Origin of the sequence: Streptomyces plumbidurans, from assembly GCF_019857225.1 — a bacterium.
GTDB lineage: Bacteria > Actinomycetota > Actinomycetes > Streptomycetales > Streptomycetaceae > Streptomyces > Streptomyces plumbidurans.
Genome location: NZ_JAFJSY010000038.1, coordinates 1 through 54,839, shown reverse-complemented (window position 1 = coordinate 54,839; position 54,839 = coordinate 1). Strand labels below are relative to the sequence as shown.

Genomic DNA, 54,839 nt, shown 5'->3' with positions numbered 1-54,839 from the left:
CTTTCCCGACACGGACGGCCCCGAGGAGGTCCGCGAGGCGGCGGTACGGGCGCTGCGCGACGGACGCGGCAACCAGTACCCGCCCGGCCCCGGCATCCCCGAGCTGCGCACCGCGATCGCCGCGCACCAGGAGCGCCGCTACGCGCTGGCGTACGACCCGGACACGGAGGTCCTGGTCACCGCGGGCGCCACCGAGGCCATCGCGGCGGCCCTGCTCGCGCTGGTGGAGCCCGGCGACGAGGTGATCGCCCTGGAGCCGTACTACGACTCGTACGCGGCCAGTATCGCGATGGCGGGCGGCACCCGCGTCCCGGTCACCCTGCGCCCGCACGTCGACGGGGGCGCGAGCTTCCGGCTGGATCTCGACGAACTGCGCGCCGCGGTGACCGACCGCACCCGGCTCCTCCTGCTGAACACCCCGCACAACCCCACCGGCACGGTCCTGACCCGCGCCGAGCTCGCCGCGATCGCCGAGCTGGCCGTCGAGCGGGATCTGCTGGTCGTCACGGACGAGGTCTACGAGCACCTGGTCTTCGACGGTGAGCACGTGCCGCTCGCGACGTTCCCGGGCATGCGGGAGCGCACGGTCACCATCGGGTCGGCCGGCAAGACCTTCTCCTTCACCGGCTGGAAGGTGGGCTGGGTGACGGCCGCGCCGCCGCTGGTCACGGCCGTGCGCTCGGCGAAGCAGTTCCTGACCTACGTCTCGGCCGGGCCCTTCCAGTACGCGGTCGCCGAGGCCCTGCGCCTGCCGGACAGCTACTTCGAGGAGTTCCGCGCCGACATGCGCGCCAAGCGGGAACTGCTCGCGGACGGGCTGGAGCAGGCGGGCTTCCAGGTCTTCCGCCCGGCGGGCACGTACTTCATCACCACCGACATCCGCCCCCTCGGCGAAACCGACGGCTTCACCTTCTGCCGCGCCCTCCCCGAACGCGCGGGCGTCGTGGCCATCCCGAACGCGGTCTTCTACGACCACCGCGACGAGGGCGCGCCCTTCGTACGGTTCGCGTTCTGCAAGCGGACGGGGGTGCTGGAGGAGGCGGCGGAACGGCTGCGCAAGGTGTTCACGCGCTGAAAGCCACCCCGCGAGCTACGCCAAGAGCCCGGCCCCGCCACGCGACCGTGATGGTCGGTGTCCGGGCCGGGCTCTCGTTCGGCTGTGGGGCGTGTCCGGGTGTATTTGCCCGGATGACGCCGTAGGGGGAGGGCCTATGCCTCGTCGTCGCCCTTGGGCTTCTCGTCCGTCTCGCTGACCTCCTGTTCGAGGCCGAGCTGCTCGACGAGCCACCGGTCGAACTCGATGGCCGCGCGCACCCAGCTGACCGTGGAGGAGACGAAGTGCTCCAGGCTGACGCCGGTGCCGATCAGCATCTGCGCCTCGCCGATCAGGCGGACGGTGCCGTCGTCGTGGGTGTGGCTGTAGACCTTGGGCCACAGGGTCCGGCGGTTCCAGTCGTCGATCGACTCGAGCAGCACGGGCTTCTCGTCGATCTGGTGGGGCCGGTCGTAGAACGTCCGCACCGAGAAGACCTGCTGGTCGTCCTCACCACGGAACATGAAGTACGTACGGAACTGCTCCCACGGCGCCGCGAGGTCACCCTCGTCGTCGACGACGTACTTGAGCTCCATCTGGTCCAGGAGCTGCTTCACGAGGTCCTGATCCGGGACGACGGGGCCCGCCGGTCCGCCGGGCTGCGGCTCGGGCTGGCCCCCGAAGTTCGGAATCGAGGACGGGTCGATGCTCACCGTGATTTTCCCTTCGTACGGATTCAGTCATCCTCCCTCATCCGGGGAGGGGGGTGGCAAGCCCCGCCGGTGCCTGTCGGCCGGGTGCCGCCGTGATCCGGACAGCAGGGGGCGCGGCAGCGGACGGAGTACCCACCTCCGCACGCCGCCACGCCCTGTCACAGCACAGCTCAGCTCAGACCGTCAGGGCTCAGAGTGTCTTGCCCGTCGCCGGGCCCACGATCAGCCCGTCCCCGAAGGCATCCACACGGATCGTGTCGCCGTCCTTGACCTCGCCCGCGAGGATCTCCTTGGCGAGCCGGTCGCCGATGGCCGTCTGGACCAGGCGGCGCAGCGGGCGGGCGCCGTAGGCGGGGTCGTTGCCCTCGTCGGCGAGCCAGGCCAGCGCCTCGTCGGTGACCTCCAGGGTCAGCCTGCGCTCCGCCAGGCGCTTGGCGAGACGGCCGATCTGCAGCCGGGCGATCCGGCTCAGCTCGTCCTTCGACAGCGCCGAGAAGACGACCAGGTCGTCGAGGCGGTTGAGGAACTCCGGCTTGAAGGACGTCCGGACGACCTCCAGGACCTGCTCCTTCTTCTCCTCCTCGCCGGTCAGCGGGTCGACCAGGAACTGACTGCCCAGGTTGGAGGTCAGCACCAAAATGGTGTTGCGGAAGTCGACCGTGCGGCCCTGGCCGTCGGTGAGCCGGCCGTCGTCCAGCACCTGCAGCAGGACGTCGAAGACCTCGGGGTGGGCCTTCTCCACCTCGTCGAGCAGGACGACGCTGTACGGGCGCCTGCGCACGGTCTCGGTGAGCTGGCCGCCCTCCTCGTAGCCGATGTAGCCGGGCGGGGCGCCGACCAGGCGGGCGACGCTGTGCTTCTCGCCGTACTCCGACATGTCGATGCGGACCATCGCCCGCTCGTCGTCGAAGAGGAAGTCGGCGAGCGCCTTGGCGAGCTCGGTCTTGCCGACGCCCGTCGGGCCGAGGAACAGGAACGAGCCGGTGGGACGGTCGGGGTCGGCGATGCCGGCCCGGGTGCGCCGCACCGCGTCGGACACCGCCTGCACGGCCTCCGTCTGCCCGATCAGGCGCTTGCCGAGCTCCTCCTCCATCCGCAGCAGCTTCTGCGTCTCGCCCTCCATCAGGCGTCCGGCGGGGATGCCGGTCCAGGCGGCGACGACGTCCGCGATGTCGTCGGAGCCGACCTCCTCCTTGACCATGGTGTCCCGGGAGACCTCCTCCTCGGCCGCCGAGGCTTCCTCCAAATCCCGCTCCAGGGTGGGGATCTCGCCGTAGAGCAGCTTGGAGGCGGTGTCGAAGTCGCCCTCGCGCTGGGCCCGTTCGGCCGTGCCGCGCAACTCGTCGAGCTTCTCCTTGAGTTCACCGACGCGGTTGAGGGACTGCTTCTCCTTCTCCCAGCGGGCGGTCAGGCCCCGCAGCTCCTCCTCCTTGTCGGCGCGGTCGCGGCGCAGCTTCTCCAGGCGGTCGCGGGAGGCCGGGTCGGTCTCCTTCTCCAGCGCCAGCTCCTCCATCCTGAACCGGTCGACGGCGCGCTGGAGTTCGTCGATCTCGACGGGCGAGGAGTCGATCTCCATACGGAGCCGGGAGGCCGCCTCGTCGACCAGGTCGATGGCCTTGTCGGGCAGGAAGCGTGAGGTGATGTAGCGGTCGGAGAGGGTCGCGGCGGCCACCAGCGCGCTGTCGGCGATCTGGACCTTGTGGTGGGCCTCGTAGCGGCCCTTGAGCCCGCGCAGGATCGCGATCGTGTCCTCGACGCTCGGCTCCGCCACCAGCACCTGCTGGAAGCGGCGCTCCAGCGCCGGGTCCTTCTCGATGCGCTCGCGGTACTCGTCCAGCGTCGTCGCGCCGACCATGCGCAGCTCGCCGCGCGCGAGCATCGGCTTGAGCATGTTGCCCGCGTCCATGGCCGAATCGCCACCGGCGCCCGCGCCCACGACGGTGTGCAGTTCGTCGATGAAGGTGATGATCTGGCCGTCGGAGTCCTTGATCTCCGCCAGGACCGTCTTCAGGCGCTCCTCGAATTCACCGCGGTACTTCGCACCCGCGACCATCGCGCCGAGGTCCAGCGCGACCAGCCGCTTGTCGCGCAGCGACTCCGGCACGTCGCCCTTGACGATGCGCTGGGCCAGGCCCTCGACGACGGCCGTCTTGCCGACGCCGGGCTCGCCGATGAGGACGGGGTTGTTCTTGGTGCGGCGCGAGAGCACCTGCACGACGCGGCGGATCTCCTGGTCGCGGCCGATGACCGGGTCGAGCCGGCCCTCGCGCGCCGCGGCCGTGAAGTCCGTGCCGAACTTCTCCAGGGCCTTGTACTGGCCCTCCGGATCGGGTGTGGTCACCCGGCGTCCTCCCCTCGCCTTCTGGAAGGCCTCCTGCAGCTTCTTCGCACCGGCCCCCTGCCCGGACAGTACGTCACCGGCGGCGCCGCCCTTCGCGGCGATGCCGAGGAGCAGGTGCTCGGTGGAGAGGTACTCGTCGCCGAGGTCCTTGGCGCGCTCGCCGGCGTCCGCGATCACGGCGAGCAGTTCACGGCTCGGCTGCGGGGGCGCGACGGTCGAGCCGGTCACGCTGGGCAGCCCGGCGAGGATCTTCTCCGCACCGGCGCGCACGGCCGCCTGGTCGGCGTCGACGGCGGCCAGCAGGTCGGTGATGTTCTCGTTGTCCTGGCCCTGCAGCAGGGCCAGCAGCAGATGGGCGGGGGTGAGGTCGGGGTGCCCTTCGGTCACGGCCCGCTGCTCGGCCGCCCTGATCGCGTCCCGGCTCCGGTTGGTCAGCTCGGCGTCCACTGTCGCGCTCTCCTCCTGATGTCAGCCGTCCTGATGTCAGCCGTCGGCCACAGGTCTCCCAGTACTGACTCAATCAGCGTACACAAAGTTGAGTCTATTCCACTCAAGTCGACGCCCGCGAGGTCTCAAGGACTAAGTTCCGGACTCATGGCGAGCTATCCGCAGGACCCCGGCGCACCGGACGCCGCGTGCCTCGACTTCTGGCAGGAACGGCACCTGTGCACGCTGACGACTCCGCGCCCGGACGGCAGCCCGCACGTCGTGCCCGTCGGGGTCACCTACGATCCCGGGGCCCGGCTGGCCCGGGTGATCGCGGACAAGGCGAGCACGAAGGTGCAGAACGTGCTGGCGGCCGGGGCCGAGGGGGCGCGGGTCGCCGTGTGCCAGGTGGAGGGGGCGCGCTGGGCGACGCTGGAGGGCCGGGCCGTCGTACGCACGGACCGGGACCGGGTCGCGGAGGCCGAGCGGCGCTACGCCGAGCGCTACGGCCGCACCCCGAGGCCCAATCCGTCCCGCGTGGTGATCGAGATCGGGCTGACCCGGGCGATGGGACGCGGATGATTGTTTTCGGTCAGGAAACGACCATGGCCGAATACGTCGATTCCCCGAAATGTCGCCCAAAACTGCAGCGGCGTCACCGTGTTCAGGTCACGGTGACGCCGCTGCGGGGGGAAGCACCTGAGCGAACTGTTACGACGGGGGATTCGCGTCAGGCACTGCGGGGGGTGGCTGAGATGGTCCGAACATCGGGGGTTTCCGGTTCCACCAGCCGGTGGTCTCGCTGGTCCAGGTTCACAAAGATCATTCCGTACCGGATGGCACATCGCACGGGCTGCGGCGCCCCCCGAGGCCGTCGCAGACACCGGTACGCCCGTACGTCCTCGTCCTCGTCGCGCGTGACGACCACGGGCTCACCGAAGACGGTCACCATCAACGAGTCACCGGTGTGGGGGATCGCGGTGACGAGGTCGATGAAGTGCCAGCCCGAGCGGTAGGCCGTGGCCATTTCGCGACGGAAGGAGCGGTCGTCGGGTGGAGTGGTCATGACCCGGCGATCCAGGTGCTGTCGCCGGGGGCGACCCATGTGCTGTCCGCAGGAGCGACCCATGTGCTGTCTCCCGGGGTACCGGACGCCGCGACGATCCACGTGCTGTCGCCGTTGCCGGCGGCCGACACGGAAGTCGTCTTCCACGTGCTGTCCTGCGCACCATCGCTCTTCGCCCCCGCGAGACCGCTCAGCGCTCCGAAGGCCAAGGCGGCGGAGAAGGCGGCGACAAGCGCCGAGCGAAGCATTCTCTTATGCATAGTCGGCTTCGTCCTCATTTGAAGGTCACCTCTCCCCCGTCCGAATAAGACGATGGCCCATTCCGGCACGTCATGGCCACACAAACGATGCATCATGTTCCTGCACGTTCAGGACCCTGGGGGGTGGAGATCTGGTGATAAATGAGACTAAGCGGACACATCCCCATGGGTTGACCGACCTGTGCGAGGATGGCCGCCGCCTCTACGGCAACGCACTCCGGACGGGACGCATAGCCCGCACCGATGTGGAACCGGCGCCCTGCCTGATGGAGTTCGCCCTGCTTCATCCCGATCCCGACGACCCGAACTGGCTGCGCCCGGTACCCCCTTCGGTCGCGCTCGCCCAGCGCCTCACACCGATCGAGAACGAGATCACCCAGCGCAGGCGGATGTCCATCGAACTCGCCGACGCTTTCGAGCCGTTCATGGCACTCAGCGCCCAGTCGACCACACCGACCCACTCCATCACGGTGCTGGAAGGACTCGACCGGATCAACGCGGCGCTCGATCTCGCCACGTCCCAGTGTCACACCGAGATGCTCACCGTCCAGCCGAGCCGCCGCCGGCTCGAGCACACACTGGCGCAGGGACTGAACCGCGACCGGCCGCTGATCGAACGCGGCTGCCGCATCCGCACGCTCTACCAGCACCCCGCCCGCTACAGCCCCGAAACCCTCGCCTACGTCGCCCAGTTCACCGACGGCAAGGTGGAGTACCGCACCATCGACGAACTCGTCGAACGACTGATCATCTGCGACGAGACGGTGGCCTTCATCCCGACCCGCGACGACGGCGCGATCGCCCTCGAACTCCGGCATCCGGGGCTCGTCCGCTATCTGATCAAGGTGTTCGAGTTCATGTGGAGCCGCGCGGTCCCGCTGAGCGCCGGCGCCCCCTACGAGACCGCCCCCGACGGCATCACGGAGATCCAGCACTCCATCGCCAAACTGCTCGTCGAGGGCCATGTCGACGAGGCCATCGCCCGGCGGCTGGGCATGAACGTGCGCACCTGCCGCGCCCACATCGCCAAGCTCGCGACGGCCCTGGGCAGCGGAAGCCGGGCCCAACTCGGCTTCCTCATCGCGCAGTCGGGGCTCCTGGAGCAGGACGTCTGAATCCGTGGGGAGGGACACGATGAGTCCGGCGACACATCCGGACCACGGACCGGAGGACCTGTGCCGAGCAGGTCTGGACCTGTACGGACGCGCCCTGCGCGAAGGGCAGGTGAGCAGCGCGGACGCCGACGCCTCCCCCTGTCTCGTCGCCTTCGGGCTGCTGCGTCCCTGCGTCACCGGGACCGGCCGTCTTGAGCCCGTCGCCCCGGCCGTCGCCCTGCACCGCCTGCTGCGCACCTCGGCGGACCGCATCGCCGGTGAACGGCAGCGCGAGCAACGGCTGGTGGAGACGTTCGAGCCGCTCATGAGCATCGGTGGGCAGCCGGCGGGAACAGCGCAGCGGCCGGACATCGACGTCGTCGGCGGGCTCGACCGGATCAACGAGGCCATCGCCGAGGCCATGGCCGACGCCCGCCACGAGCTGCTGGCGATCCAGCCCTACGACGGCCGCAGCCCCGCCGAGCGCCTGGCCAAGAGCCTGGGCCGCGACCAGGACCTGCTCGACCGCGGAGGCCGTATCCGCACGCTCTACCAGCACACACAGCGGTACTCGCCCGCCGTGACCGCGCGCTACGAGCAGCTGACCGGCGACGCCGAGGCCCGCACCCTCGACCAGATCACCGAGCGCCTCATCGTGATCGACCGCACGGTGGCCTTCATCCCGGCGAACGCCGACCGCACCCTCGCCCTCGCAGTCCGGCACCCGGTCCTGATCGAGTACTTCGCCACCACCTTCGACCGGCTCTGGCACCTGGCCACGCCCATGCACCCCACCGCCGCCACCCGCGCCGCCCCCGGCGGCTTCACCCCCCGCCAACGCGCCATAGCCGCCCTCCTCGTCGAAGGCCACACCGACACCGACATCGCCGAGCGGCTCGGGATGAACGTGCGGACCGCGCGGGTGCACATCGCGAAGCTGGCGGCCACGCTGGGCAGTGAGAGCCGGGCGCAGCTCGGTTATCTCATCGGGCGGTCCGGGATTCTTGACCGGGAAGGGTGACGGGACCGGCGTCGGCGGGGTGACGCGGGGCGTCCAGGCCCACCTGGGCGATGCGGACGCCGAGTTGGGTGCGGCTGGCCGCGCCGAGGGTCTCGGAGAGCCGGGCGATGTGGGCGCGGCAGGTGCGGACGCTTATGCCGAGCCGCTCCGCGATCACCGCGTCCTGGTGGCCCTCCGCCAGCAGCGCCGCGATGGACTGCTCGCGGTGCGAGATGCCCTCGATGCCGGTGTCGGGCAGCGGGGCGGTCAGCGGGATCGCCAGCCGCCACAGCCGCTCGAAGACCGTGACCAGATACCCGACCAGGGCCGGGTGGCGCAGTTCCAGGGCGAGGGTGCGGTCGGCGTTGGCGGGGATGAAGGCCACCCTGCGGTCGAAGAGGATCAGCCGGTCGATCACCTCGTCCAGGGTGCGCGCCTCGACCGAACCGCCCATCAGCTCCAGGTAGTTGAGCAGGCCCTGGCCGTGCCGGGCCACATGGGTGTACAGGTCCCGCATCTGAACGCCCCGCCCGCGCAGGGCGAGCGCCCGGTGCAGCCCCTCGGTCAGCTCGTCCTCGGGGCGGATGCCGCCCGGCTGGACGGTGAGGACCTCCGTCGTGCACGCCTCGGTCGCCTCGTCCATCGCGGCCTGGATGCGCGAGAGCCCGTCCAGCACCCGGATCGCGGTGCCCTCGGCCACGCCGGGTCCCGTCTGCGTCGCGGGGCCCAGGCCCGCGTACCGCTCGACGGCGGCGACCACGGCGCCCACTTTGCGCTGACTCGCGCTGACCTCGTCGTAGACCCCGCGCAGCAGCCGTGTCATGACCTCCTGCGGCGACGTAGGGACCAGCCAGTCCATGTCGTCGGGGTCCGGATGCAGCAGGGCCAGCTCCAGCAGACACGGCACCGGTCCGGCGTCGGGGCGCGGCACACGGCCGCGCCGTACGGCCCGGGAGTACACGCGCTCCCCGGCCTCGCACAGTCGGTCAGCACCGTGTGGATGCCCGTCCGTCCCGTGCCCGGCCATCGCCCATCCCACCCCCGACATCGCCGCCCTTCGCAGCGCAACTATGCGCGGACGGGACCGGCTCCGCAACACGGCTCGACACCGCGTCGGCGCCGTTAAACACCCTTAACTCCCGTTTTATACGGTCCTCATCCCGTCACATTGCAACAACCTGACGGTCTCTTGGGGCAGGGCGGGGCGCGGGAGCCGGAATCCGGGCCGGCGATGGCGCGATACGGTCCGGGCCGGGGGCGAAGTCAGGGACTCCGGTGAGACGTCAAAGGCGGTCGCGCAACGTCGCGTTCGCAAATACGACACTGCCGCCTGACGGCGCGCGGCTCACCGCGAGGGCCGTCGGCGGCATCGTCGTACGGGTGTCACCGGGAGGCGGGAGCGATCACTTCAAGCCGATCGCGGCGCACTCCGAGGCGTACTTCGAGGTGCAGATCTGCGAGACCTTGTAGATGCCGTCCGCGACCACCGTCGACTTGATGTTCTTGCGCGTCAGCGCGGTCACGGTGACGAGCTGCGCCCGGATGTCCTTGTTCGTGGGGCTGTCGACCGTGTCCTGGGTCAGCGCGTCGAACTCGATGTCCTTGCCCTGCACCTTGGCGACGGCCATCTGAGCGGCCGCCTGGGCCTCCTGCGGGTACGACTTGTAGACGCTCATGTACTGCTCGCCGGAGACGATCCGCTGCACGGCCGTCAGCTCCGCGTCCTGTCCGGTCAGCGGCGGCAGCTTGCTGATGCCCGCGTTCTGCATGGCCGCGACGATGCCGCCCGCCATGCCGTCGTTGGCGGAAAGGACGCCCGCGATGTCGTTCTTGCCGACCGCCTTGATCGCCTCGGACATGTTGGCCTGGGCGTTCTTCGGGTCCCAGTCCTTGGTGTCGTAGGACTCGGCGATCGTCACCTTGCCCTTGAGCTCGGACAGCGCGCCCGCCTTGAACTGCTTGGCGTTGGGGTCGGTGGGCGAGCCGTTCATCATCACGATCTTGTCGGAGGTGCTGACGTCGCTGCCCAGCGCGTCGAGCAGCGAGCGGCCCTGGACCTCGCCGACGAGCTCGTTGTCGAAGGAGACGTACGCGTCGATGGGGCCCTCGGCCAGGCGGTCGTAGGCGATGACCGGGATGCCCGCGTCCTTGGCCTTCTTCACCTCGCCCGCGATGGCGTGCGCGTCCACGGCGTCCAGCACGATGATGTCGACCTTGTTGTCGATCATCTCCTGCATCTGGCTCGCCTGCTTGCCCGCGTTCTGGTCCGCGTTCTTGTAGTCGACCTTCCCCTGCTGCTTGGTCAGCGAGGCGACCTGCTTCTTGATGATGGGGTAGTCGAAGTCCTCGTACCGCGTGTTGGCCGTCTCCGGCAGCAGCAGACCGATGGTGACGTCGTTGCCCTTCGTCGGGCTCGCCGAGCTGCTGTCCCCCGACACGTTCAGCACGCCGCAGGACGAGAGAGACAGGCTGGTCGCGGCTACTGCGGTGCACAGGGCGATACGACGGGTGCGGGTGTTCACTGCGTTGACCTTCCGGACAAGGGTGCTTGAGGCGGCCCAGGTGAAGGAAGCCAACGCTTTCTTCACACGATCGTCAAGGAATAACCAGGTAATGAGATGTCAACGTTAGAGTCCGGCCACGTCCTTGACGCAAGACGGACGGCCCCCGCACATGACACAGGGGCCCGGAATGTCTCCGGACCCCTGCCGCGATGTGACGGAATGTGTCAGTCCGACTGCTGTCGCTTGGGCCGCCACACCACCAGCGCGCTGGTGTGCTGCACCTCCTGGTACGGCACCAGGTCGCGGCGGTACGACGCGTGCACCGCCGCCTCGCGCTGCTGCATCGCGGCCGCCGCGCCCTCGACCGCCGTCTGGAGTTCGGCGACGCGCTGCTGGAGCGCGGCGACCTGGTTCTCCAGCTCGATGATCCGCTTGATGCCGGCCAGGTTGATGCCCTCGTCCTGCGACAACTGCTGCACGGTGCGCAGCAGTTCGATGTCGCGGGCCGAGTAACGCCGGCCGCGGCCGGCGGTGCGGTCGGGAGAGACCAGGCCGAGCCGGTCGTACTGGCGCAGGGTCTGCGGGTGCAGGCCGGAGAGCTGGGCCGCCACCGAGATGACGTAGACCGGGGTCTCCTCGGTCAGTTCGTACGGATTGCGTCGACGGCCGTCCATCTCTCTCAAGCTCCCTTCGCGGCCTTGAACAGCTCCGCCCGCGGATCCTCAGCCGCGGTTGCCTCGCGATACGCCTCGAGTGCGTCACGAGCCTTCCCCGTCACGTCCGCGGGGACACTCACCTCGACGGTGACCAGAAGGTCGCCGCGGGTGCCGTCCTTGCGGACCGCGCCCTTGCCGCGGGCGCGCATGGTGCGGCCGTTGGGCGTGCCCGGCGGCAGCTTCAGGGTGACGGGCGGGCCGCCCAGGGTGGGCACCCTGACCTCGCCGCCGAGGGCCGCCTCCGCGAACGTCACCGGGACGGTGACGGTGAGGTTGTCGCCCTTGCGGCCGAAGACCGGGTGCGCGGAGACGTGCACCGTGACGTACAGATCGCCCGCGGGGCCGCCCCGCTCGCCCGGTGCGCCCTTGCCGCGCAGCCGGATGCGCTGGCCGTCCGAGACCCCGGCCGGGATACGGACCTGCATGGTCCGGGACGACTTGGCGCGGCCCGAGCCCTTGCAGACCTCGCAGGGGTTCTCCGCGATCAGGCCGCGGCCCTTGCAGTCCGGGCAGGGGTCGGTGAGGGAGAAGCCCCCGCCGGAGCCCCGCGCCACCTGGCCGGTGCCGACGCAAGTCGGGCACACCCGGGGGTTGCCGTTCGCGTCGCCGGTGCCGGAGCAGGCCTTGCAGGGCGCCTGCGAGGACATGCGCAGCGGGACCGTCGCCCCCTCGATCGCCTCGGTGAAGCTGAGGCTGACCTCGGTGTCGATGTCCTGGCCGCGTCTGGGCTGCACGCGTGTGGTGCCGGAGCTGCCTCGGTTGAACAGGCCCCCGAAGACGTCACCGATCCCGCCGCCGAAGCCGCCGGAGTTCCCGCCCGAGCCCTGGGCGCCGCCTCCGAAGAGGTCGCTCAGGTCGAAGTTGAACGAACCGCCGCCCGCACCCGGCCCCGGGCGGAAGCCGCCGTTGCCGAACAGTGCGCGGGCCTCGTCGTACTCCTTGCGCTTCTTGGGGTCACCGAGGACGTCGTTCGCCTCGGAGATCTCCTTGAAGCGCTCCTCGGCCTTGGCGTTGCCCTTGTTGGCGTCCGGGTGGTTCTCGCGGGCGAGCTTCCGGTACGCCTTCTTGATCTCGGCCTCGGTGGCGTCCTTGGGGACGCCGAGGACCTTGTAGTAGTCCTTCTCGATGAAGTCCTTGGTGCTCATCCTCGACGCCCCTCCTTTCTCATCGGTTCAAGCTCAGCCCTCGTCCGGGCCACCGCTCTCCTTGTCGTCGGCCGCCTCGGTCGCCTCTTCGGCCTTGACGGTCTGGGCGCCGGGCTGCGGTTCGGCGACGGCTACCCGCGCGGGGCGGATGGTGCGCTCGCCGAAGCGATACCCGGGCTGCAGAATCGCCACGCAGGTCGTCTCGGTGACGTCCGGTGCGTAACTGTGCATCAGGGCCTCGTGGATCGTCGGGTCGAAGGGCTCGCCCTCCTTGCCGAACTGCTGCAGACCCATCTTCGCCGCGACCGTCTCCAGCGACTCCGCGACGGACTTGAATCCGCCGACGAGTTCGCCGTGATCCCGCGCGCGGCCGATGTCGTCGAGCACGGGCAGGAGCTCGGTCAGAAGATTCGCGATGGCGATCTCCTTGACCGTGATCCGGTCCCGCTCCACACGGCGGCGGTAGTTCTGGAACTCGGCCTGCAGCCGCTGGAGGTCCGCGGTGCGCTCCTCGAGCGCCTTGCGCACCTGGTCCAGCTGGGCCGTCAGGCCCGCGATCTGTGCTGCTGCGTCCCCGCCCGGGACCGCCCCCTCGGGGGAGGCGGCCTTCGGTTCGGCGTCGTCAGGTGTGGCGCCGGAGGGGACGTCGGGCTTCTCGTCGAAGCCCGGGGTCTCCTCCGTCACGCGGCACCGTCCTTGCGCTCGTCGTCCACGATCTCGGCGTCGACGACATCGTCGTCGGCCTTCGGGGCCTCGGCGCCGGCGGACTCGCCGCCCGCGGCGGCCTGCTGGGCCTGGGCGTCGGCGTACATGGCCTGGCCCAGCTTCTGCGAGACGGCCGCGACCTTCTCGGTGGCGGTGCGGATCTCGGCGGTGTCCTCGCCCTTGAGCGCGGCCTTCAGCTCCTCGACGGACGCCTCGACCTCGGTCTTGATGTCGCCGGGGACCTTGTCCTCGTTGTCCTTGAGGAACTTCTCCGTCTGGTAGACGAGCTGCTCGCCCTGGTTGCGGGACTCGGCGGCCTCGCGGCGGGCGTGGTCCTCCTCGGCGTACTTCTCGGCCTCCTGGCGCATCCGGTCGACCTCGTCCTTCGGCAGCGAGGAGCCGCCGGTGACGGTCATCTTCTGCTCCTTGCCCGTGCCCAGGTCCTTCGCGGTCACGTGCATGATGCCGTTGGCGTCGATGTCGAAGGCGACCTCGATCTGCGGGACACCGCGCGGGGCCGGCGGCAGACCGGTCAGCTCGAACATCCCGAGCTTCTTGTTGTACGCCGCGATCTCGCGCTCGCCCTGGTAGACCTGGATCTGCACGGAGGGCTGGTTGTCCTCGGCGGTGGTGAAGATCTCCGAGCGCTTGGTCGGGATCGTCGTGTTCCGCTCGATGAGCTTGGTCATGATGCCGCCCTTGGTCTCGATGCCGAGGGACAGCGGGGTCACGTCGAGGAGCAGGACGTCCTTGACCTCACCCTTGAGGACACCGGCCTGCAGGGCGGCGCCGATGGCGACGACCTCGTCCGGGTTGACGCCCTTGTTGGCGTCCTTGCCGCCGGTCAGCTCCTTGACGAGCTCGGCGACGGCGGGCATACGGGTGGAGCCACCGACGAGAACGACGTGGTCGATCTCGGAGAGCTGGATGCCCGCGTCCTTGATGACGTTGTGGAACGGCGTCTTGCAGCGCTCCAGCAGGTCCGCGGTCAGCTGCTGGAACTGGGCCCGGGTGAGCTTCTCGTCCAGGTGCAGCGGGCCCTCGGCGGAGGCGGTGATGTAGGGCAGGTTGATCGAGGTCTCGGTGGACGAGGACAGCTCGATCTTCGCCTTCTCGGCGGCCTCGCGCAGACGCTGCAGCGCCATCTTGTCCTTGGCGAGGTCCACGCCGTGACCGGACTTGAACTGCTGCACCAGGTAGTCGACGACGCGCTGGTCCCAGTCGTCACCACCGAGGTGGTTGTCGCCGTTGGTGGCCTTCACCTCGACGACGCCGTCACCGATCTCCAGGAGGGACACGTCGAAGGTGCCGCCACCGAGGTCGAAGACGAGGATCGTCTGGTCGTCCTTGTCCAGGCCGTACGCCAGCGCGGCCGCGGTGGGCTCGTTGACGATGCGCAGGACGTTCAGACCGGCGATCTCGCCGGCCTCCTTCGTCGCCTGGCGCTCGGAGTCGTTGAAGTACGCCGGGACGGTGATGACCGCGTCGGTCACCTTCTCGCCCAGGTACGCCTCGGCGTCCCGCTTGAGCTTCTGGAGAATGAACGCGGAGATCTGCTGCGGGTTGAAGGGCTTCCCGTCCAGCTCCATCTTCCAGTCGGTGCCCATGTGACGCTTCACGGACCGGATGGTCCGGTCCACGTTGGTGACCGCCTGGCGCTTGGCCACCTCGCCGACGAGCACTTCGCCGTTCTTCGCGAAGGCGACGACGGACGGCGTGGTCCTGGCACCCTCGGCGTTGGTGATGACGGTGGGCTCGCCGCCCTCCAGAACGCTGACGACGGAGTTAGTCGTGCCCAGGTCGATGCCGACCGCACGTGCCATGGTGATTTCCTCCAGCTGACTTGAGTGGAACGGACTCAAGTGTGCACGACACCCGGCGATGGGTCAACAGACCTGAGTCATGGCGACTCAACTCTTATCCGTTCCTTACACGCAAGTGGCCGCTGACCTGCGTCGACACCGATCTGCCGACCTGAGTGGACACCGGTTTGGCGACCTGCGTGGACGGACCGCCCGCCCGTGAGGACAACGGCCGACCCGCCTGGGTGGGCACGGGTCGGCGTGCTCCGTACACCGGCACCCGCAACAGCAGGAGTACGACGACGAGTGTTCCCGCGGCGACCCAGAACACCCCGGACTGTGCGGTCCAGCCGATGTGCATGAGCACGGCGACGAGCACTCCGGCGAAGGCGCCGATGGCGGGCAGGACGATCGCGCCCTGCGGGGTGAGCCCCAACCGCCGCAGCCGGTGGGCGAGATGGTCGGGCCCGCCCCGCAGCAGCGGCCGCCCGGCCAGCCGCCGCGACAGGACCACCAGGAGTACGTCCGCGCTCGCCACGGCGGTGAGCGGGAACAGCACGCCCGCGCTGTCGGCGAGCCCGTAGCCGGCCCGGGTGGTCACGGCCGCCGCGGCGAGCACGAACCCGGTGAACAGCGATCCGCAGGCGCCCAGGCCCACGCGCGCGGGCGGCCAGTTGTGCATGAGAAACCCGGTCAGCGCGGCGGCCAGCACGCTCAGCAGCACCGCGAGCCCGTCCATCACCTCGGCCGCGGCGCAGGCGCCGACCCCGAAGGCGGTGACCACGCCGATGGTCCCGGCGAGCGAGTCGGCGTGGTCGAGCGCCTTGAAGGCGACGGCGACGAAGACGATCCAGCCGACGGCGAGCAGCCCCGCGGGCACCCCGGTCTCCTCGTACGGCACGACACTGGCCGCCGCCACGGCCGTACCGGCGACGATCACCCGGGCCTTGACCCGCCGCAGGTCGGCGACGAGACCCAGCAGGGCGACGGCGCCCGCGGCCACCAGCAGCCGCCCGACGCCTTCGCCGACCGGGGCCACGCCCGTGCGTTCTCCGGCCACCACGACCACGCCGGTGGCGAGGACCACGGCGACTCCTCCGGTCAGCGGCACGGGCCGCTGCCGTCGTCTGCGGTCGAGGATCCCCAGGCGCAGCGCGGGCACCCGCAGCAGCGCGGTGAGCACTGCGGCGAGCAGCAGGGCGGTGGTGGCAGCGGCGATCCCGTATAGCACGGATCTAAGTTAGGGGCGAATGTACCAATTTGGCATGAATAACACGATCGCATCGTCACAAACCTTTGAGGCAACCCTCAGCGACACAGATCACCGAGCTGCTGGCTACAGTGCGACGGAAGATGGGGGTAGTCTCAGACGGACTGCATAAGTTACCGCTTAGTAATGTCGAGGATCACCTCGAAGTACCCTCGCAGGCCCGAGGAGCCCCGAAATGCAACTCGCCGCGATCATCGTGTCGATGGTCCTGATCGTGGTTGGTGTGGCCCTGTTCGCCCGCGCCATCCTGCAGATCTACAACTTCATGCGGCTCGGCCAGAGCGTGCCCGCCGGCACCCGTACCGACGAGCCCGTGCAGCGCACCGTCACGGTGGTCAAGGAGTTCCTCGGCCACACCCGGATGAACCGCTGGGGCATCGTCGGCGCCGCGCACTGGTTCGTGGCGGTGGGCTTCTTCACCCTGCTGCTGACGATCGTCAACGCCATCGGCCAGCTGTTCCAGGCCGACTGGATCCTGCCGGTGATCGGCGACTGGGCGCCGTACAACGTCTTCGTCGAGTTCATCGGCACGATGACCGTGCTCGGCATCCTGGTGCTGATCGGCATCCGTCAGCTCAGCCACCCGCGCAGGCCGGGCCGCAAGTCCCGGTTCGCGGGCTCCAACTTCGGCCAGGCGTACTTCGTCGAGGCGGTCATCCTGATCGTCGGCGTGTGCATCTTCATGCTGCACGCGCTGGAGGGCGCCCAGCACCACGTGGACGGCTACGAGGCCTCGTTCTTCATCTCGTACCCGGTGGTGTCGTGGCTGCGGGGCATGGACGTCTCCACGCTGCAGAACCTCACGTACTTCTTCGCGGGCCTGAAGATCGCGACCTCGTTCATCTGGATGATCGTGGTCGGCCTGAAGACCGACATGGGTGTGGCCTGGCACCGCTTCCTGGCGTTCCCCAACATCTGGTTCAAGCGTGACGCGGCGGGCGGTACGGCCCTGGGCGAGCTGCTGCCGATGACCTCGGGCGGCAAGCCGATCGACTTCACCGACCCGGGCGAGGACGACGTCTTCGGCGTCTCCCAGGTCGAGCAGTTCTCCTGGAAGGGCCTGCTGGACTTCTCCACCTGCACCGAGTGCGGCCGCTGCCAGTCGCAGTGCCCGGCCTGGAACACCGGCAAGCCGCTCTCCCCGAAGCTGCTGATCATGTCGTTGCGCGACCACGCGCACGCCAAGGCGCCGTACCTGCTCGCGGGTGGCGGCAAGTCCATGGAGGGCGAGGAGAAGGCGTCCGAGGAGCAGCTGGCCGGCGTCCCCGCCGCGGCTCTGGCGGAGGCCGAGCGCCCCCTGATCGGCACCGCCGAGGAGAACGGCGTCATCGACCCGGACGTCCTGTGGTCCTGCACCACCTGCGGCGCCTGCGTCGAGCAGTGCCCGGTGGACATCGAGCACGTCGACCACATCGTCGACATGCGCCGCTACCAGGTGATGATCGAGTCCGCTTTCCCGTCCGAGGCGGGCACGATGCTCAAGAACCTGGAGAAGAAGGGCAACCCCTGGGGGCTGGCCAAGAAGCAGCGCCTGGAGTGGCTCAAGGAGGTCGACTTCGAGGTCCCGGTCGTCGGCCAGGACATCGAGGACCTCACCGAGGTCGAGTACCTGTACTGGGTCGGCTGCGCGGGCTCTTTGGAGGACCGCGCCAAGAAGACGACGAAGGCCTTCGCCGAGCTGCTGCACATCGCGGGCGTCAAGTTCGCGATCATGGGCGGCGACGAGAAGTGCACCGGCGACTCCGCCCGCCGCCTCGGCAACGAGCCCCTCTTCCAGGAACTCGGCATGGAGAACGTCATGGCGCTGAACATGGCGTTCGGCGAGGAGCTGGACGACGACGGCAAGGTGGTCGCGGAGTCCGCGAAGCCGAAGTCGGCGAAGAAGATCGTCGCGACCTGCCCGCACTGCCTGAACACGATCGGCAACGAGTACCCGCAGCTCGGCGGCGACTACGAGGTCATCCACCACACGCAGCTGCTGCAGCACCTGGTCGACGAGGGCAAGCTGATCCCCGTCACCCCGGTCGAGGGCATCATCACCTACCACGACCCCTGCTACCTGGGCCGCCACAACAAGATCTACACGCCCCCGCGCGAGATCATCGCCAACGTCCCGGGCCTGCGCAACGAGGAGATGCACCGCCACAAGGAGCGCGGCTTCTGCTGCGGCGCCGGCGGCGCGCGCATGTGGATGGAGGAGCGGATCGGCAAGCGCATCAACAACGAGCGCGTGGACGAGGCCCTGTCGCTGAACCCCGACATCGTGTCGACGGCGTGCCCGTTCTGCCTGGTCATGCTCACGGACTCGATGAACGGCAAGAAGAACGACGGCAAGGCCAAGGAGTCCATCCAGGTGGTGGACGTGGCCCAGCTGCTCCTCGACTCGGTGAAGACCCCGGTGGACCCGGCGGGCGAACCGGAGTCGGAGAACGCCCCGGAGCCGGAGCCGGTGAAGTAGCCGCCTCTACGGCGCTGTTGACGCCCCCATGTCCTACGCGGACGTGGGGGCGTCGGCGTTTTGCCGTACAGGGACGGTCAGTCCGGACAGTTCGGTCAGTTCGGTCAGTTCAAATGACTCAGCCTCCGCCCCCGGCTCTCGGCCACACGCAGGGCGTCCCGGAGGGCTTCGGCCAGACGCTCGGCGAGGAACCGGAGTTCACCAGGGGGCGCGCAGGGGAGCAATTCCCCGGCGTGCGCGAGCAGTTCCGCACCCATACCGAGCTGAATGGACTCGGTGGCGTCGGCGAGCCGGGAGAGGGGGCCGCCGGCGTCGTCGCTGATCAGGTAGCAGGGCTTGCCCTCTTCGCCGGACCAGGGAAGGAGCCGGGGCGGAGTCGGCTCCATCAGGCGACCTCCGTTCCGTGAATCCAGTACGGCCCCGGCATGTCCAATCCCAGTGCGGCGAGGGCGAGTTCACGACGCCGTAGACGCTGCTCGTGGGCGGTGAGATAGGGGCGTACGGCGACGGTTGCGGTTCCGTCGAGCGGGGCGTGGAGGCCGTACGGGCTGCGGTGGGCCGGGAGGGGGTGGGACGGCGGTGCCGGGCGTGGTGCGGGGGGCTTCGGTGCGGGGTCGTGTCGGTGCGGGATGAGGAGGAGTCGCATCCAGGCGGCGAGCCGGTGGATAAGGTCGGTCACGTCATCAGCTCCGATCGGCTTCAGCTGGTGGCCACACCCCGGGACGGCTGCAACCGTCGCCGGGGCTTTTCCTCTCGACCCTACCGCACCCTACTGCGGTATGAGCTGTCTACTGCGAATCGCACTGAGGTCCACTGTCTGCGCATGGTGGTGCGGTGATGGAATTTGCTCCCGACATCCCCCGTTGGCGCCAGGTGGCCGACGTGATCCGCGCCCGCATCAAGGACGGCACGTACCCGCCGCGCACCCGCATCCCATCCGTAGTCGAAATCACCGCGGAGTTCGGCATCGCTGCGGTGACCGCGCAGAAAGTGCACAAGGGGTTGCGTGCGGAAGGGCTCATCTACACGGAACCCGGCCTCGGCTCCTTCGTGGCCCAGCGCCCCGCCGAAGAGGCCGAGCCGCCCGCATGAGCCCCGAGCTTGACCGCACTCGACCGATCTGGCGCCAGGTCGCCGCCGCGATTGAAGTCCGCATCGCCAGCGGCGAATACCCGGTGGGCGCGCGCGTGCCGTCTGTTGTCGAACTGTCCAACGACTTCGGCATCGCGGCCTCGACCGCACAGAAGGCGTTGGCCCACCTCAAGGCGGAGGGGCTCATCCGAGCCGAGGTCGGCCTGGGCTCCTTCGTAGCGCAGCGCCCCGCCGAAGAGGCCGAGCCGCCCGCGTAGGGCGGCCCGGCGGCGCGGCGAGCGTTACGCCCCCTTCGGCCCCGCCGACTGCACCACCTCGAAGGACCACAGCGTCGCACCGGTGGCCGCAGGCTTCGGGCGCTCACCGCCCTCGCTGCCGCCCCCGTGGGCGGACTTCATCGTGCCCTCCATCCAGGCAGTGAAGGACTCCTCGTCACGCCAGCGCGTGTAGACGAGGTAGTTGTCGGTCCCCTCGACGGGTCGGAGGAGTTCGAACCACTCGAACCCGTCGGACCCCTCCACGGCGGAGGCCCGCGCGGCGAACCGCTTCTCCAGGACCTCGCGCTGCTCGGCCGGCACGGTCAGTACGTTGATCTTGACTACGCTCATGCCCCCATCCTCGCGCACGGTCATTTCGGTAGCGCGTCGCGTCGGGGGAGGACGTACAGGGCGGCCGTGAAGGCGAGGGCGGCGTAGGCGCAGAAGGCCGCGAACCCGGTCCAGGGAGCGGCAGCGTTCACCATCGGCACCGCGTGGAGGATGGCGAGCCCCGCGTTGCCCGGGAAGTACGGCACGGCGGTGTCCTGCCAGGAGGGCGGCAGGATCGCGCCGATCGCGGGGAGGACGTAGAGCAGTCCGAGGACGGTGGCGATGGCGCCCGCGCTGTGGCGGACGAGGGCCCCGAGGCTCAGCGCGAGGACGGCCAGCACGGCGAGGTAGAGCCCGCCGCCGGTGACGGCGCGCAGGACACCGGGGTCACCGATGCCGGCCCCGATGTGCTTGCCGGAGAGCACCAACTGGCCGAGGAGGAACGCGCCGAGGCTGCTCACCGCCCCGACGACCAGGGCGACCGCGGACACGACGACCGCCTTGGCGACGAGGACGGTGCGCCGTTGGGGGACCGCGGTGAAGGTGGTGCTGATCAGGCCGGTGCCGTACTCACCGCTCATGGTGAGCACACCGAGGACACCTACGCCGAGCTGGGCGAAGATCAGCCCGGTCAGGCTCCAGTAGGCCGGGTCGATGGTGTGCCGGGCCGCGAAGTCCTGGTCGTACTGGGAGGCGTAGACGCTGGTGACGACCGCGCTGACCACGAGGGCGAGCAGCACGGTGATCAGCAGGAGCCAGCGGGTGGAACGGAGCGAGGTCAGCTTGGTCCACTCCGCCCGCAGGACTCCGGGCATGATCGCGCCGGTGGGGGCGGCCATGCGCTGAAGGTGTTCGGTCGTGGTCATCACGCAGCTCCGTCCATGTTCCCGAAGTCGGCCGTGTGGTCCGCGCTGTCGCGGGTCAGTTCCATGAACGCCTCCTCCAACGAGGCGGACTGCGCTGCCAGTTCGAGCAGCACGATCCGGTGGTCCGCCGCCAGGCGTCCCACCGTGGAGACGTCCGTTCCGGTGGCGACGAGCCGCTCACCGTCCACCGCCCGGACGTGCACGCCGTGATCGGTGAGCAACCCGGCCAGTTCGGTGGACTGCGGGGTGACGACCCGGACCTCGTTGCGGGAGGTGCGGCCGACGAACGCCTCGACGCTCGAGTCGGCGAGCAACCGGCCGCGGCCGATGACGACGAGGTGGTCCGCCGTCTGCGCCATCTCGCTCATCAGGTGACTGGAGACGAACACCGTGCGGCCCTCGGTGGCCAGGGACTTCAGCAACGTACGGATCCAGACGATGCCCTCGGGATCGAGCCCGTTGACCGGCTCGTCGAGGATCAGCACCGGTGGGTCGCCCAGCAGCGCCGCGGCGATCCCGAGCCGCTGGCGCATGCCGAGCGAGAACCCGCCCACGCGCCGCCCGGCGACGTCGCCCAGTCCGACCCGCTTCAGTACCTGCTGCACGCGGCGCCCGGGAATGCCGTTGCTGTGCGCCAGCGCGAGCAGGTGCTGCGCGGCGGAGCGTCCGCCGTGCAGCGCCTGGGCGTCGATCAGCGCCCCGACCTCGAACAGCGGGCGCCGGTACGCGCCGTACGGGCGGCCGTCGATGGTCACCCGACCCGCGGTCGGCGCGTCCAGGCCCAGCGCCATCCGCAAGGTGGTGGTCTTGCCCGCCCCGTTCGGCCCCACGAAGCCGGTCACCCGGCCCGGGAGCACGTCGAACGACAGGTCGTCCACGGCGGTGACCGAGCCGTATCGCTTGGTCAGCCCTTCGGCAGCGATCATCGTCCTTCGTTCCTCGTCTCTCGTTCCTCGGAATCGGCGGCGAGTCCCGGCCACCCCAGGACCCTCCGCCGGGTCCCGGCCGTCCCGGGACATGGGCACCAGAATCCGCGGGCATGAGCTGCCGATGCGTCGGCCCGCACGCCAGTTCTGCGGACCGTCCGGCAGATGTACGGGGGCGGTGTGCACGGCGGACGTACACCCGCAGGCGTACGGATCCCGTAGGCCGCCGGGCCGATGCCGGGCGCCCCGCCCGTGGCTAGCCTTGGGCGATGTGCCCGACGACCTTCCGGAGCGGCTGACGCGTCCGTTGAGCCGCCGCCTCACCGCACGCCACTGGACGCTCCTCGACGGGGCGATCGCCACCGCGGCCGCCGCGAACGCGGCAGCCCTCGCGGCCACCCGCCACCCGGAGCCGAGGGGCCTGATCTGGGACCTCGTTCGCTACGCGGCCATCGCCGCCGTCTGCCTGCCGCTGCCCTGGCGGCGACGCCGTCCGCTCGTCGTACTGACCGTGATCAGCGGCGCGGTCGCCGTGTCGATGGCGCTGCACTCCAATGCCTGGCTGGTACAGCTCGCGACGCTCGCCATGTACTCCATGGCCGCGGTCACCCCGCGCCGCCGCTCCCTCGCCGCGCTGACCGCAGGTGTGCTCGTGGTGTTCGCCGGTGCGCTCACCGGCGCCTCCGGCAGCCCGTCCGGCACGCTGGGCTCCGGGGTGCTGCTGCTGGTCGGCGGCTGGCTGGTCGGCGAGAACACCCGCCAACGACGCGCGTACGAACAGACTTTGGCCGAACGCGCCGCGGAGCGCGAAGCCGAGCGCGAGCGGCGGATCCGGCAGGCGGCCATGGAGGAGCGCATCCACATCGCCCGCGAACTGCACGACTCGCTCGCCCACGCCATGAGCGTGATCACCGTCCGCTCCGGCGTCGCACGCATGCTCATCGAGAGCCGCCCCGACGAGGCGCGCACCGCGCTGGGCATCATCGAGAGCACCAGCCGCGGCATCATGCAGGAGATGAGGCTTTTGCTGGGCGTCCTGCGCACCCCGCACGCCGAGGCCGACGCCCCCGGCACCCCCGATGCCCCCGCCGCACCGGCCCCCGGCCTCGACCACCTCGACGAGCTGCTCGCCCGTATCCACCAGGCGGGTGTCCAGGTGGAGTTGCGGGCCGAGGGCACACCACGCGCGCTGCCTGACAGCATCGGCCGCTCCGCCTACCGCATCATCCAGGAGGCGCTGACGAACGTCGTCCGGCACGCGGGAGCCACGAGCGCCCGGCTGCGCCTCAGTTACCACCCCGAGGACCTGGCGATCGAAGTGACCGACGATGGCGCAGGCGGCACCCGTCCCGCCAACCCCGCTGTCCCGCCCGGCACTTCGGCCCACGGACTGGTCGGCATGCGCGAGCGCGCGCACCTGTTCGGCGGCGAGTTCACCGCCGGGCCGCTGCCCGAGGGCGGGTTCCGTGTCCTCGCCCGTATCCCCACCGACGAGGGCACGGCATGACGATCCGTGTGGTGGTCGCCGACGACCAGCCACTGCTCCGCGGCGGGTTCAGGCTCCTGCTTGACACCGCGCCCGACATGAAGGTGGTCGCGGAGGCCGAAGACGGCGCGCAGGCCCTGGACTTGGCCCGTGAACACCGCCCTGACGTCGTCCTCATGGACATCCGAATGCCGCACACCGACGGCCTCGTGGCCACCCGCCGCATCTGCACCGACCCCGGTCTGGAGGGCGTCCGCGTCCTCATCCTGACCACCTTCGACCTCGACGAGTACGTCTATACGGCCCTGCGCGCGGGCGCCAGCGGCTTCGTCCTCAAGGACACCACCCCCGAGGACCTCCTGGCCGCCGTCCGCGTCGTCGCCGCCGGCGACGGCCTGCTGGCGCCGCGCATCACCCGGCGCCTGATCGCCGAGTTCGCCCGCCGGCCCCAGACCGCCCCGACCGTCAAGACCACGCCAACCGCCCTTGGCACCATCACCGACCGCGAACGCGAAGTCCTCACGGAGGTCGCCCGCGGACTGTCCAACGCCGAGATCGCCGTACGCCTGCACATCAGCGCCGCCACGGCGAAGACGCACGTCAGCCGGCTCCTCACCAAACTGAACGCCCGGGACCGCGCCCAACTCGTGGTCATCGCCTACGAGTCCGGCCTCGTGACTCCCGGCACACCGTGACTCGCGGCACGCCGTAGTCCGGGACCTGCAGGAGTTGCCGCAGCCGAACGCCGCACGGCCGAACCGGCACTGTCGCCCCCTCTCGAACACGTGCATCATTGCCCCGGCGTTGTCGACGGGGCTGACGAGGTGGGCGGTGCGCGTGCGAAGAGGCGGGATGTGTACGGCGGTCGTCTGCACCGGGCTTGTGCTCGCCGCGTGCGGCCCGGGTACCGACACCGGAGGCACCCGCCCCACCCCCGTACGCATCGCCGACGCCCCCGCCAAGTTGCCCGTCCCGCACGGCAAGGGCAGCAAAACCCCCGACGACTTCAACGGTGACGGACACCGCGACCTCGTCCTCGACGCCCTCGTGAAGGCCCGGAGCCACGTGGACGACGCGGGCATCGGCGTCGTCTACGGCGGCGCGCACGGACTCGCCCCGGGTGCACGGCAGTTGATCGGCCCCGCGAAGTACGCCGCCCGCACCAAGGGCCAACTCCCCGCCGTCTTCGACGCGGAGGCGAGCTGCGACCTGGACAAGGACGGCTTCACCGACCTCATCGTCTCGACCGACCCGCCCTACGACGGCCAGGGCATGCCCCCGGTCCCGCTCCAGGTCCTCTTCGGCTCCCCCGCCGGCCTCACCCACGCGGTCCCCCTCACCGTCCCCGCCGCCGCCCGCTTCGGCAACGACTGGCCCGACCAGCCGGTGTGCGGCGACTTCGACGGCGACGGCGCCCAGGACCTCGTCCTGCACGCGTCGGGGCAGCGGCTCAGCTTTCTGCGCGGCCCGTTCAGCCGCAAGGGCGCTCCGCACGCGGCCGGCGCCCCCGTCCCCTCGCCGGGCGAGGTCCCGACCGGCCCGGCGGCCGACGTCGACCGCGACGGCTACGACGACCTGTTGGTTCGTACGACGGACGGACCGGGCAAGGCGTACGTCGTCCTCGGCGGACCCGACGGACCGACCCGCACCGGCACCGCCCTGCCCGAGGGCATCGACATCGCCCTCGGCCGCTTCGGCAGGGGAGCGGCCCTGGACGCGGCGGTCGGCACCATGGGCAAAACGTCCCTGCGCTACGACCTCCCGGCCCCGACCCACGCCACCCTCGCCTCCCCCGGCTCCCTGCTCGACGCCGCCGACTTCGACGGCGACGGCCTCACCGACCTGGTCTCCAGCGGCTCACGGCTGCGGGTCCTCCGCGGCCGTACGACGGGCCTGACCACGACCGGCACGGTCACCGTCGCGCCTGCGGCCCGGGGGACGACCAGGGTGCTGTCGGTGGGCGACTTCGACGGCGACGGCCGGGCGGACCTGGCGGTGCGCACGTACCGGGGCGAGACGAAGGACACCGTCGCGGTCTACCCGGGGATGAGGAAGGGCCTGCTGGCGCCCGAGCCGTCGGTCACCTTCTCCAGCTCGGAGTTCCTGGCGGAGTGATGCCTGGCGGAGTGACGGGCCGCCGGGCTCACGGGCCTGTGGGGCGCGTGAAGAAACGATTCACACCCGTCCCAAAAATTAACCGAACTCACGTACAACCCTTGCACACCGTTGTGGGTCTCCTGATCGCCAGCCGAATGGTTAACGCCACGCCAACTTCCGGCCAACACCATCCGGCGCGCACCCCATTGACTGTGGACGCCCGCCAGGCGTCCCCGCATGCAGCAGGAGAAAACCCGCATGCACACACCTCTGCGACTCGCCCTCGCCACCGCCACCGCGGCCGCGCTGACGGGCGGTCTGCTCACGTTCTCGGCCGTCACCGCGACGGCCGCGGACTCCACCACCGTCCCGCAGGCCGACTTCAACGGCGACGGGATCGGCGACACGGCCTTCTCGGCCGACGGCGCCTACGTCAGCGGCAAGGCCGAGGCCGGACAGCTGGTCGTCCTCTACGGCACCAAGTCCGGCGTGTCCTCCGCCAAGCGCTCCACCATCAGCCAGAACACCACGGGCAACCCCGGTACCGCCGAGACCGGCGACCACTTCGGCGCGGAGACGGCGTACGCCGACTTCAACGGCGACGGCTACGACGACATCGCCGTCGGCTCCCCCGGCGAGGACGTCGGCAGCGACAAGGACGGCGGCGGCCTCGCGATCCTTTGGGGCTCGGCCTCCGGCATCACCGGCAAGGGCGTCACGGTCTCCGACCCGTCCCCCTCCGGCCACGACTACTGGGGCAAGAACCTCGCCGCCGGCGACTTCGACGGCGACGGCAAGGCCGACCTGGCCGTCGGCAGCTCCAACGCCACCATCTACGTCCTCAAGGGCGGCATAAGCTCCACCGGCAAGCCCGGCGGCACGTACACGATCAAGCCGCCGATCATGGGCACCGACGCGAACGGCCCGCTCAACCTGACTGCCGGCAACATCAACGGCGGCCAGGAGACCGACCTGGTCATCGACGGCTACGAGACCCAGACCAACTACGGCTGGAACAAGAACTACTACGTCCCCGGCACCGCGAGCGGCCTGAACATGGGCGCCTCGGAGGTGCTCAAGCCCGGCGTGATCACCGCGATCGGCGACATCGACCACGACGGCTACGGCGACATCGTCTCCGGCGCCTACTGGAACCCCACCACCGAGGACGGGACGGCCGTCCCCGACTCCGGCAAGGGCGGCAAGGTCTGGGTCACCTACGGCTCCGACGGCGGCCCGATCACCACCAACGCCACCGGCATCACCCAGGACACCGGAAACGTCCCCGGCACCGCCGAGGGCAACGACTTCTTCGGCTACGAGCTCGACCTGGGCGACGTCAACGGCGACGGCTTCCTGGACCTCGCGATCGGCGTGACCGGCGAGAACATCGGCAGCGCCACCAACACCGGCGCCGTCGACGTCCTCTACGGCACCGCGAACGGCCTGAACACCGCCTCCGGCGCCCAGTCCTTCGCGCAGTCCACGGCGGGCGTGCCCGGCAACGACGAGAAGAACGACTACTTCGGCCAGGACGTCAAGCTCGACGACGTCACCGGCGACGGCAAGGCGGACCTGATCGTCGGCTCAGATGAGAACGACGGCAACGGCGGCGTGACCTACCTGCCCTCGAACGGCACGAAGATCGTCACGACCGGCTCGCGCAGCATCGCCCCGAGCACCTCGGGCGTCTCCACGACGGGCACGCCGTACTTCGGCGCCAACTTCGCGGACTGACCGCCTCGTAGCGGACGGACAGTCCCCGTAGCGGACGGACAGTCCCCGTAGCGGAGCCGGGCCCTCACCCTCGGGCCCGGCTCCTCCTCTCTTTCCCTGACAACCCCCTTACGGGTCCCGGCGCGCCCGCCCGGCCCGTCCCCTAGGGGATGTCACAGCTCGGCCGCAAAGCCGGGCCCGAATCGCCGGGCCCGCCACGCCACTCTGCGGGATCGGTTACGTTCGATGACGTGGCTGGATTCAGGATCGGACGCGGCGCCCGGAACAACGGAGCTCCGCCCAGGCGACCGCAACAACCCCCGTACGGACAGCAGGCCCCGCAGGGCCCGTCGTACGGCTACCCGTCTGCGCCGCAGCAGCCGTACGCGAACGGCGGCGGCCAGTGGCAGCAGGGCGGCAGCGCCGGGGGATACGACGAGCCGGAGTACTTCGGCGGCCCGGGCGGCCACGCGCCGCAGGGCCACCACGATCCCTACGCGGCCAACAACCCCGGCCACACCCAGGCGTTCTCGGTCGGCGAGGACCCGTACAGCCAGGGCGGCACCTACCGCGCGGGCTCGGCCGCGGCCGGCCCCGTAGGACCGCGGCTGCACTGGAAGGACCTGCTGCGGGGCATCGTCGTGTCCCCCACCCAGACCTTCCTGCAGATGCGTGACTACACGATGTGGGGCCCGGCCCTGATCGTGACGTTCCTCTACGGCCTGCTCGCGGTCTTCGGCTTCGACGGCGCCCGCAAGGACGCGATCGAGGCCACGCTCTCGAACGCGGTCCCGATCGTCCTGACGACGGCCGTGGCGATGGTGCTGTCGGCCTTCATCCTGGGCGTGGTCACCCACACCCTGGCCCGCCAGCTCGGCGGCGACGGCGCCTGGCAGCCCACGGTCGGCCTCTCCATGCTGATCATGTCCCTCACGGACGCCCCCCGCCTGGTCGTCGCCATGTTCTTCGGCGGCGACGCCTCCTTCGTCCAGCTCCTCGGCTGGGCAACCTGGGTAGCCGCCGGCGCCCTCCTGACCCTCATGGTCACCCGCTCCCACGACCTCCCCTGGCCCAAGGCCCTGGGCGCCAGCGCCATCCAACTGATCGCCCTCCTGTCGATCGTAAAACTGGGCACGTTCTGACCACCCGGAACAAGAAAGGGCTCCCGGCAACGCGCCGGGAGCCCTCTTTTTCGGGCGCTTCTCGCGCCCGAAGCGCCGTCAGGCGTCGAGCACTTGCCCGGACCGGGTGATCACGGGCGGCATCACGCTCCACGGAAAGTTGATCCATTCGTCCGTCCGCCTCCACACGTAGTCGCACTTCACCAGTGACTGCGACTTCTCGTAGATGACGGCCGAGCGGACCTCGGCGACAGTGTCGAGGCAGAAGTCCCGTACGAGCTTCAGGGTCTTGCCCGTGTCGGCGACGTCGTCGGTGATGAGGACCTTCTTGTCGGAGAAGTCGATGACGTTGGGCACGGGGGCGAGCATGACGGGCATGTCGAGGGTGGTGCCGACGCCCGTGTAGAACTCGACGTTCACGAGATGGATGTTCTTGCAGTCGAGGGCGTACGCGAGACCGCCGGCGACGAAGACGCCTCCACGGGCGATGCTGAGCACGATGTCCGGCTCGTACCCGTCGTCGGCGATGGTCTGCGCGAGGTCGCGTACGGCGGTGCCGAACGCCTCGTAGGTCAGGTTCTCCCGTATCCCACTCATGCCGCTCTCACTCATGCCACGCTCGCCCTCACACCTGGGTCCGGTGGAAGTTGAGGTAGGACCGGGAGGCGGTGGGTCCGCGCTGACCCTGGTAGCGGGAGCCGTAGCGCTCGCTACCGTAGGGGAACTCGGAGGGCGAGCTGAGCCGGAACAGGCACAGCTGGCCGATCTTCATGCCGGGCCAGAGCTTGATGGGCAGGGTGGCGAGGTTGGAGAGTTCCAGCGTCACATGCCCGGAGAAGCCGGGGTCGATGAACCCGGCGGTGGAGTGCGTGACCAGACCGAGCCGCCCGAGCGAGCTCTTGCCCTCGAGCCGGGAGGCCAGGTCGACGGGGAGCGTGATGACCTCGTACGTGCTGGCGAGCACGAACTCCCCGGGATGCAGGATGAACGGCTCGTCGCCCTCCGGCTGCACCAGCCGCGTGAGATCCACCTGCTCGACGGAGGGATCGATATGCGGATACTTGTGGTTCTCGAACACCCGGAAATACCGGTCCAGGCGCACGTCGACACTCGACGGCTGCACCATGGATTCGTCGTAGGGATCGATCACCACTCGCCCGGCGTCGATCTCGGCCCGGATGTCCTTGTCAGAGAGAAGCACGCCCCGAGGATACGCAAGGCGCGCGGACCGACCACAACCGAGCCGCCCCGCGCGCCTGCACACCACTCATGCCACGTACACGGTGTGCACCCCTGATGCTGCTAATGCTGCTTCTGAAGGCTGACCGGCACCGCACTGCGGAGCCGGGCACATCGCGGACACCGCACGAGCCGGCCGGGGCCGAGCCGCTCGGCCTGCTGCATCGGGAACGAAGCGGTGCTGAACACGTGCCCATCGGCACAACGGACGACGGTGCGCTCCATCAAGTCCAAGAGTCCCTTCCCCAAGAGCCGCGTCTGGCTACTGCTCACCTGACGACAAATGCCACATTACGGGATGAAAAAACCGACTCCCACACGGCACTCCGACCCTGCCCGGACCCTCCCCCACGCCTCCACCGTACGCCCCAACTCCCGCCCCCCGCAGCCTCGTAGCCCCCACCAACACAGCACGGCCCCACGGCTTCAGCGCCGGGGGCCGGGGATGAGGTAAAGTGACGTTGCATTCGACACCGGCCTTGGTCGGCGTCTACGCGGGTGTAGTTTAATGGTAGAACATCAGCTTCCCAAGCTGAGAGCGCGAGTTCGATTCTCGTCACCCGCTCCACGACTAAGGCCCAGGTCAGAGACCCGGGCCTTTTTGCTGTCCGTGCTGATCAGCGGTCGCGTGCCAGATTCGTGCCAGATGCTTGATCGTCGGGGTCATCTGTCCCCTGTTCTGGCACGGCTGCAGCTTCCTGGCGTGCCTTGCGTACGGTCTCGTCGAGACCGGCTGCAACTTCCTGCTGTCGATCGTCGTCGGAGTGGATCGAACTCCTCAAGCGGTGGTCGGCAGCTTCCCCGCCGGTGGCAGACGGCGCGCCTATTCGAAAGTTGGAGCGACCGCTACCCACATGCTGCCGATCGAGCCCGCCTCAGGGGTCGCTGCGGTGGGGTCGACGCTGGACTCCTCTGCAACCGTCGTAGCCCAGCAATCCCCCCAAGTCGCCGCCCAGTCGCCGGCCAGGTCGCTGTTGGGATCGAGATCCTCGGGCCTGCCCGTGATGCCGTACGCGTCGAGGAGCCTTCGCTCCACTCCGAACGGTTCGCCCAGAGCGAGCTCCGGGTACTCACTGATCCAACGCCTGACAATCCGCCCGCGTTCGGCGATCAGCCACGCCTCCCCGTCGTTCTGCTCACTGTGGAAGAAGAGTTGGGCTTTGCCGAACCGCTCGCTCAACTCCCGGCAGAGCTCGGAGACATACGCTGTCTGCTGCGGATAGGACAGGCCGAAGTACGGCCCGACGACCAGGGTCCACCCCCGCATGGGTGGGCTGACGACAACTGCGGAGAACGGCTCCTCCTCGTCGTGCGCCACCTCGTCGATGAGTTCCACGCCGTCGGCCCAGGTGGTCTCCCGTACGTCCGTCAAGCCGAGGGCCTTCGCGACTTCCGCCTGATCAACGGTCGCGACCGCGAGCCATGAGAGCCAACATGCGCGTATGACTGGTTCGGAATCCGAGGCCCCCATGGCCTGCATCGTAGGGGCGTACAAGTAGTACTGAGGGGCCTGCCAACTGCTGGCGATGCACCGGACGGACGTGCCAGATGCGTGCCAGGTCTCGCGGAGAACCACGGGGAACAATGGGGAACGCGGCCGGTATCCGCCTCGCGCCCGTTCCAGATCCGCCGCAGGTCAGCCCCTGAAGCCGTCCGGAGAGAACCCAAGCTTGCCAAGCTGAAAAAAGCGCGAGTTCGATTCTCGTCACCTCACCCGCTCCACGACGAACCCCCAGGTCATCGGCCCGGGGGTTGTTTGTTGTCGAGACCGGTGAGCAGGGTGCGCACCACATCCGCACCATAGGGACGCGATTACGTTCCCGTGGGCTCCTCCTTGTGGTGCTTCGCGCGCTCGGCGCGGACCAGGTCATCCAGCCCGGAGGCCACCTTTCGTTGTCGCTCCTCGCGGTGAGCCCAGTGACCGTTCAGGCCGGTTCGCCGATCAGTCGATCACTGACCTGCACGACAGTTCCTCAGCCCGGTCATCGAAAATTTCGTCCGCGCGACCTCTGGCCGACCACCCTGCTCTGATAGACCAACCTGACACGCACCATCTAGGATATAAAGAGTGGCGTAAATGATATCAATGGAGGTGCCAATGAGCCGAACCGTGATCGACCTCGACGACCAGCTGGTCGCTGACGTGGCCAAGGCCCTCGGTACCAGCACCAAGAAGGAGACGGTGAACACCGCCCTGCGCGAGGTGCTGGAGAACCGGCGGCGAGCCCTGGCGCTCACCCGCCTGCGGGCGTCGGCGGAAGAGGGTGCCTTCGACCTCGATCTCTTCGAGGACAAGGGAAACTACCGCCGGTGAACGCCGCGCAGTACCTGATCGACACCAGCGCGCTCGCTCGTATGCTGCGCGGCGACGCCGAGCAGTACGGATGGGACCAGGCGGCCGCCGCCGGGCTCATCGCCACCTGCCCCATCACCGAGCTTGAGTTCTTTTGCAGTGCGCGTTCCGCCGCCGACCGTGCTCAAGGCATCGATGACATGCGCCTGCTCTTCGGCGGGGTGCCGGTCGACGACCGCGCCTACGACCGCGCCTGGCGGGTCCAGGAGGTCCTCACTCAGCGCGGGCAGCACCGGAGTGCCGGAGCCGTCGATCTCGTGGTGGCTGCCACGGCCGAGTTGCAGGGACTGACGCTGCTGCACCGTGACCGGGACTTCGAATGCATCGCCGCCGTCACCGGCCAGGCACTCCAGTGGTACGGCCCTGAAGCCGGCAAGTGAGGCAGGTGCAGGCGGGACGCTTCGCCGGATGGCCCTGCACTCGCGAAACGCTCCCCGAGCTGGACATGCGAGCCGGCCCGGCCAAGAGCAGAGCCCCTTCACTCTGGTTCACTCTGGCGCTCGGCCCGCCGCGCGTCAAAGCCGTGCCCACAGCGTGCCCGTAAGAGCGGACCACCACGGTCAACAGCGGTGCGAACCAGTTCTCGCGAGGCGACCGCTCCACCACATCAGCGCAGGTCAACGATCACATGGCCTTCCCGAGCGCCGTCGCTTCCCAAGCTGAGAGCGCGAGTTCGATTCTCCTCACCCGCTCTTCATGACGCCCCAGGTCAACCGCCTGGGGCTCATCTCGTTGCCCGCGCACGGTTCTTCCGGATGGCGTTCAAGTACGCAGCGAGCGCGGGCACTTGACCGCTTAGGGCCCGCGTCAGAGCGGGAGGGCGTCGGGGAGTACCCGGAACGCTTTGTGGCGGCCCAATGGGCGTACGGCCCGGAAGTCTCGTCGGTCGAGGGTGAGGATCACGTCCGTGTCGTAGTCGGCGGCAAGCGCCACGTTCACCGCGTCGGCGAGGTCGAGGTCCAGACCGCGGTAGCGGACACGGACGGACTGGGCGGCGCCAAGGTGGTCCTCGGTGATCTCCGGTACGACGACACGACCCCGGCTCATCCAGCGCCGCAGGTCGTCGACCGCGCTGAGGGCCGCCTCCCTGCCGAGTTCGCGCGTCGCCACGTGATCCAGTTCGGCCAGCAGGAGCGGGGACATGACCAGCAGGCCAGCCGCCGTGATCGCCTCGTTGGCCGCCCGGTGTTCCGGATGAGCCGAGTCCAGGGCTGCCAGCAGGCCGGACGTATCGGCGATGACAATGATCACGCGGCGGGTCCGGAAGCCGAGCCGGTCTCACGCCGGACGGCCTCGGCGACCGTGTCGCGGACCTCCGATGTGGACAGCGTGCGCCCCGGCCCCTCGAAGGTGCGTGAGAACAGCGGCTCGTCCCAGACACGGTTCGCCATGGCTGCAAGGTGGATGCCCTGGCGGATGATCTCGGCCTCGCTTATGCCCCGGCGCTTGGCGGCCTCCTTGATGATGGCCAGATCCTCGGGGTCTGCGTAGACGTTGGTGCGCTTCATGGACATGTACCAAGGGTAGTCCATGTACCAGTTTGATGTATGCGCTGCGCTTTCTCACGCCCCTTTGCGAGGACCGGCCGCGCCGGCCTCACGGGCTCCGTCCGGGTGCCAGACTGTTGCTGGGGAGAGGGGTATCTCATGGGGTTCGGCTTCCGTGTCGGTGTGCCTGGGATGAGTGTGAGGGTCTCCACTCGTGGAGTGCGCACCTCGATCGGGCCGCGTGCCGCGAGGCTCAGCGTGGGCAGTGGCGGGGCCAGGATGTCGACCGGACTCGGCCCCTTCTACGCGTCGAGTTCCCTTGGCGGCGATCGACGGCGCACCAGCACGCGGCGTACGACACGCTCTCGTACGGTCGCACCCTCGGCCGCGCAACTGGACCGGGCGCGTCGTCAGGCGGAGCGGGCCCAGCAGGAGGCGGAGCGCGATGCCGCCATCGCTCAGTTGCGTGAGCTGAGGCGGCAGATGACCAGCGTTCACCTTGAATCCTTCCCCGCGGCGCAGCCGCCCGTCATGCCGGACGCTCCCCAACTGAGCCTGTCCTGGGCGCTCGCCGAAGCCCGGACGTTCCACCTTCAGGGCGTGGGGCGGCTGGCCCGCGCGGAGAAGGCTGCGGCCAAGCAACGGGCGGAACAGGAAGCGCCCGCCTACCTGGCCGCCGAGACAGCGCGACTGCGAGAGATCCGCCATCAGTTGACGGACGAGGCCGAACACTGGTGGCAAGCCCTGCTCGCCAATGACGAGGACACCGTGTGCGAAGCGGTGAACACCGCCTTCTCGGACAATCCGGCCGCCGGCTGTGCCGTAGGCGTGGACGGCTCGGTCCTGTCCGTCGTCGTGCGACAACAGGACCTCGACTCCATGCCGGATCAGACGCCCGGGCTCACGCCCAGCGGACGTCCCACGCTGAAGAACCTCACCAAACGGGACCGCGTCCTGTGGTGGCTGACGTCCATGGGCTCGAACATCGTCGCCACGCTGAAGGAGGGCTTCGCCACCGCACCCGGCATCACGGCCATCGACCTGGCCGTACTGACTCGCCTGCCCGACACCCAGCGCCTCGGCTTCGTGGCCTACGGCCGCTGGACGCGCCAGGCGATCGAGTCCACGCCCTGGCGGGAACCCGCGGACGCCCTGCGCTTCCAGGACATCGGACAGGACGTCGCCTGCTCCGTCACCACCACCGCATCGGGCAACCTGTCCAGCGCGATCAAGCCGCTGGAAACCAGCCGCGTGCCCGGCCTCCAGGACCTGCTCGACCACGCAGAGGACGAACCCGGCCCCGGCGAACCGTCGCTCGCCGACATCGACGTCACCCTGGGCTCCCATACCCCGCCCGACGACCGCGCCCCGCTCACCGATCCCTACCGGATCAAGTCGTTCGCCGAGTGGAAGCAGGAGACGGCGACAGGACCGGCTCCTGTACCTCCTGTACCTCCCGTATCTCCTGTACCTCCCGCACCGCCGGCACCCCCTGCTGCCTCGCTCATCCCTGGCCAGACCCTTGTCCTGCCCGAGGAAGCCTGGCAGGGGCTGCGCGTCGCCTTCAGCTTCGCCGGCGCGGACGCGGACCTCACCCTCTTCCTGACCGATGACGACGGCCGGGTGGCGGGCGACGAGGACTTCGTCTTCTACAACCAGCCCTTCGCTGCGGACGGTGCCGCACGGCTTCTGGGCAAGCACCAGGAGGGCCCCTACTCCGTCGAACGCGCCACCCTCCACCTGGCCGCCCTGCCCGAACGAGTGCGCCGCGTCGCCATTGCCATCAACATGGACGTCGACACGGGTTTGAACTGCGGCGCTCTCACTTACGCCGCCTTGCACCTGGACTGCGTGAACGGGGCCGCATGGGCTTTCCAGCCCTCCCCGAACCCGGACATCCGAGCGATGGTCGTCGCCGAGCTGTATCAACACACCGTCGACGGCCGACCCGCATGGAAACTACGAGCCCTCGGCCAGGGATGGGCGGACGGCCTCGACGGCCTCGCCCGGGCCTATGGGGTCGACATCCAATGACAGGCGGAGGCTGCCGCGCAAGGGCGCGCGAATACGTTCCCGTGGACTCCTCCTTGTGGTGCTCAGCGCGCTCGGTGAGACCAGGTCATCCCATACCTAGGATGGGCGGCATGCGATGGGGGACGCAGCCGCGCTGGGCGCGGTGGGTGGCGGCGATATACGTCATCGGGTTCGTGGAAGGAACCGGGGCGCACGCCTACGACGTGATCAGGGGAGGGCTGCACGCGTACCGCTACTGGCCCTTGCCGAGCCAACTGCTCTTCCATGCCCTGCTTGTGCTTGACCTGCTTGTCGCTGTGTGGGTCGCCCTCGCGCACCCGACGGGGCCGCCCCTTGGGGCAACCATCATGGTGGCTGATCTGGCTGCAAACTGGTGGGCGAACTGGAATGGCGTCCTGAACGACCCAGTCGACTACGTAAAGCTGGTCGGACTGACGCCGATCACGCTCTTCGGAATCTTCGTCTTGGCGACGGCGCTCCCACTGCACAGGACGTTCCGCCAGGGGTTGTCGCATCAAGGCCTGTCCTCAGAAGCGCTCCATCGCCAGTAGCGATGGCCCTCGAGCTGGCCGGCAGCCGGACTCTCACAGCTCGGTCATGCCTTCACGCATGCGCCGAGGAAGCCCCTGCCAGTCCTCCAACGCCCCCTGCATCAGTCGCTTCAGGCGTTCCTTGCCTTCGGCCTTGAGTATCTCTCGCAGGCAGGCACAATCGGCCAGGTCCCGGTTGCCGACGATGCAGATGTAGATGCCCGCAATCTGTAAGCCCCGTGCAGCTGCCGAGAGTTTCGCATCAACTGGCAGCGGGATCCTCCGGGCCAGCTCTTCAGCAAAGACACGCTCGATCCTAGGGCGCCCCAGGAAACCGAAGACGCCGCCTGCTGCGCGGCCAACGGCCTCATGTAATCGCTCCTTGCCTTTCAGGATGCTACGCGCCAACTGGGCGAGGTCATCACAGCCTCTCCGGCGGTGCCGCTTTACGAGCGTTTTCCACGTCTCCTCCGAGACGTAGGCGGACGCGCGCTCAGCGATGACCGCAGTGCCACCGTTCTCGATGACGTCCAGGCACAACCGTGCGGCCTCCTCCGCTCTCTGACGCTCTCTGGTGGGCTGTGCTGGGGGCTGGGTGCGTCGTTGGGGCTGGCCGGGAGCTCTGAGCGCGGTCGGCTGTCGCGGCACTCGACGCGGGGGTTGCGCACGCTTCGCAGGTTGTTTGCGGGGCGTGGGAACGCGCCCCGCCGGCCGACCGCGATGGAGGTGGCATCGCATGTCTGGGCCGGTCACTCGGTTCTTGCACAACGTCCCGTCGTCGGTCTGCGCACGGCACCGATACACCATGCCGGAAGCATGAGGACATGCCCAGATGCCGGACAAGTATGCCTATTTGGCCAACAGGCGCTTCACTGTCGAAGTCCGGTCAGGGAGTGCGGGGTTCGCCGAGCAGGGAGCGCCGTGACGGCGAGGGCGGGCGCGAGCGCTGAGGTTGGCGATCTTTCCTCAAGTTGTCCTCAGGAAATAGATCATTTGATTGTCGCGTGCATGACCTGCACATACTGTCCAAGTGCTCGATCGCCACGGGGGCGGTCCACCTGAAAGGTGTCACATGGGCATCGGTTCACGGCGCGCTTCGACCGGCGCTGCCACTACTGCACTGCTTCTCTGCTTCGCTGCTGCGGGCACGGCTGCCGCCGAAGACGTACCGACCGACGACACGACCGTATCTGCAGACCAGACGACGGAAATCAACAACAGACAGGGCTGGGAGGATGAGACGGACCAGCCGGTTGTCGAGATGAGGCCGCGTCGGTGTGACGGCCCGTCGACCTGGTACGAATTCAAATCGAAGAAGGCGACGTTCGTACCTTCCTGGTGGAATGGCACTTCGTTCAAGGACGGACCAGGCGGGACCATGACGGTGTCCGTGCTCAAGAGCGGCACAATCTCGGCCGAAGTCTCAGGCAGCGGCGAGTATTCGGCCGGGGCGATCCTGGCGAAGGCCAAGGCCACGATTTCCGTCAAGGTCGCCGGCAGCGTGTCCATCACCACTGGTCACACCTACAGCCAGAACATCCCTAGGAACAAGTACGGTCACATGCAGTACGGCTCCTGGGGCTACAAGGCAAGCTGGAAGAGATACCGAACCACGGGCAACGGTTGCGGGGCCATTGAGATCGGCCACGGCACAACTACGCTGCCCACGAAAGAAGTGGGCTGGAAGTGGTGGGTGACCTCCTCATGACCTACGTGAATCCGAGGGTCTGCCTCGCCGGGTGTGCGTTGGCGGCATCGGTGCTTCTGCTCACGTCCTGTAGCTCGGACGACGGGAAGGACAAGGCCGGAGCCTCGTCACCGTCATCTGCATCCAGCACCTCGGCAACAGCAACGAGCCCGTCCGAGAAGGAAGTTGCGGAGCAGGCCCAGGCGGCCCTTGCTGCCGTACAGAGTGGCAAGTTCTTCGCTTCCGGCACGGAACGGGTGACCGACGGGGTCCACACCGAGACGATCCTGAGCAAAGGCAAGAGCTACAAGCTCAACCTGGTGTGTATCGGCACGGGTAGCGCGCAGTTGTCGTTCACGCCGGCGAGTACCGCCTCGAAGGCCAACGTCCCGTGCGACCAGTCGCTGGTCCAGCAGCGGATCACAGGGCACGGGTCGGTCCGCATCAACGTCGACGGCGCCAAGGGTGCCACTGGCGTGATCGCCTGGCAGGTCGACGCCGTCTGATTCACGCCTGCAGGAAGCGCCCCATGGCATCGCCGCCGAGGGCGCTTTTTCGTGTGTCAAAAAGGCAACGTCACCCGCAGCCGGACATAGTCACGACCCAGCGGTCCCAGGCGGCGGGAGCCGTCCGGGCGCCAGTCGTGTTTGGCGTAGAAGGCTTGCGCTCGGGTGTTGGCCTCCCAGCACTCGAGCACTCCGTCGGTGATGCCGTCCGCGTGCAGTTGTCGCACGAACGCCTCGTGCAGCAGCCTGCCGATGCCGTGTCCCCAGCCGTTCGGTTCGACTCCGATCTGCTGCAGCTCCCGCACCGACGTGGCGTCGATGTCGTCGAACTTCGGCGGGCCGGTCATGAGGAACCCGATGACACGGTTCTCGGGTGTGGCGGCCACCTGTACGCGGCCTTCGGTGACCGCCCGCTGCCAGTAGGCGCTGATCTGTTGCGGTCCGGCAAGCTCCTTCGCCGGCAGGCCGCCCGCCGTGTAGTACGCCGTGCGTGTGCGGGTGTGGAGCACAGACAGGGCCGCGGCCTCCTCCACACGGGCCGTACGGATGCTGATCCGCGTATCAGTCATGCGAGCGAAGACGCCCCGGTCCGTGGTCCAGTTCCGACCGCGGTGGAGGCAGGTATGACGGTCCGTCACCGCTTTCTTGCTGTATGCGCGGTATGGTGAAAGAACCGAGGGCCCTTCGTATGCCGGTGATCGGGCCGGTTTCGCTCCCGGGGTGTGACGACACCGGGGTGGATCGATGCCCGGGACAGGTGCCGCGTCATGACAGGTTTGGCTGTCCGTCCTCGACGCCCTCGACGCCCTCGGCCTCCTCGGCGTCCTCGACGCTCTCGATCCGGACGCGGCACGGGCTGACGTTTGCCGCAGGGCGGTGAGTACGGCTTTTTCGCCGGTACTCGCCCGTACTCGCCCGTACTCGCCGGTACATCCCCGCTGCTGAGCAGGCGGCCACCGCACTCAGCCTTCGCGATCACCAACCCCAGGACAGACATGATCATCACCGGCCCTCCCGCACCGCCCGCCCACCCCCTTCTCCGGCTGCGCCTTGCGCCCCACAGCGCCCTGCCCCAGCGCCTGGACGGCGTGTGGTGGCCGCATTCCTACGATCTTCTGGCGGAGCTGCCCTCGTTGCTGGCGGCGCTGCCGCGGGCCTGGGGGCATATCGCCAGTGTCACGGTGAACTCGGCGGCGTGGGTCGCCGCGCCGGGGCGGATGTTCGTGTGCAACCAGGTCGTACGGCTGCGTAGGGCCGTCGCGCCGCATGCGCCGGACACCGTCGTACTGCTCGCCCCCGGACACGGCCGCTGGGACCTGCTGGTCGTGCCGCCCGACACCACTGCGGAGGAGGCCGGGCCGCTCATGACCGCCGCCGTAGGCGATCGCGCCCGAGGGCGGCAGGAGTAGCGTGAACGGTACGGGAGCCAGGACGCGGACCCCTTTCCTTCCGGCCCCCGCTCGGCCTCCGTGAAAAGGCAGGTGAGCGCGATGCCGGACACTCCCAGCCCGCATGCCGACGGGCTCCTGGCGGAGGGCGTGCACGCGTCGGCCCGTCCCGGGACGGCTCTTCTGCGGCTCACCACCACCCAGGACCGCCAGGGCATACTCGACGGCGCGTGGTGGCCTCGTACGAGGCATCTCGCGACCGAACTACCCGGGCTGATCAGCGCGTTGACCGAGCGCCTCGGGCCGGTGACCCGAATCGGCCTGGACTCCGGGGCGTGGGACGAGATGCCGACGCGGGTGACCGTCGACGAGCACGTCGTGCACATCGACGGCTTCTCCGTGGGCGACGACACCGCGCTCGTGACCCGGGGGGACCAGGACTACTTCTCCCTGCTCGTCGTACCGCCGGACACGCCTGTCGACGCGGCGCGGGCCGCGATGGCAGAAGCGGTCAGCACCGGTAATCCCAAGCAGGCCGTGCAGATTCTCATCGACACCAGCACCTGATCGCGCAGTCCCCCTCCTCAGCGGAGCACCAGGAGGCGGCGGGGAGCGAAGCGGGACGCACCGCCGTCCTCGGCCGGCGGACAGTGCCAGCCCCAGGCCAGCAGGGCGCTGTAGGTGTCCACGTCACGGCGGTCGACCAGGGTGACGCCGGTTGCGCCGATGTGGTCTGCCAGCAGCCGCTTCTGCAGGCGCCGGGCGAGGTTCCACTCGCGGGTCAGGTTCTGGGTGCGCACCCGGCGCTCCACGAGTACGTCGCCGATCGCGAAGAGCTTGCCCGAGACGGCAGCGTGGAACAGGGTCTCCGGGAGACAGCCGTCGAGGTCCGGCCACCAGGGGTCGTTGAGGCGCACGGGGAAGCCGTAGGCGCATGCCGTGAGGACAGGGGTGCCCGTGGGCCGGACGGCCTCCGCGACGAGCAGCTCGAATCCCGGCCGCCGCATATGGCCCGCGAGGCGTCGCCGGAAAGCTGCGGCCCCGGACCGGTCCAACGCGTCCCGGTACTCCGGCTCGTCCGGCCCGCTCGTCGACGTGTGCGCGTACAGCTCGCCCAGTTCCTCCATCCGGTCGTCGATCTGACGCCGGGTCAGGGGCCGTACGAGCTCGCCCCTGTCTGGTGACGGCCCCTGCCTGGTCCGCGGCGGGCACGGTGTCCCGGGCGGTGTCCTGCGAGGCGTCTTGGGAAGCGTCCTGGGACGGGCGGTCGCCGGGCGGGGCGGCATGTGCGCTGTCATGAGGCGGCCCCTGCCCCGGGTCCGGACGGGGTCCGGCCCGGCGTCGTCGTTCGCCGAGAACGGCACTCGGCACATGCACCGGCACACGAGAAGCCCTCGGTACCTTCGAGGCTACGCCCGCCTCCGCCGAGGCAGGCGCAGCCTCGCGGTCGGGAGGCCCGACGGGCCCTCAGGACTGCAAGAACGCAAGAATGTCCGGGTTCAGGATCTCCGGATGCGTCGCCAGCATGCCGTGCGGCAGGCCCTCGTACGACTTGAGGGTGCCGTTCTTGAGGTGTTGGGCTGTCAGTGGGGCCGAGTCGTCGTAGGGGACGATCTGGTCGTCGGTGCCGTGGGCGACCAGGACGGGGACGTCGATCTGCTGGAGGTCCTCGGTGAAGTCGGTCTCGGAGAAGGCCTTGATGCATTCGTAGTGGGCGTTGGCCGCGCCCATCATGCCCTGGCGCCACCAGTTGTCGATCAGCCCCTGGGAGACCTGCGCGCCGGGGCGGTTGAAGCCGTAGAACGGGCCCGAGGGTACCTCGATGTAGAACTGCGCGCGGTTGGCGGCGAGGGCCTCGCGGAAGCCGTCGAAGGTCTCGATGGGCAGGCCGCCCGGGTTGGTGTCCGACTTGACCATGACCGGCGGTACGGCGCCCACGAGCACCGCCTTCGCGACCCGGCCGGGCTTGGCGCGGGCGACGTAGCGGGCGACCTCTCCGCCGCCCGTGGAGTGGCCGATGTGGACGGCGTCGTGGAGGTCCAGCGCGTCCGTGAGCGCCATGACGTCGGCGCTGTAGGTGTCCATGTCGTGGCCGGTGGGGCTCTGGTCGGAGCGTCCGTGTCCCCGGCGGTCGTGGGCGATGACGCGGTAGCCGTGCGCGAGGAAGAACAACATCTGGTTGTCCCAGTCGTCGGCGCTCAGTGGCCATCCGTGGTGGAAGACGATCGGCCGGCCGTCCCGTGGACCCCAGTCCTTGTAGAAGATGGTGGTGCCGTCGTCGGTGGTGACAGTGCCCATCGCTGATTCTCCGCTCGTACGGGTCGTTCGGGCGTGCCCCGGCGACGCGGAGTCCGGGGGCACGCGGAACCGACCATTTCGGTGAGAATGCGGTCAGGAAGTACCGCGCCCACCCTACGCGCGGACCATGAACGCGACACCTTCAGCCGGTGGTTCTTCTCATGCGGCCGAGGGGGCGGGAGTTGGGGCGGTGGCCGGTGTGATGCGGCGGCGCCGGGCCGGGAGGCCGAGCAACGGGTTGGCGACGGCCCAGGCCGCTCCCTTGCAGACAAGTTCCTTGTAGAGGGCGGCGGTACGACCGGTCAGGGCCGCCCGTACGGAGCGGTCGTCGGCGGTGACGTACTGGATCAGGCCCTCCTTGCGGCCCAGTGAGATGCACTGGTTGAAGTAGCGCAGCGGCGTCCTCGGGAGCTTTGTGCCGGTCAGGCGGGCCGCGATGCTGTCGGCGGCCTGCCACGCCATGGGCATGCCGCTGGCGCAGGACATACGCAGCGGCTTGTCGCCGGGGCCCATCGCCATGGCGGCGTCGCCGACGGCGTACACGTCCGGGTGCGAGACCGAGCGCATGGTCCCGTCGACGACGATCTGGCCGGTGGCGGCCACCTCCAGGGTCGTGGCGCGCGCGATGGGGTGGGTGGCGAAGCCGGTGGTCCACACCGTGACGGCCGCGGGGATGCGGTCCCCGGCCGCGGTGGTGACATGGTCCGCCGCCACGGCGGTGACGGTCGTGTTCTCGTGCACCGTGAGGCCGAGCCTGCCCGCGACCTCGCGCAGGTGGCGCCGGCCCTTCGGCGACAGCCAGTGGCCCAGGTCGGCGTCTGCTACGAGCGCGACATCGAGGTCGGGTCGGGCCTCGGCGAACTCGGTCGCGGCCTCCACGCCGGTCAGGCCGCCGCCGACCACGAGCACGGACTGCCCGGCCGCCAGCCCGGCGAGGCGCTCGCGCAGCCGGAGCGCTCCGGGGCGGCTCGCGATGTGGTGGGCGTGCTCGGTGGCGCCGGGGACGCCCTGGTCGGTCCAGCCGCTGCCGAGGGCGTAGACGAGGGTGTCGTACTCCAGCGTCGTCTCGGGGACATCTGTGGCACCTGCGGTACCTGTGGCACTTGCGATATCTGTGGCACCTGTGGCATTCGTGCCCTCGGCGGCGTCCAGGACGGTGACCTTTTTGCTGTCCACGTCCACTGCCGTGACCTTCGCCAGTCGCAGTTCCACGCCGGTGTCCGCGAACATCTCGGCCAGGGGCCGGGGCGTGAGGTCCTGACCGGTCGCGAGCTGGTGCATCCGGACGCGTTCGACGAAGTCGGGCTCGGCGTTGACGAGGGTGATGGCGACGTCCTCGCGGGACAGCCGCCTGGCGAGGCGACCGGCGGCGACGGCTCCGGAGTAGCCGGCTCCCAGGACGACGATGCGGTGCGGCATGTTCGGCCCGTGCTGCGTGTGCGGCATTTCCCTGCTCCTGTCTGCATGTTCTTCAGCGGGTTCGCGCCTTGAACCGGGCGGGCCGCCGTTTTCTGACAGGGGTGAGGTGTGATGCGTCTCACAGAGGAACGGAAGAGAGCGGGAGGCGGGGTGGTCGTGGGTCTCAGAAGGCCTGGAAGACGGGGGCGTCGTGGTCGGTGGCCGCCCAGCGCCTGGTCGCGCGTTCGAGCTTGTCGGGGTTGACCTGGTTGCGGGACGCGGCGATGCCCTCGTCGGTGATCTCCAGGCACATGACGCCGACGACCCGGCCGTCGAGGACCGCCACGACGGCGGGGCCGCCGTTGGCGCTCGCGATGTGGATGTCGGGCGAACCGCCGGTCAGGTCGCGCTTGGCCTTGCCCGGTGCGAACAGGCCCCGCAGGAACTTCGCGACCGCGACGGCGCCCTCGACCACCTTGGCGCGGGCCGGGATCTTGCCGCCACCGTCGCCGACCGAGACGGCGTCCTGGGTGAGCAGCCGTACGAGCGGTTCGGTGCGTCCGCTGGTGGCGGCCGCGAGGAACTCCTCGACGATCCGCCGGGCGGCGGCCTCGTCGACCTCGGTACGGGCCCTGCCCTGCGCGACATGCTTCTTGGCCCGGTGGTGGATCTGCTGGGCGGCGGCCTCGGTGATGTCGAGGATCTCGGCGATCTCGCGGTGCGGGTAGGCGAAGGCCTCGCGCAGGACGTAGACCGCACGCTCGTTGGGGGTCAGGCGCTCCAGCAGGACCAGGACCGCGTACGAGACCGACTCGCGCTGTTCGACGGTGTCGGCGGGGCCGAGCATGGGGTCTCCGGCGAGCAGCGGTTCCGGGAGCCACTGCCCGACGTAGGTCTCACGCCGGGCGCGGGCCGAGGTGAGCTGGTTGAGGCACAGATTGGTGAGCACCTTCGTCAGCCATGCCTCGGGGACCTCGATCCGGTCGACATCGGCGGCCTGCCAGCGCAGATACGTCTCCTGCACGGCGTCCTCGGCCTCGCTCGCGGAGCCGAGAAGGCGGTAGGCGATGGCCTCCAGACGGGGCCTGGATGCCTCGAACCGGTCCACCGCGTCCGTCGTCAGCGCCATGGACCGGATCTTAGTCGGCGCCTTTCGCGGGCAGCTCGCCGGCGGGCCCGCGGGATACGGTCACGGCCGCGTCGAGGAGAGGGGCGAGCTCGCGGGCCACGGTCGTCAGGGCTCGTACGTCCTCTTCGGCGCGGGCGATGAGGATGGCTCCCTCCAGGGAGCTGATCATGAGGGTGGCGAGGGGCTCGGTGCGTTCGTGCGGTACGCCCATGCCGGCCAGGGCGCGGGCCACCGGGCCGGTCCAGGCGGTGAAGGCGGCGGCGACGGCCTGGCGGGTGGAGGCGGTGGACTCCGCGCAGTCCACGGTCGCGGCGGCCACCGGGCAGCCGGCGGCGAAGCCGGTCGACTCGTACTCGTCGGTCCACTGGCGGACCATCTCGGCGAACAGTCCGGCGGGGGTCGGCTCGGGGAGGGCGGCGAGGAAGCGGGCGACACGGTTGCCCGCGTACCGGCCCGCCCAGCCCACCGCCTCGTTGACCAGCTGTTCCTTGCCGCCCGGGAAGTAGTGCTGGAGCGAGCCTCGAGGCGCCTGCGCGTGCACCGCGACGTCACGCATGCCGGTGGCGGCGACCCCGCCGCGCCGGATCAGCTGCGCCGCGCTGAAGACCATGCGCTCGCGCGGGCCGCGGTCGGGCGCCTCGTCCGAGGTCTCCGAGGTCTCCGAGGGCTCCGAGGTCTCCGAGGGCGACCCGTCGGACGTCTCTTCCGCTGCCATCTCCCCACCTGCCTTCGCCTCCGGGCGCGGTTTCGAGCAGAGCTCAAGCTCTCCGATGCGCACTCTATGACCGCTGTCATAGCGGCGGCTACTATGACCGCTGTCATAGGCGCTATCGGTGGCGATGTCAGTGAACGGCGGTGCGGCATGTCGTTGGGGTTCATCGGGCTCGGCGTCATGGGGCAACCCATGGCCCTCAATCTCGTGCGCGCCGGGACGCCCCTCGTGGTGTGGAACCGCACTCCGGAGCGGTGCGCACCCCTGCGTGCCGCCGGAGCGGAGGTCGCGGCGGGACCGGCCGAGGTCTTCGAGCGGGCCGGCACCGTGATCCTCATGCTGGCCGACGAGAACGCGGTCGACGCGGTCCTGGGCCGAGGCACCCCAAATTTCGCCGCCCTCGTCGCGGGACGCACCGTCGTGCACATGGGTACGACCGCTCCGGAATACTCCCGCGGCCTCCACGACGCCGTCCGGGGAGCGGGCGGACGGTATGTCGAGGCCCCGGTCTCCGGCTCCCGAGTCCCCGCGGAGCAGGGGGAGTTGGTGGCGATGCTGGCCGGTGACGACGACGCCGTGGCGGCCGTACGGCCCCTGCTCGGCCCGATGTGCCGGGAGACGTTCCGCTGCGGGCCCGTTCCTGACGCGCTGGTGATGAAGCTCGCCGTGAACCTGTTTCTGATCACTCAGGTCACCGGGTTGACCGAGGCGTTCCACTTCGCCGGCCGGCACGGGCTGGACCAGGGGCTGCTCCGGGACGTCCTGGACGCGGGTCCGATGGCGAGCGCCGTTTCCCGCATGAAGGGGCCCAAGCTGCTGACGCGCGACTTCACCGTTCAGGCAGCCGCCGCGGACGTCCTCAAGAACAACCGGCTGATCGCCGAGGCCGCCCGCAGCGCGGGCCTCGCCTCCCCGCTGCTGGACGTCTGCCACGCCCTCTTCGGCGAGACCGTGGCACAGGGGTACGGGCACGAGGACATGGTGGCGGTACTACGCGCGCTGGAGACCCGCACCGAGAGCGCGGCCGACGGCCGACCGGGCCCGGCGGATCAGCGGCCGCCGCGGTCCGTTCCGCGCGGCCTCTGCCAAAGCCCCGCCGCCTCCTCCGCCGCGCCCGGTGCTGCCAAGAGCAACGGCTCGCCGTAGGCCGGAAGTTCGGGCAGGGCCACAGCGCCCGCCTCTGTTGCGATCAGGAGGGCCGGGAGGCCGTCGACGTGGTGGAAGGAGCCGATGGCTGCGGCGGTGGCGCGGCCTGCCGCCACCTGGGCCAGGGAGAGTGCCGTCGAGCCCATGACGCGGACCGTGCAGTGCCGGTCGGCGAGGTCTGTGAGGAGGGTGTCCATGCCGGGCCAGTGCGCGTGTGCCGCCCATTCGGTCATGAAGACATGGCCGGTGAGGGTGGTGTGGTCGGCGGCCCGTACGGGGGAGCCGTTGAGGAAGGCCCCCCTGCCGCGCACCGCCGTGAACGTCTCGCCTCGCCACGGGTCGGCCACCAGTCCCAGCAGCGGGGTTCCGTCGGGGGCGGCGAGTCCCAGGGAGAAGGAGCACCAGCCGATGCCGTGGGCGTAGTTGGTGGTGCCGTCGACCGGGTCGATCACCCAGTGCGGGGCACCCGGGACGCCCTCCGTCCTGCCGTACTCCTCGCCCACGATCCCGTGCCCGGGGAAGGCGTGGCGCAGGGTCTTGCGAACGTGCGCCTCCACGGCCTCGTCCGTGTCGGTGACGATGTCCGCCGGGCCGTCCTTCTCCCGTACGTCGGTCGCGGTGGCCGGGGTACGCGGGCGCCGGATCGCCTCCGACGCCCAGGCCCCCAGACCGATCGCCACCTCCAGCGCCCGGTCCAGATCCAGATCCAGGTCCCCGTCCCCGTCCATGCCTACGCCCACGCCCACGCCCACATCTGCGTTCCGGTCCGCCTCATGCTCCCGCACCGCTCCTCACCGCACCCTTCCGGTCCGTCGTGGCCACACCCGGTGATCGTGTCAGGCGCGGGTGAACGGAGGCGCAAGGCGCGGACTACGGCGCGGGGTTGAGCGGATCGTCGACCACACCGGCCAGGCGGCCCGCCTCGTCGGCCGGGTCGAGGCCGAGGTCGAGGGTGTCGGCGGCCGCGGTCAGGGCCTTGAGTGCGGGGACCAGCGCGGTGCGCTGCTGCGCGGGCAGGTGCTCGACCAGGGCGCGGATCTCCGCCCGCCGGTGCGTGAGCACGGTATCGACCAGTTCCTCGCCCCCCGGGGTCAGCCGCAGCACGACCTCGCGGCGGTTGTCGGGGTTGATGCGGCGGTCGATGAGGGTCAGGGCCTCGAGCCGCTCGACCATGCGCAGGGCCGTGGAGGGGCTGACGCCGAGGGTGGCGGCCATGGCGGCGAGCTTGATCGGGCCGCAGGAGTGCAGGGCGACCAGGGAGCGCAGCTGGGGCAGTGTCAGCGGTACGTCGACCGAGGCGAGGGCGCGGGCGGAGAGGGCGACGATCAGCCGGGACGCGGCCATCACGGCGAGGGTGACGTCCTCCGCCTCGCGGTCCAGCACGGCGTCGTCCGGCACCTGGTCCTGTGGGTTCATGGACTCCTCGTTCTGCCGTTGCACTCTCGACGGCCCGGGTTGCCCCCGTCACCCGGGGTCACCATTGCAGAGTGCAATGATAGATTGGTGGTGACAGACCGGGGCCATGCGGGCGCGAGGCTCCGGCGCCAAAGGTGATGACCATGAAAACCGAACCGATACACGAAGCCTATTCCTTCGCGTGCCTGCGCTGCGGGCACGTCTGGGAGGGAGCGTACGAGATCCGGCATGTCCGCGACGGCGCGGGACGCCTCAGGGTCGAGTACCACCTCAGGGACGGCCTGAAGGTGCCGTCCCCGCTCACGGACAACACCTGCCGGGTGTGCGCGGGGCGCACGATCCGCATCCTGCGTTCCGGCCGGGTCCGCTCGGCCCGCCCCGCGCCCATGTGACGCCCCTGCACAGCTGACCGACCCGCGGCGGACGCGCGACGATGCGCGTCCGTCCCTTGTGCGCGGGTCCCGATCCGCCCCCGGACTCCGCCCCCACGCCCCCAGCCTCCGGATTCCGCTCCCCCCTTCGCGCCCGACCTCACCTCACCCACCCGTGCCGCACGGGCAACGACGCCCGCGCACACCCACCGTCCCCTGTCTCCACCGTCCCCACCGCTCCGGGCACCCGTGCGACCGCCCGGAGCCGGGACGGCGATCCGCCCTGTCCGCCTCCGCACCCTCCGGAGCATCATGTCCTCCCCTGTGTCCGCAAGATCCCGTACGCATGCCCCCGTCCCCGCCGACGTCCCGGCCGACGACCCCGCCGACGCCCTCGCCGCCGACCACCCCCCGGCACCGTCCGCACCGGCCGCGTCAGCCCCGCAGACCCCGCACACCGCGCGCCACGCGCACCCCACATCCCCCACCCGCCATCTGGGCCCCGTAAAAATCCCCCACCTCGGCGACTTCCACGTCCCCCCACGCGTCGTGGTCATCAGCCTGCTCGCCATCCCCATCGGGGCCGTCGCGGCCGTGGTGGCCGCCGGGCTGCTCAAGTTGATCGCGCTGATCACCAACCTGTCCTTCCAGGGGCGCTTCGGGTTCGGCTCGTCCGCGCCCGCCGACACCGCGCACCGCTGGCTGCTGCTAATGATGCCGGTGGTGGGCGGTCTCGTCATCGGTCTCATGGCCCGCTACGGCTCCGAGAAGATCCGCGGGCACGGGATGCCCGAGGCGATCGAGTCGATCCTGGTCGGCGGCAGCCGGGTGCAGCCGCGAGTGGCCGCGCTGAAGCCGGCGTCGGCCGCGATATCCATCGGCACCGGAGGGCCGTTCGGCGCGGAGGGGCCGATCATCATGACCGGCGGTGCCGTCGGCTCCCTGATCGCGCAGTTCCTGCGGGTGACCACCGACGAGCGCAAGGCCCTGCTGGTCGCCGGTTCCGCCGCCGGTATGGCCGCGACCTTCAACGCCCCGCTCGCCTCGATCCTGCTCGCCGTCGAGCTGCTGCTCTTCGAGTGGCGGCCCCGTTCCTATCTCCCGGTGGCCGTGGCCGCCGTGACCGCCACCCTGGTGCGCGGCCCGCTGCTCGGCACCGACCCGCTCTTCGGCGGCGCGCACGTGCCCGCGCACATCGCGTTCTCCGCGTACGGCCTGTGCATCGTGGCCGGCGCCGCGGCCGGACTGCTCGCGCTCGGCGCCACCGCCCTCGTCTACTTCTCCGAGGACCTCTTCTCCCGGCTGCGTATCCACTGGATGTGGTGGCCGGCCATCGGCGGCGCGATCATCGGCGTCGGCGGGCTGGTCGAACCGCGCACGCTCGGCGTCGGCTACGACGTCATCGACGCCCTCCTCACCGGCCACGCCACCGTCGGCCTGATCGTCGGCGTGCTCGTCGTGAAGACCCTCATCTGGGGGCTGTCCCTCGGCTCGGGCACCTCCGGCGGTGTCCTCGCCCCGATGTTCATGGTCGGCGGCGCGCTCGGCGCGGCAGAGGCCCTGGTCTTCCCGCACGTCAGCCCCGGTTTCTGGGCCCTGGTCTCGCTCGCGGGCGTCCTCGGCGGGGTGATGCGCTCCCCGCTCACCGGCATCGTCTTCTGCCTGGAGCTGACCCACGAGATCAACGCCATGATCCCCATGGTGATCACCGCGTCCGCCGCCTATCTGCTGTCGGTGATCCTCCTCAAGCGCTCGGTGCTGACCGAGAAGCTGGCGCGCCGCGGGCTGCATCTGACCCGCGAGTACTCCGTCGACCCGCTCGAGGTGCATCTCGTACGGCAGTTGGAGACCCCCGTCGCCGTCACCTTCCGCGCCGACCAGCCGGCGGGCGAGATCACCGCGCTGCTCCGGGCGGCGCACGACGGCGGCGATGCCGACCGGCTGCTCGCGCAGCGCCTGTACCCCGTGCTCGACGCCGACGGCGGCCTCGCGGGCGTGGTGACCCGCGGCGCGCTGGTGCACGCCGACCCCGCCGATGCCACCCCGCTCGGCGAGCTGGCCTGCGCCCCCGTCGTCGCGCACCCCGACGAGACGCTGCGGGCCCTGGCCAACCGCATGGCCCACCGCGAGGTGACCCGGCTGCTCGTCGTCACCCGGGGCGAGCGCCCTGAAGTGGAGGGCATCATCAGCCTCCGCGACCTGCTGACCGCGCGGCGGATCGACCACCACGAGGAGCACCACGCCGAGCGCATCCTCACCCTGCGCCCCCGCGGCACGATTCGCGTGCCCAGCACAACTATTGCAAAGGGCAAGAAAATCTCCGCATAAAGAAGATCAACTTGCAGTAGTCGCGCGACTCCGGTACGTCACCATGTCCGACGCTGGCAGCAGCAGAATGCCGAGCGTAGGGAGTGGAGACGGTGAGACGGCGCGGAGCCCGGCGACAAGCGGAACGAGCGGCGGCGCTGGCCGCCGCTCAGCTGCTGTACGAGGAGCGGTACGTCATTCCCACCACCTATGCCGCCGGCGGCGGCGCGGGCGGCGCCGATGGGCCGGGCTGCAGCCTGGACCACGACGGCGGTCCCGGAATGTACGGGACGGACGAGGCGATGGCCGCCTTCCACGCCCCGCCGGTGCCCGCGGCCGCGGCCGCCAAGGCGTCGGACGCGCTGCGTGGCCGGGTCAACCTGCTCAACTGGAACGCAGCGGCCGGCCCAGCGGACTGTTGCCCGAACGGAAGGCCGAAGGGCCGCGATGAACCAGCACCGAGCCGTCCATCAGGCGGCTTCCCTGCTCCTGAGCTACCCCGACCAGAGCTGGCCGGCCCGGCGGGACACGGTGTCGGCGTCGATCGGTGCGCTGCCGGGCCCGGGCATCGAAGAGCTGCTGCGGTTCTGCCGCCGTACCGCGGAGATCCCGCTGCTCGACCTCGCGGCGCAGTATGTCGCCACCTTCGACCGCAGCGGCAGGCGCACCCTGCATCTGACCCACTACACCGACGGCGACACCCGTCGCCGGGGCGCCTCGCTCGCCGCGCTCAAGGCCCGCTACCGGCAGTACGGCTGGGAGCCGTGCGACGGCGAACTACCCGACCATCTGCCCGCCGTCCTGGAGTTCGCGGCGCGCTGCCCGTCCGCCGGGCGTGCCGTGCTGCACGAGCACCGCGGCGCCCTCACGCTGCTGGCCGCCGGTCTCGCCGCACACGGCAGCCCCTATCTCGACGTGATCCGCGCGGTGCGGGCCACCCTCGACGAAGGAGTACGGCTGTGACGACGCATCTGCGGATCGCGCTGTGGGGTGTGCTGCCCTATCTGGCGCTGGCCGTCCTGGTCAGCGGCACCGCCTGGCGCTACCGCTACGACCGCTTCGGCTTCACCACCCGCTCCAGCCAGCTGCACGAGTCCCGGCTGCTGAAGGTGGGCGGCCCGCTCTTCCACTACGCGCTGTTCCTCGTCATCGGCGGCCATGTCATGGGCCTGCTGGTGCCCGAGGCGCCACCCGGTACCTGCGGATCAGCGAGGCGCAGTACCACGGCGTCGCCCTGGCCATGGGCGGCACGGCGGGCGTCGCGGCCGTCTGCGGTCTCGCCCTGCTGCTGTACCGGCGGCTGCGGGTGCCCGCCGTGCGCCGGGCGACCAGCCGCAGCGACCGGGTGACGTACCCGATACGGGTTCGTCACCGACGACGCGGTGGCGGTGAGCCTGGCCAGCAGGACGAGGGTCAGCAGCGCCCACGCGCCGCTCGTCTACCAGCTGCACGCCCTGCTCGCCCTGGCCCTGTTCGCCCTGTGGCCCTACACCAGCCTCGTGCACGCCTTCGCCGTGCCGCTGACCTACCCGGCACGCCCCTACGTCGTCTACCGCTCACGCGCCCGCACCACCGACCGGCGCTCACGCACCGCCGCCTGACGCCTCCTCGCGGGCCTCGGGCAGCAGCGGCTCGAACAGCTCGACGGGGTTGCCGGACGGATCGTCCACGATCACCTGCCGGCCGCCGACCCCGGTGACCGGTTCGCTGCGCAGGGGCACGCCCGCCTGCCGCAGCCGGCGGACGTCCGCGTCGAGGTCGGGGACCTGCAGCGAGATCCGGTTCCAGCCGCCGGGCCGGGGCAGCGTGCCGTCGGGCAGCACCGCGCCGCCTCCGGGTCCGCCCCCGGGCCTGCTCAGCGCGAGCCGCAGCTCGTCCCGGACGACCATGGCGAACGCGGGCGCCGGATGCATGAGTTCACGGAAGCCCAGCTGCCCGCAGTAGAAGGCGATGGCGGCGTCGACGTCGTCGACGATGTAGCGAACCGTGACCATGGTGTGCCTCGCAGGGACGGGGACGACATGCGGCTGGGCCCCCTTCCAGCAGCGTAGTCAGCCACCGCCCCGCGCGCTCCCGGCAAGACCCGCCGCCCGGCCCTGGTCGTCCCAGCGCACGACCAGGACGCGCTCGACGGCCTCGCGGTCGAGGGGGCCGAGGACATGGGGGAACAGGGTGCCCTCGGCAACTCCCGGCGGGGGCGCGGGCTCCGCCGCCTCCCAGACGCACGGCGCACCGAGACGGGTCTCGTCGATCAGCAGGGCGAGCAGGGGGCGGGGGGCGTCGCCGTAGAAGGCGTTGACGACGGCGAGCGTGGTCCGCTCGTCGGGGGAGCAGTGGACGAAACCCTCCCGGGCCAGGGAGTCCGGGGCGTAGGGCCGCCCCGGGTCGGCTTCCCACTCCGCGGCGGGGACGACGTGAAGGATCATCCCCCTGTTGTACCGCCGTCGTACCCCCGCTACTGCAGACCGATCGCCGCGCAGTCGTCCGCGTACTTCGCGGTGCAGATGTCCTTGACGGTGTAGACGCCGTCCTTGATGACGGTGGACTTGATGTTGTCCTTGGTGAGCGCGACCACCGGGACCAGATGGGCCGGGATCGACTTCTCGGTGGGGCTGTCGACCGTGTCCTGGGCCAGCGCGTCGAACTCGATGGCCTTGCCCTGCACCTTGGCCACCGCCAGGTCCGCGGCGCCGGTCGCCTCCAGCAGGAACGACTTGTACACGCTCATCCGCTGCTCGCCCGCGACGACCCGCTGGACGGCGGCCAGATCCGCGTCCTGCCCGGTCACCGGCGGCATCTTCTCGACGCCCGCGCTCTTGAGCGCGTCGATGACGGCGCCCGCCATGCCGTCGTTGGCCGAGTAGACCGCGGCGATGTTGCCGATCCCGATGGACCGGATGGCCTTCTTCATGTTGGCCTCGGCTTCCGAGGGCAGCCACTCCTTGGTGTAGTACGACTTGGCGATCACCACCCGGCCCTTCAGCTCGCTGAGGGCGCCGTGCCGGAAGCTGGCCGTGTTGGGGTCGGTGAGCGAGCCGTTCATCATGACGATCTTGCTGCTTTCGGCCTTGTCGCCGAGCGCGTCGACGATCGCGCGGCCCTGCACCTCGCCGACGAGTTCGTTGTCGTGCGAGACGTAGGCGGCGATCGGGCCCTCGGCGAGCCGGTCGTAGGCGATGACGGGGATCCCGGCGTCCTTGGCCTTCTGGACCTGGGGCGCGATGGCCTTGGAGTCCACCGCGTCCACCAGGATCACGTCCACCTTCTCGGAGATCATCTGCGCGAACTGGTGGGCCTGCCGGTCCGCGCTCGACCCGGCGTTGGCGTAACTGACCTTGCCCTTGCCGTGGGTGAGGGAGGCGACGCGCTTCTTGATCAGGGGGTGGTCGAACTTCTCGAAGCGCGCCGTGTCCGTGTCGGGCAGCAGCAGCCCCACCGTGATGTCGTCCCCCTTCTTCGGGCTCGCGGAGCTGTCGCCGCCGCCCACCGCGTCGATGGCGCCGCACGCGGAGAGCAGCAGCGCCGAGGCGGAGGCGATCATGGGTATGCCGAAGCGGCGCAGTCCGGTGCCGGTTCTGCGGGGGGTGCGAACATTCACTTGCTGGTGCCTTCCGGGCGTGGGGGGGGAAGCGGGCCACGGGTGAAGAAAGAGCCAACGGGCCCGTGGAGACCACGTCAAGACATCCGGTTGTCCTTCCTCAGTCCCCCTACGGAATCTCCCCAACCGGCCCAGCCGCCCCGTGCGTCCACCCGCCCCCGGGCACGCGAGACGCCCGGAGCGGAAGCGTCACTCTTCGCGCTCCGGGCGCCTCGCCCAGGGGACAGGGGTGGGGGCCTGCGGGACCGCCGTCAGGTGTCCTGTCGGCCCGGTCGGCGGTGGCCGCTCTCGTCGGTCTCCTCGACCTCGACGCGTTCCTTGCGGACCTGCCCGGTGACGGTCTCCTCCTCGGTGACCTCGTTGGTGGACAGCCGGACCCGTTCCTTGGGCACGGCCCTGGTCTCCACCACGGGCTCCTCCCGGTGGAGGGTGATCTCGATCTCGTCCTCGCCGATGGTTCCACCGGTCAGGTCGCCGACCCGGTCGGTGTCGGTGATCGGCTCGCGCACCACGCGCAGCTCCTCGTGGCGTACGGGGACGGTGTGCTGCTCCTCCTCCGTGACCACGTACTTGCGCAGCCGTGCGTGCCCGCTCTCGTGGCGCTCGGTGCCGACGTGCATCTCCTCCTCGGAGCGCGTCATCGACAGTTCACCGGGGACAGCTCCTCCGCGCATGCCCTTGCCGGTCTGCCGCCCCGTGCCGGCGCCGGCGGCCTTGCCGGTCCCGGCGGCCGTACCGCTCCTGGCGGCCGTACCGGACTTGGCGGCCATCCCGGTGCCGGCGGCCATACCGGTCCCGGCTGCCATGCCGGTTCTC

Annotated in this window: 59 protein-coding genes and 1 tRNA gene (1 of these 60 running past the window's edge); 27 read left to right on the top strand and 33 right to left on the bottom strand. The window is 69.9% G+C overall.

Annotated elements, in window-relative coordinates:
* Positions 1-1,075: the 3' portion of a pyridoxal phosphate-dependent aminotransferase gene (locus JYK17_RS23815; protein WP_108010713.1), read on the top strand. Its footprint begins 125 nt before the window's first position; 1,075 of the gene's 1,200 nt are visible here — the last part of the coding sequence; its start codon lies beyond the left edge, outside the window; its stop codon occupies positions 1,073-1,075.
* Between the two features lie 134 nt (positions 1,076-1,209).
* Here the strand turns inward: JYK17_RS23815 and JYK17_RS23810 are convergent, their stop codons facing one another.
* The gene (locus JYK17_RS23810) at positions 1,210-1,746 is read right to left on the bottom strand and encodes a YbjN domain-containing protein (protein WP_108010711.1); all 537 of its coding nucleotides are present in this window, start codon (positions 1,744-1,746) and stop codon (positions 1,210-1,212) included.
* Positions 1,747-1,936: 190 nt separating this feature from the next.
* Complete coding sequence (gene clpB, locus JYK17_RS23805) at positions 1,937-4,534, bottom strand: ATP-dependent chaperone ClpB (RefSeq protein WP_108010709.1); 2,598 nt, start codon at positions 4,532-4,534, stop codon at positions 1,937-1,939.
* A 147-nt stretch (positions 4,535-4,681) separates the two neighbouring features.
* On the opposite strand from clpB, the gene JYK17_RS23800 reads away from it, so the two are divergent.
* On the top strand, positions 4,682-5,095 hold the full coding sequence (locus JYK17_RS23800; RefSeq protein ID WP_222811145.1) for a pyridoxamine 5'-phosphate oxidase family protein: 414 nt from the start codon (positions 4,682-4,684) through the stop codon (positions 5,093-5,095).
* A 148-nt stretch (positions 5,096-5,243) separates the two neighbouring features.
* Here JYK17_RS23800 and JYK17_RS23795 read toward each other — a convergent pair whose 3' ends face one another.
* Entirely contained in the window at positions 5,244-5,579 is a 336-nt protein-coding gene (locus JYK17_RS23795) for a Rieske (2Fe-2S) protein (RefSeq protein WP_108010707.1), read from the bottom strand.
* Between the two features lie 430 nt (positions 5,580-6,009).
* Between JYK17_RS23795 and JYK17_RS23790 the strand changes: the two genes are divergently transcribed.
* Both JYK17_RS23790 and JYK17_RS23785 read left to right on the top strand, forming a co-directional pair.
* Positions 6,010-6,954: a helix-turn-helix domain-containing protein gene (locus JYK17_RS23790; RefSeq protein ID WP_234548003.1), complete on the top strand. Its 945-nt coding sequence runs from the start codon at positions 6,010-6,012 to the stop codon at positions 6,952-6,954.
* A 19-nt stretch (positions 6,955-6,973) separates the two neighbouring features.
* Positions 6,974-7,954, top strand: a complete 981-nt coding sequence (locus JYK17_RS23785; RefSeq protein WP_222811144.1) for a helix-turn-helix transcriptional regulator — start codon at positions 6,974-6,976, stop codon at positions 7,952-7,954.
* On the opposite strand, the gene JYK17_RS23780 is transcribed toward JYK17_RS23785, so the two are convergent.
* From JYK17_RS23780 to JYK17_RS23750, 7 genes are all read right to left on the bottom strand, one after another.
* A complete protein-coding gene (locus JYK17_RS23780) occupies positions 7,917-8,960 on the bottom strand; it encodes a helix-turn-helix transcriptional regulator (protein WP_128804479.1) in 1,044 nt (347 codons plus the stop codon). The genes JYK17_RS23785 and JYK17_RS23780 overlap by 38 nt on opposite strands.
* 376 nt (positions 8,961-9,336) lie before the next feature.
* Positions 9,337-10,455: a sugar ABC transporter substrate-binding protein gene (locus tag JYK17_RS23775; protein ID WP_108010697.1), complete on the bottom strand. Its 1,119-nt coding sequence runs from the start codon at positions 10,453-10,455 to the stop codon at positions 9,337-9,339.
* Positions 10,456-10,661: 206 nt separating this feature from the next.
* Positions 10,662-11,111: a heat shock protein transcriptional repressor HspR gene (locus JYK17_RS23770; protein ID WP_108010695.1), complete on the bottom strand. Its 450-nt coding sequence runs from the start codon at positions 11,109-11,111 to the stop codon at positions 10,662-10,664.
* Between the two features lie 5 nt (positions 11,112-11,116).
* A complete protein-coding gene (gene dnaJ / locus JYK17_RS23765; protein WP_108010693.1) occupies positions 11,117-12,298 on the bottom strand; it encodes a molecular chaperone DnaJ in 1,182 nt (393 codons plus the stop codon).
* A gap of 33 nt (positions 12,299-12,331) precedes the next feature.
* Positions 12,332-12,982, bottom strand: a complete 651-nt coding sequence (gene grpE, locus JYK17_RS23760) for a nucleotide exchange factor GrpE (protein WP_222811143.1) — start codon at positions 12,980-12,982, stop codon at positions 12,332-12,334.
* Positions 12,979-14,826, bottom strand: coding sequence for a molecular chaperone DnaK (gene dnaK / locus JYK17_RS23755; RefSeq protein WP_108010689.1), 1,848 nt, complete (start codon positions 14,824-14,826; stop codon positions 12,979-12,981). Before dnaK ends, grpE begins: the two co-directional genes overlap by 4 nt.
* Positions 14,827-14,920: 94 nt before the next feature.
* Complete coding sequence (locus tag JYK17_RS23750) at positions 14,921-16,036, bottom strand: MraY family glycosyltransferase (protein WP_222811142.1); 1,116 nt, start codon at positions 16,034-16,036, stop codon at positions 14,921-14,923.
* A gap of 214 nt (positions 16,037-16,250) precedes the next feature.
* Between JYK17_RS23750 and JYK17_RS23745 the strand changes: the two genes are divergently transcribed.
* Positions 16,251-18,533 carry a heterodisulfide reductase-related iron-sulfur binding cluster gene (locus JYK17_RS23745; protein WP_108010685.1) on the top strand — a complete coding sequence of 761 codons (2,283 nt, stop codon included), beginning with the start codon at positions 16,251-16,253 and terminating at the stop codon, positions 18,531-18,533.
* Positions 18,534-18,637: 104 nt separating this feature from the next.
* Here the strand turns inward: JYK17_RS23745 and JYK17_RS23740 are convergent, their stop codons facing one another.
* Positions 18,638-18,919, bottom strand: a complete 282-nt coding sequence (locus JYK17_RS23740; RefSeq protein WP_128802472.1) for a hypothetical protein — start codon at positions 18,917-18,919, stop codon at positions 18,638-18,640.
* Positions 18,919-19,212, bottom strand: a complete 294-nt coding sequence (locus JYK17_RS23735) for a hypothetical protein (protein ID WP_222811141.1) — start codon at positions 19,210-19,212, stop codon at positions 18,919-18,921. Before JYK17_RS23735 ends, JYK17_RS23740 begins: the two co-directional genes overlap by 1 nt.
* 158 nt (positions 19,213-19,370) lie before the next feature.
* Between JYK17_RS23735 and JYK17_RS23730 the strand changes: the two genes are divergently transcribed.
* The gene (locus tag JYK17_RS23730) at positions 19,371-19,625 is read left to right on the top strand and encodes a GntR family transcriptional regulator (protein ID WP_108010679.1); all 255 of its coding nucleotides are present in this window, start codon (positions 19,371-19,373) and stop codon (positions 19,623-19,625) included.
* Positions 19,622-19,882 carry a GntR family transcriptional regulator gene (locus JYK17_RS23725; RefSeq protein WP_128802470.1) on the top strand — a complete coding sequence of 87 codons (261 nt, stop codon included), beginning with the start codon at positions 19,622-19,624 and terminating at the stop codon, positions 19,880-19,882. The genes JYK17_RS23730 and JYK17_RS23725 overlap by 4 nt, the downstream gene beginning before the upstream one ends.
* A gap of 24 nt (positions 19,883-19,906) precedes the next feature.
* On the opposite strand, the gene JYK17_RS23720 is transcribed toward JYK17_RS23725, so the two are convergent.
* Genes JYK17_RS23720 through JYK17_RS23710 form a run of 3 tightly spaced genes read right to left on the bottom strand, consistent with a single transcriptional unit; the run spans position 19,907 to position 22,004 of the window.
* Positions 19,907-20,233, bottom strand: coding sequence for an antibiotic biosynthesis monooxygenase family protein (locus JYK17_RS23720; RefSeq protein ID WP_128802469.1), 327 nt, complete (start codon positions 20,231-20,233; stop codon positions 19,907-19,909).
* A 20-nt stretch (positions 20,234-20,253) separates the two neighbouring features.
* The gene (locus JYK17_RS23715; protein WP_222811140.1) at positions 20,254-21,078 is read right to left on the bottom strand and encodes an ABC transporter permease; all 825 of its coding nucleotides are present in this window, start codon (positions 21,076-21,078) and stop codon (positions 20,254-20,256) included.
* Positions 21,078-22,004 carry an ABC transporter ATP-binding protein gene (locus JYK17_RS23710; protein ID WP_222811139.1) on the bottom strand — a complete coding sequence of 309 codons (927 nt, stop codon included), beginning with the start codon at positions 22,002-22,004 and terminating at the stop codon, positions 21,078-21,080. The genes JYK17_RS23715 and JYK17_RS23710 overlap by 1 nt, the downstream gene beginning before the upstream one ends.
* 271 nt (positions 22,005-22,275) lie before the next feature.
* Between JYK17_RS23710 and JYK17_RS41030 the strand changes: the two genes are divergently transcribed.
* The 5 genes from JYK17_RS41030 to JYK17_RS23685 all read left to right on the top strand — a co-directional run bounded on the left by JYK17_RS41030 (position 22,276) and on the right by JYK17_RS23685 (position 28,445).
* Positions 22,276-23,511 carry a sensor histidine kinase gene (locus tag JYK17_RS41030; protein ID WP_164932207.1) on the top strand — a complete coding sequence of 412 codons (1,236 nt, stop codon included), beginning with the start codon at positions 22,276-22,278 and terminating at the stop codon, positions 23,509-23,511.
* Entirely contained in the window at positions 23,508-24,185 is a 678-nt protein-coding gene (locus JYK17_RS23700) for a response regulator (protein WP_108010667.1), read from the top strand. Before JYK17_RS41030 ends, JYK17_RS23700 begins: the two co-directional genes overlap by 4 nt.
* Positions 24,186-24,342: 157 nt before the next feature.
* A complete protein-coding gene (locus JYK17_RS23695; RefSeq protein ID WP_108010665.1) occupies positions 24,343-25,605 on the top strand; it encodes an FG-GAP repeat domain-containing protein in 1,263 nt (420 codons plus the stop codon).
* Positions 25,606-25,845: 240 nt separating this feature from the next.
* The gene (locus tag JYK17_RS23690) at positions 25,846-27,324 is read left to right on the top strand and encodes an FG-GAP and VCBS repeat-containing protein (protein ID WP_222811138.1); all 1,479 of its coding nucleotides are present in this window, start codon (positions 25,846-25,848) and stop codon (positions 27,322-27,324) included.
* A 149-nt stretch (positions 27,325-27,473) separates the two neighbouring features.
* Positions 27,474-28,445, top strand: a complete 972-nt coding sequence (locus tag JYK17_RS23685; protein ID WP_222811137.1) for a Yip1 family protein — start codon at positions 27,474-27,476, stop codon at positions 28,443-28,445.
* Positions 28,446-28,523: 78 nt separating this feature from the next.
* Here JYK17_RS23685 and JYK17_RS23680 read toward each other — a convergent pair whose 3' ends face one another.
* Positions 28,524-29,021, bottom strand: coding sequence for a phosphoribosyltransferase (locus JYK17_RS23680; RefSeq protein ID WP_108010660.1), 498 nt, complete (start codon positions 29,019-29,021; stop codon positions 28,524-28,526).
* A gap of 28 nt (positions 29,022-29,049) precedes the next feature.
* Positions 29,050-29,625 carry a dCTP deaminase gene (gene dcd / locus JYK17_RS23675; RefSeq protein ID WP_108010658.1) on the bottom strand — a complete coding sequence of 192 codons (576 nt, stop codon included), beginning with the start codon at positions 29,623-29,625 and terminating at the stop codon, positions 29,050-29,052.
* 532 nt (positions 29,626-30,157) lie between these two features.
* Here dcd and JYK17_RS23670 point away from each other — a divergent pair.
* Positions 30,158-30,231: transfer RNA gene (locus JYK17_RS23670), tRNA-Gly, on the top strand.
* 255 nt (positions 30,232-30,486) lie between these two features.
* Here JYK17_RS23670 and JYK17_RS23665 read toward each other — a convergent pair.
* Positions 30,487-31,035, bottom strand: coding sequence for a hypothetical protein (locus tag JYK17_RS23665; protein ID WP_146191714.1), 549 nt, complete (start codon positions 31,033-31,035; stop codon positions 30,487-30,489).
* Positions 31,036-31,761: 726 nt separating this feature from the next.
* On the opposite strand from JYK17_RS23665, the gene JYK17_RS23660 reads away from it, so the two are divergent.
* Positions 31,762-31,977, top strand: a complete 216-nt coding sequence (locus JYK17_RS23660) for a type II toxin-antitoxin system VapB family antitoxin (protein ID WP_020113663.1) — start codon at positions 31,762-31,764, stop codon at positions 31,975-31,977.
* Complete coding sequence (locus JYK17_RS23655) at positions 31,974-32,396, top strand: PIN domain nuclease (RefSeq protein WP_108010652.1); 423 nt, start codon at positions 31,974-31,976, stop codon at positions 32,394-32,396. The genes JYK17_RS23660 and JYK17_RS23655 overlap by 4 nt, the downstream gene beginning before the upstream one ends.
* A gap of 427 nt (positions 32,397-32,823) precedes the next feature.
* Here the strand turns inward: JYK17_RS23655 and JYK17_RS23650 are convergent, their stop codons facing one another.
* Positions 32,824-33,267, bottom strand: a complete 444-nt coding sequence (locus JYK17_RS23650) for a PIN domain-containing protein (protein WP_108010650.1) — start codon at positions 33,265-33,267, stop codon at positions 32,824-32,826.
* The gene (locus tag JYK17_RS23645; RefSeq protein ID WP_108010649.1) at positions 33,264-33,530 is read right to left on the bottom strand and encodes a ribbon-helix-helix domain-containing protein; all 267 of its coding nucleotides are present in this window, start codon (positions 33,528-33,530) and stop codon (positions 33,264-33,266) included. Before JYK17_RS23645 ends, JYK17_RS23650 begins: the two co-directional genes overlap by 4 nt.
* 456 nt (positions 33,531-33,986) lie before the next feature.
* Between JYK17_RS23645 and JYK17_RS23640 the strand changes: the two genes are divergently transcribed.
* Together JYK17_RS23640 and JYK17_RS23635 are read left to right on the top strand one after the other, a co-directional pair.
* The gene (locus JYK17_RS23640; protein WP_261996070.1) at positions 33,987-35,537 is read left to right on the top strand and encodes a TerD family protein; all 1,551 of its coding nucleotides are present in this window, start codon (positions 33,987-33,989) and stop codon (positions 35,535-35,537) included.
* Between the two features lie 110 nt (positions 35,538-35,647).
* Positions 35,648-36,088, top strand: a complete 441-nt coding sequence (locus JYK17_RS23635; protein ID WP_108011105.1) for a hypothetical protein — start codon at positions 35,648-35,650, stop codon at positions 36,086-36,088.
* 33 nt (positions 36,089-36,121) lie between these two features.
* Here JYK17_RS23635 and JYK17_RS23630 read toward each other — a convergent pair whose 3' ends face one another.
* Positions 36,122-36,607 (bottom strand): hypothetical protein, encoded by a 486-nt coding sequence (locus JYK17_RS23630; RefSeq protein ID WP_222811136.1) that lies wholly within the window; start codon positions 36,605-36,607, stop codon positions 36,122-36,124.
* A gap of 532 nt (positions 36,608-37,139) precedes the next feature.
* Here JYK17_RS23630 and JYK17_RS23625 point away from each other — a divergent pair.
* Together JYK17_RS23625 and JYK17_RS40650 are read left to right on the top strand one after the other, a co-directional pair.
* Positions 37,140-37,775, top strand: a complete 636-nt coding sequence (locus JYK17_RS23625) for a hypothetical protein (protein ID WP_234548006.1) — start codon at positions 37,140-37,142, stop codon at positions 37,773-37,775.
* A complete protein-coding gene (locus JYK17_RS40650; RefSeq protein WP_241662344.1) occupies positions 37,754-38,260 on the top strand; it encodes a DUF6023 family protein in 507 nt (168 codons plus the stop codon). Before JYK17_RS23625 ends, JYK17_RS40650 begins: the two co-directional genes overlap by 22 nt.
* 56 nt (positions 38,261-38,316) lie before the next feature.
* Here the strand turns inward: JYK17_RS40650 and JYK17_RS23615 are convergent, their stop codons facing one another.
* Positions 38,317-38,829 carry a GNAT family N-acetyltransferase gene (locus JYK17_RS23615; RefSeq protein ID WP_128802454.1) on the bottom strand — a complete coding sequence of 171 codons (513 nt, stop codon included), beginning with the start codon at positions 38,827-38,829 and terminating at the stop codon, positions 38,317-38,319.
* A gap of 426 nt (positions 38,830-39,255) precedes the next feature.
* Between JYK17_RS23615 and JYK17_RS23610 the strand changes: the two genes are divergently transcribed.
* Together JYK17_RS23610 and JYK17_RS23605 are read left to right on the top strand one after the other, a co-directional pair.
* On the top strand, positions 39,256-39,669 hold the full coding sequence (locus JYK17_RS23610; protein WP_222811135.1) for a DUF5994 family protein: 414 nt from the start codon (positions 39,256-39,258) through the stop codon (positions 39,667-39,669).
* Between the two features lie 81 nt (positions 39,670-39,750).
* Complete coding sequence (locus tag JYK17_RS23605) at positions 39,751-40,215, top strand: DUF5994 family protein (protein ID WP_108010642.1); 465 nt, start codon at positions 39,751-39,753, stop codon at positions 40,213-40,215.
* A gap of 17 nt (positions 40,216-40,232) precedes the next feature.
* Here the strand turns inward: JYK17_RS23605 and JYK17_RS23600 are convergent, their stop codons facing one another.
* The 5 genes from JYK17_RS23600 to JYK17_RS23580 form a co-directional block, all read right to left on the bottom strand.
* Positions 40,233-40,775 (bottom strand): hypothetical protein, encoded by a 543-nt coding sequence (locus tag JYK17_RS23600; protein ID WP_108010640.1) that lies wholly within the window; start codon positions 40,773-40,775, stop codon positions 40,233-40,235.
* A 340-nt stretch (positions 40,776-41,115) separates the two neighbouring features.
* Positions 41,116-41,946 carry an alpha/beta fold hydrolase gene (locus JYK17_RS23595; protein ID WP_108010638.1) on the bottom strand — a complete coding sequence of 277 codons (831 nt, stop codon included), beginning with the start codon at positions 41,944-41,946 and terminating at the stop codon, positions 41,116-41,118.
* Between the two features lie 159 nt (positions 41,947-42,105).
* Entirely contained in the window at positions 42,106-43,365 is a 1,260-nt protein-coding gene (locus JYK17_RS23590; protein ID WP_128804476.1) for an NAD(P)/FAD-dependent oxidoreductase, read from the bottom strand.
* Positions 43,366-43,528: 163 nt separating this feature from the next.
* The gene (locus JYK17_RS23585; RefSeq protein ID WP_128802451.1) at positions 43,529-44,473 is read right to left on the bottom strand and encodes an RNA polymerase sigma-70 factor; all 945 of its coding nucleotides are present in this window, start codon (positions 44,471-44,473) and stop codon (positions 43,529-43,531) included.
* A gap of 10 nt (positions 44,474-44,483) precedes the next feature.
* The gene (locus JYK17_RS23580) at positions 44,484-45,083 is read right to left on the bottom strand and encodes an LmrA/YxaF family transcription factor (RefSeq protein WP_222811147.1); all 600 of its coding nucleotides are present in this window, start codon (positions 45,081-45,083) and stop codon (positions 44,484-44,486) included.
* A gap of 252 nt (positions 45,084-45,335) precedes the next feature.
* Between JYK17_RS23580 and JYK17_RS23575 the strand changes: the two genes are divergently transcribed.
* Positions 45,336-46,331 carry an NAD(P)-dependent oxidoreductase gene (locus JYK17_RS23575; protein WP_128802450.1) on the top strand — a complete coding sequence of 332 codons (996 nt, stop codon included), beginning with the start codon at positions 45,336-45,338 and terminating at the stop codon, positions 46,329-46,331.
* On the opposite strand, the gene JYK17_RS23570 is transcribed toward JYK17_RS23575, so the two are convergent.
* Both JYK17_RS23570 and JYK17_RS23565 read right to left on the bottom strand, forming a co-directional pair.
* A complete protein-coding gene (locus tag JYK17_RS23570) occupies positions 46,235-47,059 on the bottom strand; it encodes an inositol monophosphatase family protein (protein ID WP_108011095.1) in 825 nt (274 codons plus the stop codon). The two genes, JYK17_RS23575 and JYK17_RS23570, sit on opposite strands and share 97 nt — an antisense overlap.
* Positions 47,060-47,201: 142 nt before the next feature.
* A complete protein-coding gene (locus tag JYK17_RS23565) occupies positions 47,202-47,747 on the bottom strand; it encodes a MarR family winged helix-turn-helix transcriptional regulator (protein ID WP_108010632.1) in 546 nt (181 codons plus the stop codon).
* A 143-nt stretch (positions 47,748-47,890) separates the two neighbouring features.
* Between JYK17_RS23565 and JYK17_RS23560 the strand changes: the two genes are divergently transcribed.
* The 5 genes from JYK17_RS23560 to JYK17_RS41415 all read left to right on the top strand — a co-directional run bounded on the left by JYK17_RS23560 (position 47,891) and on the right by JYK17_RS41415 (position 52,124).
* Positions 47,891-48,139: a hypothetical protein gene (locus tag JYK17_RS23560; RefSeq protein WP_108010630.1), complete on the top strand. Its 249-nt coding sequence runs from the start codon at positions 47,891-47,893 to the stop codon at positions 48,137-48,139.
* A 291-nt stretch (positions 48,140-48,430) separates the two neighbouring features.
* Positions 48,431-50,446 carry a chloride channel protein gene (locus JYK17_RS23555; protein ID WP_108010628.1) on the top strand — a complete coding sequence of 672 codons (2,016 nt, stop codon included), beginning with the start codon at positions 48,431-48,433 and terminating at the stop codon, positions 50,444-50,446.
* 426 nt (positions 50,447-50,872) lie between these two features.
* On the top strand, positions 50,873-51,388 hold the full coding sequence (gene narJ / locus JYK17_RS23550) for a nitrate reductase molybdenum cofactor assembly chaperone (RefSeq protein ID WP_128802448.1): 516 nt from the start codon (positions 50,873-50,875) through the stop codon (positions 51,386-51,388).
* Positions 51,385-51,774, top strand: coding sequence for a respiratory nitrate reductase subunit gamma (locus JYK17_RS41245; protein WP_504739977.1), 390 nt, complete (start codon positions 51,385-51,387; stop codon positions 51,772-51,774). Before narJ ends, JYK17_RS41245 begins: the two co-directional genes overlap by 4 nt.
* The gene (locus JYK17_RS41415; RefSeq protein WP_504739978.1) at positions 51,666-52,124 is read left to right on the top strand and encodes a respiratory nitrate reductase subunit gamma; all 459 of its coding nucleotides are present in this window, start codon (positions 51,666-51,668) and stop codon (positions 52,122-52,124) included. Before JYK17_RS41245 ends, JYK17_RS41415 begins: the two co-directional genes overlap by 109 nt.
* Here the strand turns inward: JYK17_RS41415 and JYK17_RS23540 are convergent.
* The 4 genes from JYK17_RS23540 to JYK17_RS23525 form a co-directional block, all read right to left on the bottom strand.
* Complete coding sequence (locus JYK17_RS23540) at positions 52,009-52,419, bottom strand: VOC family protein (RefSeq protein ID WP_128802447.1); 411 nt, start codon at positions 52,417-52,419, stop codon at positions 52,009-52,011. The two genes, JYK17_RS41415 and JYK17_RS23540, sit on opposite strands and share 116 nt — an antisense overlap.
* A 57-nt stretch (positions 52,420-52,476) precedes the next feature.
* The gene (locus tag JYK17_RS23535; protein ID WP_108010626.1) at positions 52,477-52,851 is read right to left on the bottom strand and encodes a DUF952 domain-containing protein; all 375 of its coding nucleotides are present in this window, start codon (positions 52,849-52,851) and stop codon (positions 52,477-52,479) included.
* 29 nt (positions 52,852-52,880) lie between these two features.
* Positions 52,881-53,966 carry a sugar ABC transporter substrate-binding protein gene (locus tag JYK17_RS23530; protein ID WP_108010624.1) on the bottom strand — a complete coding sequence of 362 codons (1,086 nt, stop codon included), beginning with the start codon at positions 53,964-53,966 and terminating at the stop codon, positions 52,881-52,883.
* 308 nt (positions 53,967-54,274) lie between these two features.
* Positions 54,275-54,839, bottom strand: a 565-nt coding sequence (locus JYK17_RS23525) for a YsnF/AvaK domain-containing protein (protein ID WP_222811134.1), incomplete at its 5' end; no start/stop codon positions are given.

Coding starts and splice junctions, on each gene's coding strand:
- JYK17_RS23685 (WP_222811137.1), top strand. CDS start 27,474: ATGTCACAGCTCGGCCGCAAAGCCGGGCCCGAATCGCCGGGCCCGCCA.
- JYK17_RS23740 (WP_128802472.1), bottom strand. CDS start 18,919: ATGGAGCCGACTCCGCCCCGGCTCCTTCCCTGGTCCGGCGAAGAGGGC.
- JYK17_RS23660 (WP_020113663.1), top strand. CDS start 31,762: ATGAGCCGAACCGTGATCGACCTCGACGACCAGCTGGTCGCTGACGTG.
- JYK17_RS23610 (WP_222811135.1), top strand. CDS start 39,256: ATGATCATCACCGGCCCTCCCGCACCGCCCGCCCACCCCCTTCTCCGG.
- dnaK (WP_108010689.1), bottom strand. CDS start 14,826: ATGGCACGTGCGGTCGGCATCGACCTGGGCACGACTAACTCCGTCGTC.
- JYK17_RS23720 (WP_128802469.1), bottom strand. CDS start 20,233: ATGAGCGTAGTCAAGATCAACGTACTGACCGTGCCGGCCGAGCAGCGC.
- JYK17_RS23565 (WP_108010632.1), bottom strand. CDS start 47,747: ATGAACCCACAGGACCAGGTGCCGGACGACGCCGTGCTGGACCGCGAG.
- JYK17_RS23555 (WP_108010628.1), top strand. CDS start 48,431: ATGTCCTCCCCTGTGTCCGCAAGATCCCGTACGCATGCCCCCGTCCCC.
- narJ (WP_128802448.1), top strand. CDS start 50,873: ATGAACCAGCACCGAGCCGTCCATCAGGCGGCTTCCCTGCTCCTGAGC.
- JYK17_RS23725 (WP_128802470.1), top strand. CDS start 19,622: ATGAGCCCCGAGCTTGACCGCACTCGACCGATCTGGCGCCAGGTCGCC.
- JYK17_RS23625 (WP_234548006.1), top strand. CDS start 37,140: ATGGGCATCGGTTCACGGCGCGCTTCGACCGGCGCTGCCACTACTGCA.
- JYK17_RS23780 (WP_128804479.1), bottom strand. CDS start 8,960: ATGGCCGGGCACGGGACGGACGGGCATCCACACGGTGCTGACCGACTG.
- JYK17_RS23530 (WP_108010624.1), bottom strand. CDS start 53,966: ATGATCGCCTCCGCCTCGGCGCTGCTGCTCTCCGCGTGCGGCGCCATC.
- JYK17_RS23730 (WP_108010679.1), top strand. CDS start 19,371: ATGGAATTTGCTCCCGACATCCCCCGTTGGCGCCAGGTGGCCGACGTG.
- JYK17_RS23715 (WP_222811140.1), bottom strand. CDS start 21,078: ATGACCACGACCGAACACCTTCAGCGCATGGCCGCCCCCACCGGCGCG.
- JYK17_RS23695 (WP_108010665.1), top strand. CDS start 24,343: ATGTGTACGGCGGTCGTCTGCACCGGGCTTGTGCTCGCCGCGTGCGGC.
- JYK17_RS23710 (WP_222811139.1), bottom strand. CDS start 22,004: ATGATCGCTGCCGAAGGGCTGACCAAGCGATACGGCTCGGTCACCGCC.
- JYK17_RS23795 (WP_108010707.1), bottom strand. CDS start 5,579: ATGACCACTCCACCCGACGACCGCTCCTTCCGTCGCGAAATGGCCACG.
- JYK17_RS23745 (WP_108010685.1), top strand. CDS start 16,251: ATGCAACTCGCCGCGATCATCGTGTCGATGGTCCTGATCGTGGTTGGT.
- JYK17_RS23570 (WP_108011095.1), bottom strand. CDS start 47,059: ATGGACGGGGACGGGGACCTGGATCTGGATCTGGACCGGGCGCTGGAG.
- JYK17_RS23540 (WP_128802447.1), bottom strand. CDS start 52,419: ATGGTCACGGTTCGCTACATCGTCGACGACGTCGACGCCGCCATCGCC.
- JYK17_RS23585 (WP_128802451.1), bottom strand. CDS start 44,473: ATGGCGCTGACGACGGACGCGGTGGACCGGTTCGAGGCATCCAGGCCC.
- JYK17_RS23785 (WP_222811144.1), top strand. CDS start 6,974: ATGAGTCCGGCGACACATCCGGACCACGGACCGGAGGACCTGTGCCGA.
- dnaJ (WP_108010693.1), bottom strand. CDS start 12,298: ATGAGCACCAAGGACTTCATCGAGAAGGACTACTACAAGGTCCTCGGC.
- JYK17_RS23595 (WP_108010638.1), bottom strand. CDS start 41,946: ATGGGCACTGTCACCACCGACGACGGCACCACCATCTTCTACAAGGAC.
- JYK17_RS23580 (WP_222811147.1), bottom strand. CDS start 45,083: ATGGTCTTCAGCGCGGCGCAGCTGATCCGGCGCGGCGGGGTCGCCGCC.
- JYK17_RS41415 (WP_504739978.1), top strand. CDS start 51,666: ATGGGCGGCACGGCGGGCGTCGCGGCCGTCTGCGGTCTCGCCCTGCTG.
- JYK17_RS23560 (WP_108010630.1), top strand. CDS start 47,891: ATGAAAACCGAACCGATACACGAAGCCTATTCCTTCGCGTGCCTGCGC.
- JYK17_RS23680 (WP_108010660.1), bottom strand. CDS start 29,021: ATGAGTGGGATACGGGAGAACCTGACCTACGAGGCGTTCGGCACCGCC.
- JYK17_RS23800 (WP_222811145.1), top strand. CDS start 4,682: ATGGCGAGCTATCCGCAGGACCCCGGCGCACCGGACGCCGCGTGCCTC.
- JYK17_RS23535 (WP_108010626.1), bottom strand. CDS start 52,851: ATGATCCTTCACGTCGTCCCCGCCGCGGAGTGGGAAGCCGACCCGGGG.
- JYK17_RS23575 (WP_128802450.1), top strand. CDS start 45,336: ATGTCGTTGGGGTTCATCGGGCTCGGCGTCATGGGGCAACCCATGGCC.
- JYK17_RS23605 (WP_108010642.1), top strand. CDS start 39,751: ATGCCGGACACTCCCAGCCCGCATGCCGACGGGCTCCTGGCGGAGGGC.
- JYK17_RS23590 (WP_128804476.1), bottom strand. CDS start 43,365: ATGCCGCACCGCATCGTCGTCCTGGGAGCCGGCTACTCCGGAGCCGTC.
- JYK17_RS23615 (WP_128802454.1), bottom strand. CDS start 38,829: ATGACTGATACGCGGATCAGCATCCGTACGGCCCGTGTGGAGGAGGCC.
- JYK17_RS23700 (WP_108010667.1), top strand. CDS start 23,508: ATGACGATCCGTGTGGTGGTCGCCGACGACCAGCCACTGCTCCGCGGC.
- JYK17_RS23770 (WP_108010695.1), bottom strand. CDS start 11,111: ATGGACGGCCGTCGACGCAATCCGTACGAACTGACCGAGGAGACCCCG.
- JYK17_RS23690 (WP_222811138.1), top strand. CDS start 25,846: ATGCACACACCTCTGCGACTCGCCCTCGCCACCGCCACCGCGGCCGCG.
- JYK17_RS23600 (WP_108010640.1), bottom strand. CDS start 40,775: ATGGAGGAACTGGGCGAGCTGTACGCGCACACGTCGACGAGCGGGCCG.
- JYK17_RS23640 (WP_261996070.1), top strand. CDS start 33,987: ATGACCAGCGTTCACCTTGAATCCTTCCCCGCGGCGCAGCCGCCCGTC.
- JYK17_RS23635 (WP_108011105.1), top strand. CDS start 35,648: ATGCGATGGGGGACGCAGCCGCGCTGGGCGCGGTGGGTGGCGGCGATA.
- JYK17_RS23645 (WP_108010649.1), bottom strand. CDS start 33,530: ATGTCCATGAAGCGCACCAACGTCTACGCAGACCCCGAGGATCTGGCC.